This window comes from Nonlabens sp. (assembly GCF_047636915.1).
Classification (GTDB): Bacteria; Bacteroidota; Bacteroidia; order Flavobacteriales; family Flavobacteriaceae; genus Nonlabens.
The window spans coordinates 1-57671 of record NZ_JBLIGN010000007.1 but is presented as its reverse complement, the minus strand read 5'-3'; the positions used below and the strand labels follow the sequence as shown (position 1 = coordinate 57671).

Annotated in this window: 45 protein-coding genes and 1 tRNA gene (1 of these 46 running past the window's edge); 27 read left to right on the top strand and 19 right to left on the bottom strand. The window is 36.5% G+C overall.

Annotated elements, in window-relative coordinates; all coding sequences use genetic code 11:
- The 5 genes from ACJAT0_RS02435 to ACJAT0_RS02415 all read right to left on the bottom strand — a co-directional run.
- Positions 1–1189: the 5' portion of a BatA domain-containing protein gene (locus ACJAT0_RS02435; protein ID WP_415180362.1), read on the bottom strand. 710 nt of this gene lie to the left of the window's left edge; only the first 1189 of its 1899 coding nucleotides appear in the window; the start codon lies at positions 1187–1189; its stop codon lies beyond the left edge, outside the window.
- Positions 1190–1399: 210 nt separating this feature from the next.
- The gene (locus ACJAT0_RS02430; protein ID WP_415180361.1) at positions 1400–2599 is read right to left on the bottom strand and encodes a sensor histidine kinase; all 1200 of its coding nucleotides are present in this window, start codon (positions 2597–2599) and stop codon (positions 1400–1402) included.
- A gap of 65 nt (positions 2600–2664) precedes the next feature.
- Complete coding sequence (locus ACJAT0_RS02425) at positions 2665–3432, bottom strand: TIGR02757 family protein (RefSeq protein WP_374002357.1); 768 nt, start codon at positions 3430–3432, stop codon at positions 2665–2667.
- An 8-nt stretch (positions 3433–3440) separates the two neighbouring features.
- The gene (locus ACJAT0_RS02420) at positions 3441–4100 is read right to left on the bottom strand and encodes an ABC transporter ATP-binding protein (protein ID WP_374002358.1); all 660 of its coding nucleotides are present in this window, start codon (positions 4098–4100) and stop codon (positions 3441–3443) included.
- A gap of 20 nt (positions 4101–4120) precedes the next feature.
- Complete coding sequence (locus ACJAT0_RS02415; protein WP_415180360.1) at positions 4121–6574, bottom strand: DUF5916 domain-containing protein; 2454 nt, start codon at positions 6572–6574, stop codon at positions 4121–4123.
- Between the two features lie 106 nt (positions 6575–6680).
- Between ACJAT0_RS02415 and msrA the strand changes: the two genes are divergently transcribed.
- Positions 6681–7208: a peptide-methionine (S)-S-oxide reductase MsrA gene (msrA, locus tag ACJAT0_RS02410; protein WP_415180359.1), complete on the top strand. Its 528-nt coding sequence runs from the start codon at positions 6681–6683 to the stop codon at positions 7206–7208.
- 285 nt (positions 7209–7493) lie between these two features.
- Here msrA and folE read toward each other — a convergent pair whose 3' ends face one another.
- Together folE and ACJAT0_RS02400 are read right to left on the bottom strand one after the other, a co-directional pair.
- Complete coding sequence (gene folE / locus ACJAT0_RS02405; RefSeq protein WP_415180358.1) at positions 7494–8093, bottom strand: GTP cyclohydrolase I FolE; 600 nt, start codon at positions 8091–8093, stop codon at positions 7494–7496.
- Between the two features lie 69 nt (positions 8094–8162).
- Entirely contained in the window at positions 8163–9041 is an 879-nt protein-coding gene (locus ACJAT0_RS02400) for a phosphatase PAP2 family protein (RefSeq protein WP_415180357.1), read from the bottom strand.
- Positions 9042–9180: 139 nt separating this feature from the next.
- Between ACJAT0_RS02400 and ACJAT0_RS02395 the strand changes: the two genes are divergently transcribed.
- The 10 genes from ACJAT0_RS02395 to ACJAT0_RS02350 all read left to right on the top strand — a co-directional run bounded on the left by ACJAT0_RS02395 (position 9181) and on the right by ACJAT0_RS02350 (position 24518).
- A tRNA-Arg gene (locus tag ACJAT0_RS02395) sits at positions 9181–9254 on the top strand.
- 1156 nt (positions 9255–10410) lie between these two features.
- Positions 10411–12033 (top strand): S8 family serine peptidase, encoded by a 1623-nt coding sequence (locus tag ACJAT0_RS02390; protein ID WP_415180356.1) that lies wholly within the window; start codon positions 10411–10413, stop codon positions 12031–12033.
- A gap of 691 nt (positions 12034–12724) precedes the next feature.
- On the top strand, positions 12725–13144 hold the full coding sequence (locus ACJAT0_RS02385; protein ID WP_415180355.1) for an HYC_CC_PP family protein: 420 nt from the start codon (positions 12725–12727) through the stop codon (positions 13142–13144).
- Between the two features lie 118 nt (positions 13145–13262).
- Positions 13263–17075: an efflux RND transporter permease subunit gene (locus ACJAT0_RS02380; RefSeq protein WP_415180354.1), complete on the top strand. Its 3813-nt coding sequence runs from the start codon at positions 13263–13265 to the stop codon at positions 17073–17075.
- Positions 17075–18307 carry a TolC family protein gene (locus tag ACJAT0_RS02375; RefSeq protein WP_415180371.1) on the top strand — a complete coding sequence of 411 codons (1233 nt, stop codon included), beginning with the start codon at positions 17075–17077 and terminating at the stop codon, positions 18305–18307. Before ACJAT0_RS02380 ends, ACJAT0_RS02375 begins: the two co-directional genes overlap by 1 nt.
- 10 nt (positions 18308–18317) lie before the next feature.
- Positions 18318–18569, top strand: a complete 252-nt coding sequence (locus tag ACJAT0_RS02370) for a heavy metal-binding domain-containing protein (RefSeq protein ID WP_415180353.1) — start codon at positions 18318–18320, stop codon at positions 18567–18569.
- 210 nt (positions 18570–18779) lie between these two features.
- Entirely contained in the window at positions 18780–21296 is a 2517-nt protein-coding gene (locus ACJAT0_RS02365) for a heavy metal translocating P-type ATPase (protein ID WP_415180352.1), read from the top strand.
- A gap of 12 nt (positions 21297–21308) precedes the next feature.
- A complete protein-coding gene (locus ACJAT0_RS02360) occupies positions 21309–21896 on the top strand; it encodes a DUF2911 domain-containing protein (RefSeq protein WP_415180351.1) in 588 nt (195 codons plus the stop codon).
- Position 21897: 1 nt separating this feature from the next.
- Positions 21898–22596: a PepSY domain-containing protein gene (locus tag ACJAT0_RS02355; RefSeq protein ID WP_415180350.1), complete on the top strand. Its 699-nt coding sequence runs from the start codon at positions 21898–21900 to the stop codon at positions 22594–22596.
- A gap of 191 nt (positions 22597–22787) precedes the next feature.
- On the top strand, positions 22788–24518 hold the full coding sequence (locus ACJAT0_RS02350) for an efflux RND transporter periplasmic adaptor subunit (RefSeq protein WP_415180349.1): 1731 nt from the start codon (positions 22788–22790) through the stop codon (positions 24516–24518).
- Between the two features lie 377 nt (positions 24519–24895).
- On the opposite strand, the gene ACJAT0_RS02345 is transcribed toward ACJAT0_RS02350, so the two are convergent.
- Positions 24896–25669: a chorismate synthase gene (locus tag ACJAT0_RS02345; RefSeq protein WP_415180348.1), complete on the bottom strand. Its 774-nt coding sequence runs from the start codon at positions 25667–25669 to the stop codon at positions 24896–24898.
- 390 nt (positions 25670–26059) lie between these two features.
- On the opposite strand from ACJAT0_RS02345, the gene aroC reads away from it, so the two are divergent.
- The 6 genes from aroC to ACJAT0_RS02315 all read left to right on the top strand — a co-directional run bounded on the left by aroC (position 26060) and on the right by ACJAT0_RS02315 (position 32930).
- Positions 26060–27124: a chorismate synthase gene (aroC, locus tag ACJAT0_RS02340; RefSeq protein ID WP_374003621.1), complete on the top strand. Its 1065-nt coding sequence runs from the start codon at positions 26060–26062 to the stop codon at positions 27122–27124.
- A 653-nt stretch (positions 27125–27777) separates the two neighbouring features.
- A complete protein-coding gene (locus tag ACJAT0_RS02335) occupies positions 27778–29109 on the top strand; it encodes a dicarboxylate/amino acid:cation symporter (protein ID WP_415180347.1) in 1332 nt (443 codons plus the stop codon).
- A 230-nt stretch (positions 29110–29339) separates the two neighbouring features.
- Positions 29340–29636: a hypothetical protein gene (locus tag ACJAT0_RS02330; protein WP_415180346.1), complete on the top strand. Its 297-nt coding sequence runs from the start codon at positions 29340–29342 to the stop codon at positions 29634–29636.
- A gap of 271 nt (positions 29637–29907) precedes the next feature.
- Positions 29908–30939, top strand: a complete 1032-nt coding sequence (gene gshB / locus ACJAT0_RS02325) for a glutathione synthase (protein ID WP_374002282.1) — start codon at positions 29908–29910, stop codon at positions 30937–30939.
- Positions 30932–31765 carry an N-formylglutamate amidohydrolase gene (locus tag ACJAT0_RS02320; protein ID WP_415180345.1) on the top strand — a complete coding sequence of 278 codons (834 nt, stop codon included), beginning with the start codon at positions 30932–30934 and terminating at the stop codon, positions 31763–31765. The genes gshB and ACJAT0_RS02320 overlap by 8 nt, the downstream gene beginning before the upstream one ends.
- Positions 31743–32930 carry a flavohemoglobin expression-modulating QEGLA motif protein gene (locus tag ACJAT0_RS02315; protein WP_415180344.1) on the top strand — a complete coding sequence of 396 codons (1188 nt, stop codon included), beginning with the start codon at positions 31743–31745 and terminating at the stop codon, positions 32928–32930. The genes ACJAT0_RS02320 and ACJAT0_RS02315 overlap by 23 nt, the downstream gene beginning before the upstream one ends.
- A 259-nt stretch (positions 32931–33189) precedes the next feature.
- Here the strand turns inward: ACJAT0_RS02315 and ACJAT0_RS02310 are convergent, their stop codons facing one another.
- The 6 genes from ACJAT0_RS02310 to ACJAT0_RS02285 form a co-directional block, all read right to left on the bottom strand.
- Positions 33190–33414 (bottom strand): hypothetical protein, encoded by a 225-nt coding sequence (locus ACJAT0_RS02310; protein ID WP_374002278.1) that lies wholly within the window; start codon positions 33412–33414, stop codon positions 33190–33192.
- 381 nt (positions 33415–33795) lie between these two features.
- Positions 33796–36057 carry an FUSC family membrane protein gene (locus tag ACJAT0_RS02305; RefSeq protein ID WP_415180343.1) on the bottom strand — a complete coding sequence of 754 codons (2262 nt, stop codon included), beginning with the start codon at positions 36055–36057 and terminating at the stop codon, positions 33796–33798.
- Between the two features lie 478 nt (positions 36058–36535).
- Positions 36536–37204, bottom strand: a complete 669-nt coding sequence (locus tag ACJAT0_RS02300) for an RluA family pseudouridine synthase (protein WP_374002276.1) — start codon at positions 37202–37204, stop codon at positions 36536–36538.
- 700 nt (positions 37205–37904) lie between these two features.
- Positions 37905–38072: a hypothetical protein gene (locus tag ACJAT0_RS02295; protein ID WP_415180342.1), complete on the bottom strand. Its 168-nt coding sequence runs from the start codon at positions 38070–38072 to the stop codon at positions 37905–37907.
- Positions 38073–38532: 460 nt separating this feature from the next.
- Positions 38533–39483, bottom strand: coding sequence for an isopenicillin N synthase family dioxygenase (locus ACJAT0_RS02290; protein ID WP_415180341.1), 951 nt, complete (start codon positions 39481–39483; stop codon positions 38533–38535).
- 193 nt (positions 39484–39676) lie between these two features.
- Positions 39677–40435 carry a phosphatase PAP2 family protein gene (locus tag ACJAT0_RS02285; RefSeq protein ID WP_415180340.1) on the bottom strand — a complete coding sequence of 253 codons (759 nt, stop codon included), beginning with the start codon at positions 40433–40435 and terminating at the stop codon, positions 39677–39679.
- A 105-nt stretch (positions 40436–40540) separates the two neighbouring features.
- Between ACJAT0_RS02285 and ACJAT0_RS02280 the strand changes: the two genes are divergently transcribed.
- The 6 genes from ACJAT0_RS02280 to ACJAT0_RS02255 all read left to right on the top strand — a co-directional run bounded on the left by ACJAT0_RS02280 (position 40541) and on the right by ACJAT0_RS02255 (position 47072).
- Positions 40541–42541 (top strand): thiamine pyrophosphate-dependent enzyme, encoded by a 2001-nt coding sequence (locus ACJAT0_RS02280; RefSeq protein WP_415180339.1) that lies wholly within the window; start codon positions 40541–40543, stop codon positions 42539–42541.
- Between the two features lie 313 nt (positions 42542–42854).
- Positions 42855–43964: an NAD(P)/FAD-dependent oxidoreductase gene (locus ACJAT0_RS02275; RefSeq protein WP_415180338.1), complete on the top strand. Its 1110-nt coding sequence runs from the start codon at positions 42855–42857 to the stop codon at positions 43962–43964.
- On the top strand, positions 43948–44682 hold the full coding sequence (locus ACJAT0_RS02270) for a methyltransferase domain-containing protein (RefSeq protein ID WP_415180337.1): 735 nt from the start codon (positions 43948–43950) through the stop codon (positions 44680–44682). The genes ACJAT0_RS02275 and ACJAT0_RS02270 overlap by 17 nt, the downstream gene beginning before the upstream one ends.
- On the top strand, positions 44666–45718 hold the full coding sequence (locus tag ACJAT0_RS02265) for a type III polyketide synthase (RefSeq protein ID WP_374002635.1): 1053 nt from the start codon (positions 44666–44668) through the stop codon (positions 45716–45718). Before ACJAT0_RS02270 ends, ACJAT0_RS02265 begins: the two co-directional genes overlap by 17 nt.
- Complete coding sequence (locus ACJAT0_RS02260) at positions 45712–46494, top strand: SDR family oxidoreductase (protein ID WP_415180336.1); 783 nt, start codon at positions 45712–45714, stop codon at positions 46492–46494. Before ACJAT0_RS02265 ends, ACJAT0_RS02260 begins: the two co-directional genes overlap by 7 nt.
- A 137-nt stretch (positions 46495–46631) precedes the next feature.
- Positions 46632–47072, top strand: coding sequence for a 3-hydroxyacyl-ACP dehydratase FabZ family protein (locus ACJAT0_RS02255; protein ID WP_415180335.1), 441 nt, complete (start codon positions 46632–46634; stop codon positions 47070–47072).
- Between the two features lie 80 nt (positions 47073–47152).
- On the opposite strand, the gene ACJAT0_RS02250 is transcribed toward ACJAT0_RS02255, so the two are convergent.
- Positions 47153–48004, bottom strand: a complete 852-nt coding sequence (locus ACJAT0_RS02250; protein ID WP_415180334.1) for a DUF547 domain-containing protein — start codon at positions 48002–48004, stop codon at positions 47153–47155.
- 707 nt (positions 48005–48711) lie between these two features.
- Between ACJAT0_RS02250 and ACJAT0_RS02245 the strand changes: the two genes are divergently transcribed.
- The 4 genes from ACJAT0_RS02245 to ACJAT0_RS02230 all read left to right on the top strand — a co-directional run bounded on the left by ACJAT0_RS02245 (position 48712) and on the right by ACJAT0_RS02230 (position 53711).
- Positions 48712–49998 (top strand): beta-ketoacyl-[acyl-carrier-protein] synthase family protein, encoded by a 1287-nt coding sequence (locus tag ACJAT0_RS02245; RefSeq protein WP_415180333.1) that lies wholly within the window; start codon positions 48712–48714, stop codon positions 49996–49998.
- A gap of 136 nt (positions 49999–50134) precedes the next feature.
- A complete protein-coding gene (locus ACJAT0_RS02240) occupies positions 50135–50386 on the top strand; it encodes an acyl carrier protein (RefSeq protein WP_374002630.1) in 252 nt (83 codons plus the stop codon).
- A 32-nt stretch (positions 50387–50418) separates the two neighbouring features.
- The gene (locus ACJAT0_RS02235; protein WP_415180332.1) at positions 50419–52983 is read left to right on the top strand and encodes a phosphoenolpyruvate carboxylase; all 2565 of its coding nucleotides are present in this window, start codon (positions 50419–50421) and stop codon (positions 52981–52983) included.
- A gap of 104 nt (positions 52984–53087) precedes the next feature.
- Positions 53088–53711 carry a nitroreductase family protein gene (locus ACJAT0_RS02230; protein ID WP_374002628.1) on the top strand — a complete coding sequence of 208 codons (624 nt, stop codon included), beginning with the start codon at positions 53088–53090 and terminating at the stop codon, positions 53709–53711.
- A 498-nt stretch (positions 53712–54209) separates the two neighbouring features.
- Here ACJAT0_RS02230 and ACJAT0_RS02225 read toward each other — a convergent pair whose 3' ends face one another.
- From ACJAT0_RS02225 to ACJAT0_RS02210, 4 genes are all read right to left on the bottom strand, one after another.
- A complete protein-coding gene (locus tag ACJAT0_RS02225; protein ID WP_374002627.1) occupies positions 54210–55145 on the bottom strand; it encodes a TerC family protein in 936 nt (311 codons plus the stop codon).
- A gap of 73 nt (positions 55146–55218) precedes the next feature.
- On the bottom strand, positions 55219–55620 hold the full coding sequence (locus ACJAT0_RS02220; RefSeq protein WP_415180331.1) for a hypothetical protein: 402 nt from the start codon (positions 55618–55620) through the stop codon (positions 55219–55221).
- Between the two features lies 1 nt (position 55621).
- Positions 55622–55927, bottom strand: a complete 306-nt coding sequence (locus tag ACJAT0_RS02215; protein WP_374002625.1) for an HPF/RaiA family ribosome-associated protein — start codon at positions 55925–55927, stop codon at positions 55622–55624.
- A gap of 480 nt (positions 55928–56407) precedes the next feature.
- Positions 56408–57671: OmpA family protein (locus ACJAT0_RS02210; RefSeq protein ID WP_415180330.1), on the bottom strand; the 1264-nt coding region annotated here is incomplete at its 5' end.

Genomic DNA, 57671 nt, shown 5'->3' with positions numbered 1-57671 from the left:
AACCAGTTAATCCTATGCTTTCATAGCCAGAAGATATTTGAGCTGGAATAATGACGAGAGAGCCTCCATTATTAGTAAGCTTATTCAATTCATTACTTAAACTGGTAGGGATGTTGGTCATTTCATTGATAATAACCATGTTTTGATCTTTAATCAAATTATAATTGACATCTTTTTCCTTAACACTGATATAGTCAAATAGGTCTCCTTTATACAGTCGGTCTAAGAAATCAGAGTCGGCACCATTGATGCTGAGCACCTTGATTTTTTGGGCAGTTCCAGTACTTATAAAAAGTTCGTTATCAAAGGAAATCCCTTTGTCCTCTATGTAAATCCTGCCTTCAATAGGTGCCTCTATTGCTATTTCGAAGTTTGCCTTTCCTTTTTTATCTTCTATAAGAACCGATGTTTTGGCGAGTAATATATGGTTGTTTTCAAGAGATAAGGTGACGGGTTGATTTACGTCATAATTGGAACTTAGTTGTACTTGAAGGTTGATATTTTCACCAGATTGACTCATCACAAAAGCGGTGTCAATAGAAACATTGTCAATTTCTTGAGGTCTTAATTTAACCAGCTCTATCTTTACATTTTGCAAGGTGTCAGGGAATACTTCACCGGCGTAGTTTTGAAAATCTGATATTATAATGATTTCTTTTGCAGCATTCTTTTTGTCTAATAGGGAAGAGGCTTTGAGCTGTACTTGATCAAACGTAAGCACCTCGTTGGAGTAGTTGTTAGAGAGCAGTTCGTTCGTTATTTGCTGTTTGTTGGTGTTTATATATACGTTATCGTTAGTAAATAAAGTAAAGATTTTATCTACTGGTAATTTTTCGAGAAGTTGGCTTGTGGCATATTTATACAGTCCTCCATTTTTCCCATTCAACTCCATCGAATGGGAATTATCAAGGTAGATGGCGGTTTGTTTTTCTGGAGTAGCGGCATTGCTTTTTGGTAAAAAAGGCTGTGCAAAGGCGATGACGATACAAGCAACTGCCGCAGATCTGGCTAGTAGGGTCAGCCATTTTTTAATTTGGCGACTTTTTCTAGTTTGGCTAATTAAAGGTTGGAGAAAAGCTACATTAGTAAAGAGCACTTTACTGAATTTTCGCAGTTGAAAAAGATGAACAATAATAGGGACTAGGAGAAAAAGTAAGCCGTAAAGTATTACTGGATTTTTAAATAACATCTATTGCATTTCCTTTGAACTTATTTAAACTTTTTGCAGTTGGCTTTAAACTGGTCTTTATTGCTCGCATATAGAATCTTATTTACTGATTGTTCAAAAAGCTAAACAACAAAAAGTATCTTTATGTAGAGTTAAATGAATGCTCTATACGTCCATTTGAAAAGATTTCTAACAGTATTCAAATATACTGACTTTGCTTAAAGAAAGCACTCATTTTTTTACGGTAAATGTAAAAGTAGATCCTTGTGCTATTTGAGAATCACATTTGATTACACCGCCAAGCTTATCAACAAGAATTTTAACGGTAGAAAGCCCGATACCATTGCCTTTTTTACCAGAACGATCCAATTGATTTAATGTGCTAAATAGTTTAAAAATGTCTTTCTGTTTATTCTTGGCGATGCCTATACCATTATCTCGTACACTGATCTTATAATAATCGGCTGATTCTGACACTAAGACTTCAATCTTGATAGTTTTCTTATCATTATATTTTACACTATTCCCGATAAGGTTAAGTAATATTTGTTCAATAGCCGCGCTATTGCTATTCATTATTAAATTATTATCAGGAAAAACGAATACTATGTCATCTCTAAGTCCCACCATTTCTTCCACATTTTCTATTACAGAGAAAATATCGAATTCGTCTTTATCATTTATAGCAATTTGATCACTCTCATAATGGTTTAAAATATTCCCGATATAGTCACTCATGGTAAAAGCGATGTCTTTAATGGATTTTAGATATCCTTTGCCATCTTCATCTAATTGAGCAGCATATTTTTCTGAAATCACATCACTGGTTAATATCATGCTAGCGAGTGGCATTTTTAGATCATGTGATACTACATGCGCAAAATTTCTTAGCATTTCATTATTCTCCTCTAAAAGCCTAGTTTTTTCCTTAAGTTCCACATTTGCTTTATGAAGCTTTAATTGCATCATAACAAGGTCTGCTATCATTACAAGCGACTTTTTTTTCTCCTCATTTAACACATGAGGTTTGTCATCTAAGACACAGACAGTTCCTAGTGGTAAGTTGTTTTCGTCCTTTAACTGTACACCTGCATAAAACCTAATACTTTTACTAATATTTGCATAGGGTTCATTCTTAAAAGTTTCATTTTGATGCGCATCTTCAATATAGAAAAAATTACTATCGTTAACTGTTGCTTGTGAGCAAAAGGTCAATTCTCTGGGAGAATTATCTAGTTCAAGTCCTTTTTGAGACTTGAACCACACTTCTTCTCTGTGGACAATAGAAATTAGACTTTTTGGGACATCAGTTAATTTACAGGCTAATTCTGTAAGTTCATCAAAGACTTTTTCTCTTTTCGGATCAATGTGAAAAGACTCTAGATAAGCAATACGCTCATCTTCTTTCAAATGTAATTTGGATTCGGCCATTTATTGATTTTATAGAATATAAAAATAGGTAAAAAAAAACTGTGATATTTTCATAAATAATTGATTTATAATTCCTTAAATGCTCCTAATCCAAAAAGAGCAAAATCATATTTAATAGGATCTATGGGGTCAAATTTGCGCAATACGGAATCTAATTCTGCGACGGCTTTTGCATCGTTCTGTTTGCGCTTGAGTATTTTTAATTTTCTAGCGATATTTCCGGTGTGTACATCGAGGGGTAAAGAAAGCGCACTCATAGGTATCGATTCCCATATTCCAAAATCTACACCAGCATTGTCTTTTCTAACCATCCAGCGCAAGAACATATTGATGCGTTTTGCACTGCTATTTTTCATGGGATCGCTCACGTGTTTTTGAGTGCGGTATAAATGATCTACTTCAAAGAAAATAGTTTTGAATTTTGAAATGGCTTCTTGTAAATTAGATTTTTCTGTATACGCTTTTGCGAAAGCGTCCTCTAGACCTCCGTATGTTTTATCTATATGCTGTAGTGATCTCATAAAAGTTTTACAATCTCCACTGTTAAAGGTGCGGTGGACAAAGCCTTCAAATCGTTCCAAATCATTTTCTTCATGATTCTTGATAAAATCTGCGGGAGAATGGTCCATTAGTTCCATTAATTTTGTGGAATTATTGATAATGGATTTTCGATTTCCCCAGGCGATAGTGGCAACGAGGAAGCTGGCTATCTCAATATCTTTTTTACCAGAAAAAAGATGTGGTATTTGAATAGGGTCGTGCGGTATAAAATCAGGAGTGTTGTACTGCTCGACTTTGGCGTCTAGAAATTCCTTTAGCTCTTTGCGATTCATTTATATTTTTATAGAAATTTACCGTCGCTCATCACCAGCTTGCGATCTGCAAGGTCTGCGAGTTCTTCATTGTGAGTGACAATAACAAAGGTTTGATTGAATTCTTTTCTCAACTGGAATATCAACTCATGAAGGTCATGAGCTGTTGTGCTGTCTAGATTACCTGTAGGTTCATCTGCAAAAATAACTTTTGGGTTATTGATGAGCGCTCTTGCCACAGCAACCCGTTGTTGTTCACCTCCAGAAAGGGCTCCTGGTTTATGATCAAAACGATCTGACAGTTTGAGGTATGAGAGCAGTTCTTTTGCTCGTTTCTCTGCAGCTTTTTTATCGGTATTTGCTATGTAAGCAGGAATACAAACATTCTCTAACGCAGTAAATTCTGGTAATAATTGATGAAACTGAAAAATAAAGCCGAGCGATGTATTTCTAAATTTACTGAGCTGCTTTCCTTTCAGTTTTAAGACATCTGTGCCATCGATTTCAAGACTACTTAGAAGGTTTTTATCCGATTGCTCTAGCGTACCTAGAATATGAAGTAATGTGGTTTTACCTGCACCAGAGCTTCCTACAACACTTGCTATTTCACCCGTTTTTATTTCTAGATCCACACCTTTAAGAACTTGTAAATCTCCAAAACTTTTATAAATCTGTACCGCTTTAATCATAGGAACAATGTAATGTATTTTTAAGCTTTAAACCATCTTTTTGCATCATTAAAATCTAAGAAGTAAGTAACTCTTAAGGATATATTATGTCTGGACGGCTGCGTGAATAATTCATTGAGACTGTCTTGAAAAGCGAGGTCCCCTTGATTATCAAAATTAAATATACTATTTCGATACAGCAAAGAAGCTTCACTACCTGGTGCAAAACGCCATCGATAAGAAAGGTCTAGATTCCATACATTAAAGTTAGCGTCTGGGTCAAAATCATCAGAGAGTATATAATCGGTGGGTACCAAACTGCCATCTTGTGCGAGTTGATTAAAATCACGACTGAAAGTTGCTCTGGACCAAAAATTTCTAAACGATAGACTCAAAGCTTGTTTATTATTAAAATTATAAGTTCCAGAAAGAGTGTTTTCTACAGAATGTGTATCGCGTCTGCTAACTATAGGTTCTTCGTTATCTGTGGTTGTTACATAACTGATGCGATCGTCATTTTTATTCCATGACATTCTGTAAACAAGTAGGAATTCATCTGAGAATCTATACCTAGGGCTGAAGCTAAAATTATAACTTTCATCTACATCATTAAATCGTTTTGACCTGCTCATTCTGACATCTACCGCAAATTTCTTTCGATAATCTGTGGAGACAAAACCACTTGTAAAAAACCTTGATTCATAGCGTACCACTTGTCCTGTTTTGCGAGCTTCAAATTGATTTAATTCTCTTGAAAATAAATTAAAATTTGCACCGAAAGCTAATCGTTCTCTTGTATAGAAGCTTGGATTGATGTTGAACTCGCTATTGGTATGTAAATCAGGATCTATTTGTCTTCTATGTCTTATCCTAAAATCGATATCAAATCTATTAAAAATACCAATAGGAGTAAACTGGTTGTATTTTAAATCGGCTGCAAAGGTTCTTGTATTGTTTTGAAAATTACGTCCTAGGTCGTTAGGATCCCATTTTTTATTTCGATGAAAATAGGCCAGACTAGGTCTCCATTTCCCAATAGTCTTTCTCCATCTTGCCTCGATTGAAAAACCAGTTTCAGCACCGGTAGGCGTAAAGCGATTGCTCATTTTTAACTCTGAGCGGTAGCTGTTAGCGCCATTTTTATCATTGTGGTCCAGAACTAGAGCGGTTACATTTGCATCTGTAAAGCTGCCATTTCTTATCGTACTGGCATTGGATAAAGCTACAGAACTATTTTTGCTAAATTGTTGATCAATAACAAACATATTGTAATTAGTAAAAGCTTCTGTAACCTGTGTTCTTCTTTCACCAGTAAGCCTATTTTCAATAGTCGCTTCGGTTTTTGCAGTAATGGCATTTAAAAAACCTATCCCTAATCTATCCTTGGTTCTTCCTGTTACTTTAACGGCGTTGAGCAGTTGTGCGTTGTTGGGATTATTGATAATATCTTCATCATCAAATAATTCTATACCTTCAGAACCACTGGGCTTCTGACCTATTCTGCGAGAAAAGAAAATCCCACCTTTATTAAAGAGATCAGTTCCTTCATTAAAAAAGGCTCTATTCTCTCCAAAGAGTTGTTCAAAGGGGCCCAAATTAAGAATCACTTGATCGAACGCAACTTGCCCAAAATCTGGAATCAAACTCGCGTCTAAAGTAAATGCGTCGTTTATTCCATATTTAAGATCCATTCCCGCGTTGTATGACGTGGTATGGACCCCATCAAAGTCATCGCTGATTACAGTAGCATAAGGGTAAAGGTTCAAACGCAATGGAGGATTGATCTTTTCTACACCAGTCATGATGGCATCGTATTGCGTGCTTATTCCTTGTGTAATATCTACAAAATTATAGGTATACTCTTCGTTTAGAGCTCGTATTCGTCTTATTATTTGGAAACTCCAGTCTTGTAGTTCTATTTCTGGGAACCTCAGTGTGCGATAGGGAATTTTCATTTCTACATACCATCCGCTTTCATTGATACTGGTCTCCGATTTGAACACTACGTTAAAACTATAATCTTCTCTGTTCCCTTCGGCAATAGCATCACCTAAGGCATTTGCACTAGTTGCAAAGAACCGTGTTTGATTGATCTGGTTGTTATAGGTATTTAAATAAAATCCAAAAACATCGGCCTGTACATCGATCTGGTCTCTTTGGGAAAATTGTCTCAAGATACTTTCTGGATGATTATCATATAAAAAAGCTGCTACATACAACGCATTATCATCATAAGCGATTTTAAATTCTGTTTTATGGGTATCTCTTTCTTTTTGACCATTGGTAGGTTGGATCATAACAAAGTCTCCACCGGTAGGAATCGCGTCCCAGAATTTTTCAAAAGGTTCTCCATCAATTTTAGGAGCAGTAGTTACTCGTGTTGCTTGATATATTTTTCTCTTTATAACTAAAGAATCAGATGTTTGTAATTTTTGCGCTTTCGCGAAAGCAAAACATAAAATAATAAATAAACAGAATAAAGACTTATGATTCATAATAATTTGGTCTGAAAGCAAATCTAAGGACTTCAAAAAATGAATTCATTAAAGAGTTGTTAAAGAAATTTTGTTTTCAAAGCTCTTTTGTAAATTGTAAAAAAAAATGAAAAAAGCAATTGTTGCAGGTGGATGTTTCTGGTGTACAGAAGCGGTTTTTCAAAGGGTTAAAGGAGTTGAAAGCGTTACATCTGGTTTTTGTGGAGGGCGTATTAAAAACCCACCCTACAGAGAAGTAGTTCAAGGAAGGACTGGCCATGCAGAGGCAATTGAGATCTTGTATGACGAGCAAATAGTCTCTTACAAGGAATTGATTGAAGTCTTTATGGCTACTCATGACCCAACGACTCTAAACAGACAAGGGTATGATATAGGGACGCATTATAGAAGTGCTGTTTTTTATAAAAATGAAGAGCAACAGCAAACCGCATTAGGGGTTATTAGTGAGTTGACAGCAAGCAAGACTTTCGGTGAAGCTATTGTAACTGAAATAGCTCCAGCAACCGTATTTTATCCGGCTGAAGAGATTCATGGTAACTATTATAACAACAATCGTGAGCAAGGCTATTGTCAGGTAATAATAGATCCTAAAATCAGGAAATTGATGACAGGTTTTAAGCAGTTAGTAAAATAAAAAAAGCTCCTTTTCAGGAGCTTTTTTTTATAATCTAAATACCCAAAACTTTACAATTCTGTAAAACATTTTTAATGTAAAAGGCGACATAAATTTTGCGGTTATTATGAATTGCCCATCGGTTAAAATGTACTTGAATACTTCATTTTAATCGAAAAGGTAGTTGATGTAAAACACAGTAAACGGTTTTTTACAACCTTGATATTTACTGATTTTTAAAATTCAAGCGGCAACAAAAAAAGAAAATTAAACTTTAAAATCATAAGCAATAAGTCACAATAAATACTAATGCAATTTTGAAGTTATAAGATTCATAAACTCTGCACGAGTTTCTACTTTTTCAAATTGGCCTCTAAAACCGCTAGTTGTGGTAACACTATTTTGTTTTTGCACACCGCGCATCATCATACACATATGTGATGCTTCAATAACAACAGCAACACCTTTTGGGTTCAGCGTTTTATCTATGCATTCTAATATATCGTGAGTGAGTCTTTCTTGAACCTGCAAGCGTCTTGCAAATACATCCACTATACGAGGTATTTTTGAAAGACCGACAATTTGTCCATCAGGTATGTAGGCAATATGTGCTTTACCAAAAAAGGGCAACATGTGATGCTCACACAAAGAATATAATTCTATATCCTTAATAATAACCATGTCGTGATAATCCTCAGCAAACATGGCTCCTTTTAGTATCTCTGCAGGATCTATATCATAGCCTGAAGTTAAAAATTGCATAGCTTTTGCAGCTCTTTCGGGAGTTTTTAGCAGACCCTCTCTTTTTACGTCTTCTCCCAGCTCTGTTATGACATCACGAAATTTTCCTTCGATCTCTTCTGTTGCTTTAACATTGTACTCTTCAAAAACTCTGTATGATGACATATTAGTTTGTTATAGTGAGGCAAATTTACCCATTATTTGTTTAATGAAATTATTATAATGTTAAACGTTTTAGAAATTAACAGTGAGCCCAATTGTGTTAGAAGTAGCTTTAAGGTTAAACACTGTTTTTGCTGGTTGCCGTCCTGTGTTACCTTTTCCGTATCGTTTATCACCATATCCATTGCGGGTATCTAAATACCTATCTACCGCTTCTACTGTGGCAATAGTTAAGACTAAACTTAGAATTACATCTGTAAGAAAATGTGCTCCTTCCCATAATCGAGAAACCGGTGATATCAAGCCTATACCATAGATTCCTGCTTTCACATATGGGTTATCAAAATGTTTTGCTAATGCGTAAGCCGTTGTAAATCCAAGTACCGTATGACCCGAAGGGAAGGAACTAAATCCAGGTTTATAAGAAAAAGGTCTGAACTCATTTCTTCCAAAGCCTGTACCAGGTCTCGCCCGTCCAGTAGCTGTTTTTAGTATTTGTTGTAAAAGACCTCCGGCAGTAGCACTAGATATCATTAATACTCCTGTGCGTCGCCATTTTGGATCTTTAGTAATTAATCCGTAAGCATAAATACTGGCTGTAATTCCATAATTATTTTGCGGACTTCCAAAATACCAACCAAAATCAGTGATCATTCTAGGAATGTCCTTTTTTTGCTCTATAAAGTAGTCGCTAGACTCATTATCAAAAGTGTACAAGGCACTTACAAATAAGGAGGTAGCTCCAGCGCGATAAAAATCTCTTTTTTGCCAGTGAAATGGTCTTGAGTAGGTATAAGCAACTCCATTAAAGGCATTTAATCCATCATATTGGAGCAATTGCCAAGTATTCATTTCTTCTACGTTCAAAGCAGAGTAGGAGTCTGGTTTAAAATTTTGTGAGTGACCACAAAAAACTAAAAAAAATGTACACAGTATAAATGGTATTTTCATAATATTCATGCCCCAAAATTAAGGTATTCAAACAATTAAAAGTTGCTTGAAATAAATAGAATGTTTACTTTAAAAAATAGGCAGCTCTTTATAAAATAATACTATATTTGCAACCGCTTAGAATTTATTTTAAGTAAAAGGGCTCTTAGCTCAGCTGGATAGAGCACCTCCCTTCTAAGGAGGCGGTCGAAGGTTCGAATCCTTCAGGGCTCACATTATTATTTATTATATTTAAAACCACTTACTTATGTAAGTGGTTTTTTAGTTTTATGTGTTTTATGCTGTATTAATAGTTATACTTTTAAATCTTTATGTAATGACTAAAAAGGTCAACGGATAAACAGATTTTGAAGTAGTTCTATTTTACAAAGACCATAAATAATGACTACACGTTTTATTTTGCGCAAAATGGATGAAAGGATTGGTAAATTTAATAAATGAAGGACAAAAAATGAAGACTCAGAAATTATTAGATTTAGATCCAAAGAGAATGAATAATTACCAACCATAAGAGGTTTTTGTACATTCAAACAAGAAATTAACGGTAACCGGTTAAAACTATAAATTCCTTGACGTGATTTAAATTGGAATTTTACATCATTCAGACAGAAAAAATTTAGAGCGAGTTATCGGATAGCTGAGATTTTTAAGCTTTTGGATATGCTTGGTTATTGAAAAAAAAAACATAATAAAAAATTAAATTACACAAGACTTTGGGATAGTAGTCATTCATTTTATACTGCTCTCTCTCTCTGATTAGTTTTTTAGTGACTATAAAAAAAATCAAAATAATTGATAATATTAATAATTTAAATAAAAAAGCAATATAAACCCACCAACACAAAACGATGAGCACAAAAAGTACAATGACAAAACATAAGTAAAAACCCAATAATTCTTTACTAAAGTCTTTCTGTCATAATTATTCTATACCAACTCCGTCTTTACCATGGCAAAGATCAGTTTTAATAGGTTCTCACACACTGAAAACAATGGCGATGTTATCATACCTATTCGTTCATAAGAATCTCTACATTCATCGCGCTGCCAAATAAAAATAAAGCGGTTACGCAAATCTTTAGCCGCCTGCTAAATCTTAAAATAGCCAACCGACATTTGAAATTCTTTGCATCTCGGTTGGCTATTGGAATACTGCCTTTAAAAACGCCAAACACAGCGCTCAACAGATACTCTATAAACACTAGCAGGCGCTACAGATGTAAAACAACGGCTATAGTTCAGCGTGAAGCTTGCGATAGTTCCTAAGGTATGTTATATTTAACGCATGTTAAAGCCGCCCAAAAAGAATGGGGACTGCATGACCAAGGCGGCACTATAGCCGGCATTGTTGTAAATAATAAAAATAAATATGAAGAAATTAATTTTAGTCTTATCGTGCATTTTGCTCAGTAGTTTTTCATTTTCTCAAGACAATAATGAATTAATAGTTAAATTTAAAGCAGCTAAAAAACCCAACAGCAGTGAAGTTTTAAGACTTCAAAAATTTGACAATTCAGAAATCCGCTTATTAAATAAAAGCGACAAAATCGAATCAATAGCACTAACAGGGAACAAAAAAGAAAAAGATACATATATCCTTGAACTCAATTCAAGCAAACCCATAGAAGAAATTATTGAGTTGTATAAGAAAACAGGTTTATTCGAATATGTTGAGCAAAACTTTGTTGGTAACGGTCATGGTTTTCAAACCACGCCAAATGACAATAATTTTAATCGTCAATGGTCGCATTATAATGACGGGACATTCTCGTTATCGAGTTCAACTAATGATGCAGATATTGATACAGATTTAGCTTGGGATATAACACAAGGAGACCCTAATTTAATAGTAGCTATATTAGATTCTGGAGCAAAATTGGATCATCCTGAATTTTCTGGAAGAATTTGGCTGAACACTAATGAAAATCAGAACGGCACTGACACAGATTCAAATAATTATATAGATGATATAAATGGTTGGGATTTTGTAAATAATGATAATGACCCAACAGATGACCACGGACATGGTACAAATGTCGCTGGTATTGCTCTTGCATCTGGGAATAATAATATAGGATATGCAGGTGTAAATTGGAATTCAAAAATTATGATCTGTAAAATATTAGATAATAATAATAATGGATTCTATAGCTGGTGGGCAGAAGCTATTTATTATGCTGTTGATAATGGAGCTTCAGTTATTAATATGTCTGTCGGCGGAAATGGATCGTCAACACTTTTAGAAAACGCCATTAATTACGCATATAATAATAATGTTCCTGTAGTTGTATCAACTGGAAACCAAAATTCAGTGATACAGTATCCGGCTAAATATACTAATGCATTTGCTATTGGTTCTACAAATTCTGATGATACTAGAAGTGTGCCTTTTTTTTGGAGCACAACAAGTGGCAGTAACTATGGCCCTGAATTGGATTTTGTTGCGCCAGGAAATTTTATTTATGGCTTAAGTTATTCATCAAACACTAATTACAATTCATATTGGGGAGGTACTTCCCAAGCTGCACCTCATGTAGCTGGTTTAATCTCTTTGTTACTATCAGTAGATTCTAATTTAACAATTACGGAGATAAGAACAATTTTAGAACAGTCTTCTGAGGATCAAGTTGGGAATTCAGATGATACAAGTGGCTGGGATCAATATTATGGTCACGGAAGGATAAATGCATTTCAGGCGTTAACAAATTCTACTTTAAGTAATTTTAATTTTGAAAACACGAATAATGACCTATTAGTATATCCAAATCCAACAACATCAGGTAGCAATTTGGAAATATTGAACTTAATGAATGGAGAGAATGTTATAACTATTTATAATATGATGGGACAACATATGTATAATACGAGAAATTCAACTAGGAATAATTCAACAACAATATATCTTCCTGAATTAAATACTGGAACTTATATTTTGAAAATAAATAATAACTCAAAAAAGATTTCTACAATTAAAAAACTGATAATAAAATAACTGTTTATAACACCGTATAAAAGTAATTGCGGTTTTGTGCTAAATCAAAAGTAGTTGCGTGTTTTCTTTGTCTGATTTTCTTTCGGAAAATACTCGCAGTCAAACCCGAAATTATTTTTATAACAAACCATTGCCATTCTTTGTGTCGCACTTAAATAAAACACAAAATTAATTAAGGCACGGATAATCCATATAGGATAACAAGAAAAAATAGTGCCTAAAAGCTTTCTCGCAAAGTTCAATCGAGAATGGGAGAAGGTGAAATACCACAAGGTGGAGGTTGTGTAGTAATTTCATCAAATCATATGGTACCGCTGGCAATGATTTTAAAAGCCGAATATTAGAAGTTAAAATCACATCGGATTTTTAGTTTGTTTGCGGTATTGAAAAACAAAACCTAAACTAAATGCCGAATTTTGCAAGCATCGGAATTGCTGACTCATCCGGATTTTAAAAAGTTTGCGGAATAAAACGCTGAAAAACAAAAAGGTGGAATTTGAAACGGAAAATCAAATTCTGAGAAAAAACGAAATGGCAGTACCGTATCCAACAAAACCGATACAAATGGTAACTATCTGTATTTTTTTTATATTTTCAAAAACCACCTTTTTCCCTTAAATCTTGCTATTAAAATCAGTCCATAAATTAAATAAACCTTGGACTAGTAAAAAAAAAGTACCTTTGTCATGCAATGAAACAGTTTTTCTACAAATCAATCGCATTCTTTTTGGCAACAGTAGTCTTGATGACTACCATGTCATTTACGATTGATATGCACTATTGTGGGGATACTATGGTAGATTTCTCTTTCTTTCAAGATGTAGAGACTTGCGGTATGGAAAAGAACCCTGAAGTCGGTACGTGCCAAATACCAGAAATGTCTAGAAAATCTTGTTGTTCTGATGAGCAATTAGTTATGGAAGGACAAGATGACTTAAAAGATAATCATTCCATACTTACCTTTGAACAACAAGTCTTTGTTGCCTCATTTACTTATTCCTATATAAATAGGTTGGAAGAAACCACTTCTAAGGAAGTTGTTTTTTTTGATCATGTGCCGCCCTTTGTGAAACGGGACGTTCAGGTATGGCACCAGTCCTTTCTTATTTGATTTTTAAACACTAGTAAAGAAGCCCTTCGATAAATATCGTTTCGGGTGGTACTTGTTGTATTTGTTTTCTGTATTCCAGAATTCAAATCGGTTTCTAACTGTTTAATTATCTCTGTATATGCTCAATAAAGCGATCAAATTCCTTATTGAAAATAAACTCGTCTCTGTTTTAATGCTCACCCTATTTGTAGGTTGGGGTTTGTTAAACGCACCCTTTAATTGGGAAAAACTGCCCATAGCTATTGACATACCTTCTGACCCGGTAGCTGTAGATGCCATTCCAGATATTGGAGAGAATCAACAAATTGTTTTCACCAAATGGCAAGGTCGTTCTCCGCAAGATATAGAGGACCAAATCACCTATCCGTTAACGACTTCATTATTGGGGATTCCTGGAGTAAAAACAATACGAAGTTCTTCTATGTTTGGTTTTTCCAGTATCTACATCATTTTTGAAGAAGATATAGAATTCTATTGGTCGCGTAGCCGGATATTAGAGAAGCTTAATTCATTACCAACCAACCTATTGCCAGACGGTACCAACCCTTCCTTGGGACCAGATGCCACAGGTTTAGGTCAGATATATTGGTACACATTAGAAGGCCGTGATCAAAAAGGAAATGTAACCGGTGGATGGGATTTACAAGAACTGCGCAGTATTCAAGATTACTATGTGAAATATGGACTTTCTGCCGCTAGTGGTGTTTCAGAAGTGGCCTCTATTGGTGGTTATGTGCAGGAATATCAAGTAGATGTGGACCCTGAAAAAATGCGTCAATACAAGATAAGCCTCGGCCAAATTGTCAAAGCAGTAAAAGAGAGCAATCAAGATATAGGGGCACAAACCTTAGAAATAAATCAAGCTGAATATTTAGTGCGTGGCTTAGGATACGTAAAGTCTATAGGCGATATAGAAAATGCGGTGGTTTCTTCACAAGATTTTACAGCTCTACGCATTAAAGATGTGGCAAGGGTACATTTAGGACCCCAAGCCAGGCGTGGTATTCTGGATAAAGAAGGTGCTGAAGTTGTCGGAGGTGTCGTGGTGGCACGTTATGGTGTAAACCCTATGGACGTCATCAATAATGTAAAAGCAAAAATAGAAGAGCTCAAAAGTGGACTGCCATCAAAAATACTGGCAGACGGTCGCACTTCTCAACTTACCATAATCCCTTTTTATGACCGTACCGAGCTTATTGGAGAAACCCTAGACACACTAAGTGAGGCACTTACACTAGAAATCTTAATTACCATATTAGTTATCATCATCATGCTCTTCAATCTAAGAGCTTCCATCCTTATTTCTGGACTATTGCCCGTAGCGGTCCTTATGGTTTTTATAGCGATGAAACTCTTTGGCGTAGAAGCTAATATTGTCGCACTTTCTGGTATCGCTATCGCCATTGGTACTATGGTCGACGTGGGCGTCATACTAGCTGAAAATATGATTCGGCATATGGATAATGAGAAGTTACGCTTTAATGAAAGCGGAGTGGAATACACCACCAATGAAATTATATACAATGCTACAGCCGAGGTTTCAGGAGCTATTTTAACAGCTGTTCTAACTACGATCATCAGTTTTCTTCCCGTCTTTACGATGATAGGCGCCGAAGGAAAATTATTCAGGCCCTTAGCCTTTACAAAAACCATGGCACTTTCGGCCTCTTTAATCATTGCCTTATTTATCATACCGCCATTAGCTGCGTATTTATTTAAGAAGAAAAACATTAAAAACTCCTTCAGTTATGTGTTGAATATTTCACTGATCGCAGTGGGCCTTTTCGCTATTATTTATGGATACTGGTTGGGATTGATTTTAATTGCTTTTGGTAGTACCTCACTATTAACCTTGAGGAATACGCTTTCGCGAAAGCGTGCCAATCTTATAAATATCATTACAGCATCAGCGGCTATAGTGGTATTACTGGCAACTTACTGGAGACCACTGGGCTTTGATAGAAGCATTCTTATAAATCTAATTTTTGTCGCTGTCATTTGCTTTGGAATTCTAGGGGTATTTTCTGTACTGAGAAAGTATTACGGTCAGATTTTGAAATGGGCATTAGCAAATAAACTCTTGTTTTTAGTGATCCCTGTAGCCGTACTTGTTTCTGGTGTATGGATCATGAAAACTACTGGAAAAGAATTTATGCCATCACTTAATGAAGGCTCTTTTCTCTTAATGCCTACCTCTTTACCACATGCCGGTGCCGAAGAAAACAAACGCGTACTGCAGCAATTAGATATGGCAGTCGCTAGCATTCCAGAGATAGAAACTGTAGTCGGTAAATCTGGTCGAACAGAAAGTGCGCTAGATCCAGCACCTCTTTCTATGTATGAAAATATGATTCAGTACAAGTCTGAATACATGCGCAATGAAAATGGAGAACGACAGCGTTATAAAGTGGATGAAAACGGACTTTTTATAACAAAAGACGGCCTTCTTGTCATCAATCCTAATACCGATATCGGGGCTGATAATAAGGAATACAATGCCTCAAAATTAAGAGACCCATTTAACATAGAAGATAAACATCTGGTACAAGATGAAGATGGTGAATACTATCGCAACTGGCGACCTGAAATTAATAGCCCAAATGATATATGGAATGAAATCGTCAGGGTGACCAAGCTACCAGGTGTGACTTCTGCTCCTAAATTACAACCTATTGAAACCCGACTGGTCATGTTGCAAACAGGAATGCGAGCACCTATGGGAATCAAAGTTAAAGGTCAAGATTTAGCACAAATTGAAGCGTTTGGTTTACAGTTAGAAGACATTATCAAACAAGCCGAAGGTGTAAAAGAACAAGCGGTTTTTGCAGACCGTATTGTAGGCAAGCCTTATTTATTAATTGATATTAAACGCGAGCAATTAGTGCGTTACGGTATATCGGTTATGGATGTCCAGCAAATTTTACAAGTGGCTGTTGGCGGCATGCCATTGACACAAACAGTAGAAGGTCGAGAACGTTATGGGGTGCGCGTACGCTACCCTAGAGAATTAAGGAGCAATCCAGACGATCTTAAAAATATTTATGTTCCAGTAGAAAATGGCAGCCCTATTCCTTTGGGAGAGCTGGTAGACATACGTTATGAGAAAGGTCCACAAGTGATTAAAAGTGAAGATACTTTTTTGATAGGTTATGTGCTGTTTGATAAGCTCGATGGATTTGCCGAAGTAGCCGTCGTAGAAAATGCCCAAGCTTTAATACAACAAAAAATAGCTGCTGGCGACTTAATTGTCCCTAAAGGAATCAGTTACCAATTTACAGGAACTTACGAAAATCAATTGCGTGCAGAGGAGACACTTTCAGTGGTAATCCCATTAGCACTGATCATTATTTTTCTTATACTTTATTTCCAGTTCAAATCTGTAGGGACTTCGCTTATGGTGTTTACGGGTATCACAGTAGCTTTTGCCGGTGGTTTTATAATGATTTGGCTCTATGGTCAAGATTGGTTCTTTAATTTCAGTTTTTTTGGCGAGAATATGCGCGACCTATTTAACATGAAAACCATCAACTTAAGTGTGGCCGTTTGGGTTGGTTTTATTGCGCTTTTTGGGATAGCCACTGATGACGGTGTGGTTATGGCAACCTACCTTAAGCAGACTTTTGACCGTGAAAAGCCAGTGGATATAAAAGGGGTACGTCAAGCGGCATTAGAAGCTGCTCAGCAACGTATCCGTCCTTGTTTGATGACTACAGTAACTACCATCCTAGCCTTACTTCCTGTACTTACTTCAACTGGAAAAGGAAGCGATATCATGATACCTATGGCGATCCCAATTTTTGGAGGAATGGTAATCGATATAACATCCTATTTCTTGGTGCCGGTCCTGTATAGTTGGAGGGAAGAATATTTTCTTTCGCGAAAACTCCCTAAAATTGAGGAATCAATAATCAAGACTAAAGAATTAAAATGATGAAAAACTTAAATAAACAGTACATCTTATCTTTGGTCTCTTGTTTCTTGGGTCTTTTTGCACAGGCACAACAATTACAATCCTATATACAACAGGCAGAGGATAACAATCCTGAGATTCAAGCCTATCAGCTGCGTTATAATATCGCTGAAGAAAAAGTAAATGAAGTGGACTGGATTCCCAATACAGAATTCAGCGCAGGCTATTTTGTAAGCGAACCAGAAACCAGAACAGGAGCTCAGCGCGCTAGATTTTCAGCAAGACAGATGTTGCCTTGGTTTGGCACGATTACCGCCAGAGAAAATTATGCAAGCTCCATGGCAGATGCAGAATTTGTTGAAATAGCCATAGCAAAACGCAAATTGGCGCTAGCTGTTTCTCAGTCCTATTACAGTCTTTATGAAATTAGAGCAGAACAAAGTGTTCTCGATGAAAATATCCAACTCTTAAAAACCTACGAACGTCTCGCGCTTAATTCGATAGAGGTGGGAAAAGCAACAGCGGTAGATGTGTTGCGATTACAGATCAGACAGAATGAATTGCAACAGCAAAAAGAAGTTTTAGACCAAGCCTATTTAGGCGAACAGGCCACTTTTAATAAGCTGCTCCATCAAGATGGTATCAATGCGGTAACAGTAGTTGAAGAGTTGTTGTTGCCTGAAGAAGATATAGCTTATGCAGTAGATGTCTTAAGCCTTCATCCGGAGTTATTCCAGTACGATAAGCTTTATGAATCCATCACTCAATCAGAGTTGTTGAATCAAGCGGAACAAAATCCTATGATAGGCATTGGTGTAGATTATGTGCCTGTTTCTGAGCGTGCTGATATGAATTTCAGCGATAACGGTAAGGATATATTCATGCCTATGCTATCGGTCTCTATTCCTATTTTTAATAAACAATACGATTCAAAAAGCAAACAGAACGAACTACGTCAGTTAGAAATCGCAGCTCAAAAAGACAACCGATTGAATGTGTTAGAATCCGCTTTCGCGAAAGCGATATCACAACGCAATCAAGCCCGGATCAAATATCATACACAACAAAAAAACTTAAAACATGCCCAAAGTGCCGAAGAAATTCTCATCAAGAATTACGAGACAGGAATCATAGATTTTAAGGACCTTCTTGATATACAAGAGTTGCAATTGAAATTTCAGATCAATCAAATAAAAGCAATAACCATATACTACCGACAGAGTGCGGTAGTTAATTATTTAATAATTCAATAAATCAAAAACTATGAAAAATTTAAAATCAATCTTAGGAGCAATGCTTATCATGGCGACTATTTCAATGGTGTCTTGTAAAGAAAACGAGGCAGAGACAAAACCAGCAACCGAAGATGATCAAGGAAATGAATACACTTCTGCTTACGTATGTCCTATGCATTGTAAAGACAGCGGCAGTGAAAAAGAGGGTACCTGCGATTCCTGTGGAATGACACTTATAAAAAATGAAGAGCATACCGCAAACGGTCATACCCACCAATAAAATAGCTACCTGTAAACTTATTATAAAAACAGTGTTCCTCTAGTAAAACAATTCAAATCCCTTACAAGGATGTCTAGGACTACTTACTGAAACACTGAAATTAGGAACAGCATGCCTTTGACTAAATTGGGTTAACATCAACCTTAACTGGAACAAAACATGCTGTTTAAACAGGATATTTTAGTATCTTAAAGACAAAAGAATATTCCAATGAAACACACCTTTCACATACACGGAATGACCTGCAATGGTTGCCGCAGTCACGTCGAGCAGACGCTTTCTAAAGTGGATGCTGTGATTCATATTTCTGTGAATTTAGAAAAGGCAGAAGCTGCCATTGAAATGGAATCGCATATTCCTATAGAGACTTTTCAAAAAGCACTTCAAGATGATGGCGGTAGCTATTCCATTCATAAATTTGTGGGTCAACCAGATGTAGTTGATCAACCAGATGAGGTTTCGGCCTCCACGGGAACTAAAGGAACCGGAACTTTCTATTGTCCCATGCACTGTGAGGCTGATAAAACCTATAGCAAGTCAAGCGACTGTCCGGTTTGTGGGATGGATCTTGTAGAAGAACAAAATTTATCGGTCACAACAAGCGAACAGTGGACTTGTTCCATGCATTCAGAGATCATAAAAGACGAGCCTGGAGCTTGTCCTATTTGCGGGATGGAATTAGTCCCAATGCAGCCAGATAGTTCTGCAGAAGAGAAGACCTATCAAAAGTTATTGAAGAAATTCTGGATCGCACTTGGGTTGACCTTGCCCATTTTCTTGATCGCGATGAGCGAGATGATTCCTGACAATCCGCTCTATGAGGTGATGGAACAAAAATGGTGGAACTGGATCCAATTTGACCTCTCCATTCCTGTCGTGTTCTATGCGACTTGGATGTTCTTTGAACGTGCCTATAGAAGTATAAAGACATGGAATCTTAATATGTTTACCCTTATTGGTATAGGTGCTAGTGTGGCTTGGTTATTCAGTGTTTTTGGAATGTTGTTTCCAGACTTTTTCCCAGAGCAGTTTAAAACAGCATCAGGAGCAGTGCACGTTTATTTTGAAGCCGCTACCGTGATTCTGACCTTAGTATTAATGGGTCAGGTATTGGAAGCGCGTGCGCATAGCAAAACCAACTCTGCAGTCAAGGAATTATTAAAGCTCGCACCTAATAAAGCAGTGCGTGTTGTGGATGGAAATGAAGAAGAGGTATCCATTGACCAAATTCAAAAAGAGGATATGCTAAGGGTGAAGCCAGGCGATAAAATCCCTGTGGATGGTGTAATTACCGAAGGAAAAACTACGGTGGATGAATCCATGATCTCTGGAGAACCTATTCCCATGGACAAAGCTAAGGACGACAAAGTCACTAGTGGTACCATTAACGGCAACCAATCCTTTTTGATGAAAGCCGAAAAAGTAGGAAGTGACACCTTGCTTTCTCAAATCATAAAAATGGTAAATGATGCCAGTCGCAGTCGTGCACCTATTCAAAAATTAGCCGATACTGTTTCTGGATATTTTGTTCCTGTAGTGGTAGTAATTTCACTGGTCACTTTTGTTATTTGGGCGATTTGGGGTCCAGAACCAGCCTATGTATATGCCTTAGTCAATGCTATTGCAGTGCTGATTATCGCCTGTCCTTGTGCGCTAGGATTGGCGACACCTATGTCTGTTATGGTAGGAGTAGGTAAAGGGGCACAAAATGGAGTGTTGATTAAAAATGCAGAAGCCCTTGAGAAAATGGATGAGGTAGATACCTTGATCATTGATAAAACAGGAACCATTACCGAAGGGAAACCAACGGTGGAGAAAATAGGGGTCTTTGGAGATTGTCCCGATAGCTATAGTGACAAAATAACCCAACTTATAGCATCCCTCAACAGTTCCAGCGAGCATCCGCTTGCTGAAGCTACTGTGAAATATGCTAAGCAGCAGAGAATCGAACTCTTAAAAACTGAAAACTTTAGCGCAGTTACCGGTAAAGGAGTCGAAGGAAGCCTTGAGGGTAAAAAGCTGGCTTTAGGAAATGCCAAAATGATGGAATACGCAAAAGCTTCCATAACATCTGAAATGGAAACTGAGGTACAGTCCTTTCAGAAACAAGGGAAGACCGTTTCTTACCTGGCGATAGACGCTGTGGTGTCTGGATATGTGGTCATAGGTGATAAAATCAAAGCAACCAGCGCTACGGCTATCAAAGAGCTGCAAGAAAAAGGTATTGCGGTGATCATGCTCACTGGTGACAATCACGATACGGCTCAAGCGGTCGCCAGCGAACTCCACCTAGCCGATTTTAAAGCAGGTATGTTACCAGAAGACAAGCTCCGAGAAGTCACTAAATTACAAGAACAAGGTAAAGTGGTTGCCATGGCAGGTGACGGTATCAACGATGCACCGGCACTTGCAAAAAGTGACGTAGGGATTGCGATGGGAACAGGAACTGATGTTGCCATAGAAAGTGCTATGATTACCTTAGTAAAAGGTGATTTACAAGGGATCCTAAAAGCAAAAAACTTAAGCCATGTAGTGATGAAGAATATCAAGCAAAACTTGTTTTTTGCACTGATTTATAACACATTGGGTGTACCTGTAGCCGCTGGGGTATTATTTCCTTTTTTCGGAATACTATTATCGCCTATGATTGCAGCGCTAGCGATGAGTTTTAGCTCTGTTTCAGTTATTGCAAATGCCTTAAGACTCAAATCAAAATCAATTAACTAATCTATACGTATAATGAAATACACCATCATTCTTCTAAGCCTTGTACTAATGAGTGCTTGCAAAGAAACCTCAAAGAAGGAGGACCTTGCACAAGATAACCAAGTAACGCAGCAAGAAACTACCAAAGCTGAGCCTGTCAAGAAAAAACCATTGAGTCCGCATACCAGTGCGATGGCTATGATAGGTGATGCACACATCCATTTTGACTATTCATCACCGGGAGTTCGCAACCGTATTGTTTTTGGAGGATTACTTCCTTATGATGTGGTTTGGCAGGCAGGCGCGCACCAAGCAACGTGGATGGAGACCAATAAAAATATAAGCATAGCCGGTAAGGAGCTGAAAGCAGGTAAATATGGTTTTTTTGTAATTCCTAATGAGAAAGAATGGACTCTTATTTTCAATAGCAACTGGGACCAACACGGCAAGGATGAATATGATGAAAAAGAGGATGTATTGCGATTTGCGATCACACCCAAAACGAACGAAGATATTCAGGAACATTTAGAATACAAAGTAACTAAGAACAGCGACAACTCAGGTATAATAACTTTGAGTTGGGAAAAGATCAGTGTTGAATTTCCATTTGAAGTTAAGTAACATGGTAAACAGAAAAACAGCGCTTAAGATTAGAAAAGCACATCGGTATTTAGGTATCTTTCTGGGTATTCAGTTTTTAATGTGGACCATTAGTGGTATGTATTTCAGCTGGACAGATATTGATGAGATACATGGCGACCAATTTAAAAAGGAAGTACCAAATCAAACTGCATTTTTAGATTTGTTGGGAAGCTCTGAGTTGAATATCCAAGAGCCTATTCAGTCGTTGGAATTACTAGATATTGCAAATTCACCCTATTACTGGATTAATGAAACAGTACTTTACAATGCCCGTACAGGAGCAAAGAAAATAGAACTAACCGCAGATGAGGCCATCAAAGTAGCAGAGCGCTATATGCTTTCAGACTTAGAGTTGGATCACATACAACGTATTGTAAGCGTAGATGATCATCACGAGTACCGCGGCAGTCCATTGCCGGCTTATGAGATCTCCTACAAGACCGATGAAAACCTTAAAGCTTACGTAGCTATAGAGAATGGAGCTTTTCAAACTGTTCGTCATCGGGATTGGCGGTGGTTTGATTTTTTATGGATGACGCATACTATGGACTATCAAGGACGCGATGATTTTAATACCATTGTGCTTAGAGTATTTTCTCTATTGGGATTAATTACAGTGTTAAGTGGATTTTTACTCTGGTTTACCAGTTCCCCTACGATTAGAAAAATTAAAAAATAGAATTGGACAATATAAGGAATTCATAAAAGCACATTTATGGAATATAATGACAAAGTGAAGATAATAACTAGCAGTATTTGGGCGTCCGGGCGCGCTTTCGGCTCTATCTTTTTTATGCCTAAAAAGTCAAAAAAAAGGATGCCACCTCAATCCCTGGCGCAGGTTTGTGCTGACCATGAAAATTAAAAATTATGAAAAATAAAATTATATATATAGGAATTGCACTAATCGCGGGCCTGTTGGCCGGTTGGCTCCTATTTGGAAATGATAGTACTGAGAGAAGTTCAAGTACAGAGGTGTCTGATATCCACGATCATTCTAGTGAAACTATAAAACAAATGTGGACCTGCTCTATGCACTCGCAAATTATGACTTCAGAGCCAGGAGATTGCCCTATTTGCGGTATGGAGCTTATTCCAGCACAATCAAGTGCGGAGGGTCTTGCGGCAAATGAAATCAAAATGACCAAAAACGCCATGGCACTCGCTAATATTCAAACTACAATTTTGGGTAATGGTGTAGCGTCTAATGAATATGGAATGATATCGCTGTCTGGAACGATTGCAACAAACGAAGAAAACAACGCTGTTCAGTCCATTTATTTTGACGGTCGTTTGGAACAATTGAATATAAGTTACGAGGGCCAGCAAGTGAGTCGGGGACAATTATTAGCCACGATATATGCACCTCAACTGGTAGCAGCTCAACAAGAATTAATTACAGCAGCTTCTTTAAAAGAATCTCAACCAGAATTGTATTTAGCGGTAAGAAATAAATTGAAGAATTGGAAACTCTCAGAAAGTCAAATTAACGATGTAGAGTCTTCAGGGAAGGTAAGAGAAGATTTCCCGCTTTACGCAACGGTTTCAGGAACAGTGGCACAAGTCATGGCTGCAGAAGGCGATTATTTAAAACAAGGACAACCTATTTTAAAACTAAATAACTTGAATTCGGTTTGGGCAGAGTTTGATGCTTATGAAAGTCAAATAGCTAGACTTAAAGTAGGACAACAAATAAAAGTAACCACCAACGCATATACCAATAAGGAATTTGATGCCACCCTATCTTTTATAGATCCCATGCTTAACAATGCTACTCGTACGCTTACCCTAAGAGCAACACTTAAAAATACAGAGGGTGTTTTTAAGCCGGGAATGTTTGTTACTGGCAAATTGAAAGGAGAAATAAACAGTAATGATGCATCACTTACTGTTCCTGCAAGTGCTGTGATGTGGACTGGAGAACGCTCTTTGGTTTACATTAAAACAAATCCCAACGAACCTATTTTTGAAATGCGTAAGGTGAGCATTGGTAGGCGTATTGGTGAAAATTATACAATTACTGACGGTCTTCAAAATGGTGATGAGATTGTTACCAACGGTACGTTTACGGTGGATGCAGCGGCTCAATTACAAGGTAAAAAGTCCATGATGAACCAAGGGAAGCAAGAGGTACCTGAGGTGCCCTTGTCTAAAATGAAAATGAAATTCTCAGAGAGTTTTCAGAAGGACTTTAAAAAGGTTCTACAATCTTATTTGCAAATGAAAGATGCCTTTGTAGTTAGTGATTCAAAGCAGGTTTCCGCTTTTGCTAAAGCGACATCTAAATATTTAAAGGGCGCAGCTATACGAAGCCTGGGACAAATGGAGCAATCTCATATTGAGAAAAGTATTGAAATGCTCGATGCTATTGCACAAAATGAAGACCTAGAAAACCAGCGAGATTATTTTGTTGTACTTAATGAGAACATGGTAGTTATCGCAATGAATGTGGAAGGAGCAAGTCCCATATATGTTCAGAAATGCCCTATGGCTAACAACAACAAAGGTGCTGTGTGGTTGAGTATCGAAAAGGATATAAAGAATCCGTATTACGGAGATGCGATGTTGACTTGTGGGAGTGTGATTGAAGAGATCAAGTAGCATACGGAGCAGCTCCTAACATTAAACGAGAAGATTTACAAGCTTTTCATTTTAAATTGCAACAGAGGTAAAACAAGAAGGTTAAAAGGCCTATTTTTAAAAGAGCCTTTATGATATGGATGACAACTAATTTGCATTAAAAGAATAGGTGCTTTTTTCTATAAATAGTTATGGTTTTAAGGATCTTGATTTGGCTTATTTTTAAAAATTCTGCTTGGTTAGGAGAACAACTCGAACAGATCGAATAAAGGAACTGCCGTTGCATCTCGATGCTGTAAGAAAGTCATTATGATATTGATTCGTTCACTCTTAGTTATATCAGGACAAATAAAAGCTTCCTTATCCAAGGAAGCTTTACAGGTAGTAACCCTTATAGTTTAGTTGATGCTATAAGCAGTCAAATCTTGCTCTGTTAGAATACTTGCACTCTGAGGTACAGGAAGTACTGCTCCTAAAAACGAAAGGTCTTCTAGTGTATAATCCAACTGAGTATCAGATTTTATCAGTCCTACGTCTTTTGCCCAGTAGTTATCAATAACGATAACGTCTTGCGCGCTTAACAAAGGAATGGGTACTAAAATAACAGTTCCAATAGCAGCATTGATAATAAGCTGTGAATGGATCACGTCTGTGTAATTAGTACCGTTTACATTCATTTGTGCTACGCTAGCGAGTTGTACCGTAGTTATTTCATAACTGATATCTAAGTCATATGCCTGTATGATTTGGGTGGACGTGCCACTAGTAGTGTACAGCTCTGTATCTGGATTTGCATTTTGATCGTACAGAATTCCATCAGTAATCTCTAAAGTGAGGTTGTCTAATCCTTGTATTCCAAAATCAACGGTACCGTTACCTATTAATTTTCCAGCGGTCGCTCTTAAAGTACCACTGCTTAAAATACCCGTCATGATACCCGATGGCGGATTTGGATTTGCTGTTAAGGTATACTCATTTCCAGAGACAGAAGATACGGTTAAACCTTCTACAGAGGAATCTGCGCCAATTTTTACGTCGTAATCCCAACTGTTGTTTGTGTTAAGAGGCAAGTAACTAAAGTTGTTGTTAGTGACATTATTACCATCATCATCGCTAGGATCACAAGAAACTATGGAAATAAGGCAAATGGCAAAGGCTAATTTTTTTATCATGGCTGTTTTCTTAAGTTTCAAATATATTGGAATTTAAATTAATTTGAATCATTGTATTATGGTATAATGATTGATTTATACAGATCCGATCAATTTGTCCTATCACCATACCAAACAGTCGTTTTTTTATAACTGCTGTATGAAGTTGTTCCTGTTGTGCTCCTTATGTGGTAGAAGTCTGATTTATAAATCTCTCCATCCTAGGTAGCTTACCCAAGGTATCAGAACAAGCTTACTTATCGCAGTTGCATTTAGTGATGTAAGCACTGCAGGTTTGGGTGTGCAATCGCCCCACAATGGTATGTATAGAATTTAATATAAAACATGTTAATTAGTAAAATCTATAGCTCAGAACAAGGCAAATGGGATCCATATACTATCTTTGTTACTATGGCAGGAAATACCTTTGGTAAGCAATTTACCGTTACAACTTATGGAGAATCTCACGGCACAGCTATAGGTGGCGTTGTTGATGGATGTCCAGCAGGAATAGAAATAAATCTAAGTGCAGTACAATCTGATCTGGATAGACGTAAGCCAGGTCAAAGTAAAATTGTTACCCAGCGCAAAGAAAGTGATACCGTGCAGTTTTATTCTGGAATTTTTGAAGGAAAAACGACCGGAACTCCTATAGGTTTTCAAATCGTTAATGAAAATCAAAAATCAAATGACTATTCGCATATAAAGGAAACATACAGACCTAGCCATGCGGATAAAGTTTACGATGATAAATACGGCCATCGTGATTACCGAGGCGGTGGTCGCAGTAGTGCGCGTGAAACAGCCAGTAGAGTAGTAGCAGGAGCTATTGCAAAGCAGTTTCTTTCTCAAATAAAAGTAACGGCTTATACCAGCAGTGTGGGTGATCTTTTTATAGATAAACCTTACCAAGAACTCGATTTCTCAGAGATTGAAAATAATATGGTGCGTTGTCCTGATATCGCTTTTGCGAAAGCGATGGAACAAAAAATCATTCAAACAAGAAAAGAAGGGGACACTATAGGAGGAACTATATCTTGCGTTGTACAAGGACTACCTGCAGGATTGGGAGAACCCGTATTTGATAAACTCCATGCAGATTTAGGAAAAGCAATGCTCTCCATAAACGCCGTAAAAGGTTTTGAATACGGAAGTGGTTTTGCGGGCACCCAACTCAAAGGGAGTGATCATAATGATCTATACCAGGCAGATGGAACTACAAAAACCAATTTAAGTGGTGGAATTCAAGGAGGGATTTCTAATGGTATGGATATTTATTTTAGAGTGGCTTTTAAGCCAGTGGCTACTATCATGCAATCTCAAGAAACTATAAATGCCAAAGGCGAACTGGTAGAAATGCAAGGAAAAGGAAGACACGATCCCTGTGTGGTTCCTAGAGCTGTAGTGATTGTAGAAGCCATGACAGCACTCGTTCTAGCCGATCATTTTTTAAGAGCGCGTACGTCAAAATTGTAAACGACGGTAAACTATTCGTTCCAGCTTGTTTATATCAGCAGAGGACGGTACGTGCTAATTTAATTAGGTAAGACAGTATTATTTCCATGTTTTATGGCTCTATTATCCTATCTCGAGCATAAGTTGAAGATGTTGTTCTCTATAGCTGTAAATTTATCAGGTCCTAGTGCTATTTATTTTATGTTTCTTGCTTTTTTAGACAAGCTTATTTTCAGGATTTAAATCGGATAAAGTTTTTGACAATCAATGGGTCGATTTGGGAGCCATAGTATCAAATCAGATGTATGAAATCTTATTGTTTATCATGGAAATCTCTAAAATTATAGAAGTGGCACTTGATTTTATACATTGGTTTTTATCAAGTTTAAAAGTGATGTAGCCCATTAAAATACAGATTATGATGCTAAAAATAGATACTCTGGCATGACGTCCTAAGACATGACTTATGATATCACTTATTTTGCGGTCGGTTGGTCCGTAATACTTTTTAGAAAACAGATAGTTAAGCCGTTACTATACATGAGATAAATTGCCTATTTGATACGGAATCAAGTGGGTAAGAAATTCCATTTTATTTTTGAAAATAGAAAGTTATACCACCACAAAAAGTTTACTTATATTACACACCTTAGATCAAAAGAAGACAGATTTACATGAAGAAATTAGCATTACACTGGCAAATATTAATAGGAATGGTTTCGGGAATCCTTTTTGGATTTGCAATGATGCAATTTGATTGGGGAAAAAGTTTCGTCGGAGATTGGGTAGAACCGCTGGGTACCATCTTTGTAAATCTATTAAAGCTTATAGCAATACCTTTAATTTTAGCTTCGTTGATAAAAGGTATTTCTGATCTTAAAGATATTGCAAGATTTAAAAAAATGGGAATCCGTACTATAATTATCTATATAGGTACGACAGTGGTAGCCATCGTTATCGGTTTGGGTCTGGTTAACTTATTGAAACCTGGCGTAGGTTTACCTGAAGAAACCAAACAACGTATTAGTGCTGCATATAGCACTAATGAAAAAATTGCTAAAACACAACAAACAGCTTCTCTACAAGAAGATCAAGGACCTTTACAATTTTTGGTTGATATGGTTCCAGACAATGCAGTTTCGGCAATGAGTGATAACTCCTTAATGCTTCAAGTGATTTTCTTTGCCCTATTTTTAGGTATTTCTATGCTGTTGGTAGGAGAGAAGAGAGCAAAGCCGTTGAAGGACTTTTTTGACAGTCTAAACGATGTTGTTTTGAAAATGGTTGACCTGATTATGCTGAGCGCACCATTTGCAGTTTTCGCCTTGTTAGCCACTGTTGTAGTAACTGCTGAAGATCCTGAAATACTACTTGCTTTACTTAAATATGCTGGTGTAGTAGTATTAGGACTTGTCATTATGATTGCTTTCTATTGTTTGATTTTTGCTGTTTATGTAAAAAAATCGCCTTTGTGGTTTTTAAAACAAATTGCGCCTGCCCAACTCTTAGCATTTTCTACAAGTTCCAGTGCTGCGACCTTACCAGTTACTATGGAACGAGTAGAAGAACACATGGGTGTTGAGAAAGATGTCTCTAGCTTTGTACTTCCAGTGGGAGCAACTATCAATATGGATGGAACAAGTTTATACCAAGCTGTTGCTGCAGTATTTATCATGCAAGTACTCTGGCCAGAAGGTTTAGAATTTAGCAATCAAATCACCATCATCCTTACTGCTCTTATAGCATCCATAGGTTCTGCAGCGGTTCCTGGCGCGGGCATGGTAATGCTCGTTATTGTATTAAAATCGGTTGATTTTCCAGACGACCAACTTCCCCTTGCGCTCGCATTAATATTTGCTGTCGATAGACCGTTGGATATGTTGCGCACTACGGTAAATGTTACTGGAGATGCTACTGTTGCCTCTGTGGTAGCAAAAAGTCTAGGCAAATTTGGTAAGCCTAAGGTAAAAGATTGGGATGATCATATCGATGAAGTAACTTCCTAATCAGCTAACGCCGAATGGATAACAGTGCCCAACTATCTGAGCGTTGGCACCGTTTTCCTCGGTTCCAAAGTTCCTATTTGCTGTATTCGTGTTTCGTTTGATAGAAAAGTGAGTTTTATTGATGGACTCACTTCTAAGGGTTGCTGGCACTTTCCAAAAAGGGACAGGAAGGTTACTCCAGATGCATGAGCTGCAGTAATTAAGCCAGCCCGTAGGTTTTAGTGGTGTTTATGGCGGCCTTAAATTACCTGACCACAATTTCTCAACGATCTGTTAGAAAGGTTTCTGTTCATGAGCATCTTATGATCTATCTAATTGATGGTAGTACCAGATGTATGCAAATTTATAATGCTTGTCACAGTTTATATGTGGATACCATAGGACCGTCTGTTGCCAGTTCAATTGTTGATTTTGGCCGAAACGATCTTGTGGTTCTTACTAAGCTATCTAACTTTATCATACACGCAGTAGGTATTCCTGATACATATTCAAGAACTGGTAATACTGCAGGTGGTTGCTGTACATAAAATAAGACCATAAGGAACGTTCTTGTCCTTTAAATGATAAATGGGTCTGGATTTATGCAGAGTGGCAGACATTTAAAAATAATAATCTATCCGGCTTAAAAAGTTGATGATATTTTTATGCATACTTTGAAAAGGCAACTTGATAGTATTTTGCTTTCGCGTAAGCTAAAACTGTTCCTCGAATTCCTTGATAATTAATATAAAAACTTAATACTTTTCTTTAAAAAATCTTCTTATTTTGCATTCTAAAATCAATTCAAAAATTGAAGTCATGAATGTTTGTTTTATCATGTATCCATGGGAAGAAATTGTCCCAGAGAAAGATTCGACCCTTACACTAATACATGAATGTGTAAAGCGTGGTCACAAAGTAGCAATAGCGGCACCCGCAAACCTTACCATAAGAAATAGTATCGCTTATGCATTTTCTAAGGTGATTATGAAAAAGGATAAGGTACCCGCACAAATGAAATCTTTCTATAAAAACGCAGAGCTTAAGGAAAAAATGTTACCTCTTGCAGGTTTTGATGTTATTATGATGAGGGCAAACCCGCCATTGGATCCAATTGCGTTAAATTTTCTAGACTCTGTTAAGGATGATGTTTTTATAGTCAACGATATAGAAGGATTGCGAGAAGCAAATAATAAACTTTATACCGCCTGTTTTGATGATCCAAATAACGAGATTATTCCAGTAACCCATGTTTCTAAAAACAAGGAATACTTAAAAACTGTGATCAAAGAAAATCCTAAAGAGAAGATGATCATGAAGCCATTAAACGGTTTTGGCGGTAGCGGTGTGATCATGATAGAAAAAACAGCCATGGGAAATGTCAATTCATTGTTGGATTTTTATATCGATAATAAGGATGGTTCTACAAACTATGTCATCCTACAAGATTATATAGAAGGAGCTGAAAAAGGAGATGCACGCATTTTATTATTAAATGGCAAACCTATAGGTGCCATACAGCGGGTTCCTGGTAGTGAAGACCATCGTTCTAATATAAGTGCTGGCGGCACTTTCAAAAAACATACACTCACTCCTGCAGAAAAAAATCTATGTAAAAAAATAGGTCCTAAACTGGTTAAAGACGGTTTGTACTTTGTCGGTATTGATGTTATTAGTGGCATGTTAGTAGAAGTAAACGTTATGTCTCCAGGTGGAATCACTCAGATCAATCGCACTTCAAAAACAAAAGTGCAAGAAAAGGTAGTGGATTTCTTTGAGGAGGAAGTAGAGGGTAGGATCAAAGCTTTGGAAAGGCGCAACAAACTAAAAGGCACCATTATAGATGCTTAAATTATCCCTTCTTGAAATTATACAACGCATAGAAAGAGAGGAAACCTTTCACGCTGTTTTGGAGGATTATTCATTCTCTATTAAAATTGACGATTACGTCCCTTATGTGTGTGCTGCAGTGCATAATGGGCATCATTTTTCAAAAGATCTATGGAAGAATTGCTGGCATACAGAACACGAGCGGTTGTATGAAGAAGATCCTCATACAGGCCAAATGATTTCTGGACTGCCCATTACTTTAATTGCCCACGATAGTAGGTTTGAATACGATTTGAACAGAGCACCAGAAACTGCGATTTATGAAACGGCATGGGGAAAAACACTCTGGAAAAAACCCTTGAGCAAAAAAAAGAAAGATCGCGCATTGCAAAAGCATGAAAACTTTTACCAAGTGGTCTTAACACTTTTAGTAAAGTTAGAAGAAATGTTCGGGAGTACTATTTTTTATGATATGCATTCTTATAACTGGAAACGCTGGGATAGAGAAGTGCCTGTATTTAACATAGGAACTAGCCAGGTAGATCAAGATAAATACCGCACCATAATTACGCAATGGCAACATATATTAGACAGCATGTCGTTACCTATAGACCAGAAAGTAACCTGCACTATTAACGATGTTTTTCAAGGAAATGGGTATTTCTTAAAGTACATTACCTCAAATTCATTAAACACTTTAGTTCTTGCTACTGAGATTTCAAAAATCTATTGTAATGAGACAACGGGAAGGATATTTCCAGAAGTCGTGCAATCGGTTCAGGATCTTTTTAAGTATTATATCAAAGCGCACGCGCACCGATTTTATGACAGACACCACCTTGAATAAACATAGAAATATAGACTTACATAAGTATCAAGATGTACTGGATATTGATGCAAACATTCATAGAATTGTAAAGAACCTAGAACTTCTAGCATATATCAATCCGTTGAATATCGCCCAAGAACGTAAAGAATTTTTTAAATCTAAATATACATACGAGCCCAATTTCAAGTACCGCAAGCTTCAATTCAAGCCCTATAAATTGCATCGCATGTTTTTTAGTCAGCGGTTAGAGCGTATTGAAGATGAAGATATCAGGTCGTTGTACAAAGATATTATTTACACGTATAGCGGCTTGGTTCAATGTATAGAGACTATAAGAGAACCCAATAGTAAGTTTTACTACAACAGTTTGCGCTTTTTTGGAACTCCGACAGAGAAGATGGTAGAGAATGCTAAGTTCATCCTTAATTTTAAAGAAGAAAAAGTGGTAGCGCCTCAATACGACGAGGTACTCAGCACTTATGAAGCCGAAGCCTTTTTTAGGAAATACCGTGAGTCATACGATTTTGATTTTACAATCAAAACAAGCAGTGCGATGAGTGCTGCCGCAATGGTTTCTAATAAGGATAGAACGCTTATTTTAAAAAAAGGACATAAGTATTCTCAACATGAGTTAAACGTACTGGCACATCACGAAATAGGAGTGCACTTAGTAACTACTTTTAACGCCATAGAACAGCCGTTACATATTTTCGGAAATGGATTCCCTAATAATGTAGAGACTCAAGAAGGACTTGCCGTTATGTCAGAATATATGAGCGGTAATCTCACTTTAACAAGATTAAAAGAACTCGCTTATCGTGTCATCGCAACAGATTCCTTAATCAAAGGCTATTCTTTTACAGATACATTTGACTTGATTCACAACCAATACAAACTCGATAGGGAACGTGCTTTTAACATCACTTTGCGCATTCATCGCGGTGGCGGTTTTACAAAAGATGCGGTGTACCTTTCCGGTCTTAAGAAAGTCTATGACATCTATAAAAAAAATGGCATTATGGAAAACATGCTCTTAGGAAAATGCTCTCTAGAATATAATCCTATTATTGAAAAGATGAAGTCGTTAAATCTTGTTGTACCAGCGAGACATAATGCGATAAGTTTTGATCAACAACTGAACACAAATCTTACGATAGATTTTGTGTTGAGTCATTTGAAATAGAAGCGTAGACATGGCTGTTGTTCCGCTTTCGCGAAAGCGAGAAAAAAATCACTCTTAATCTTACTAAATTAGTTTTTATACCTGTCCTAGTTTTAGGACTTGGAAACCGCTAAAGGTTCTGTTTTTAAACAAGGTTAAACATCTATGGTTCCTTATCGGTTAGGCTGATAAGAGGCGTATCAATACCTCAGGTTTTATGATTTAAGGATGATGAGGTGAAAATAAATGCCACATTTCCAGCTTTAAACTTCAATTGGGTTCACTCTATAATTTCATAGTCAATATCTAATTTCCTTAACGCTCTTAAAGCAGATCCAGAATTTTTATCATCTACCATAATATCTACAGCATCTCCTTCTAAGAGTATATCTGTGAGTTCGTTAGACAAGGAGTCATTCATGTTAGAGGAAACTTCTGCAATACACTTTGCTATAGCTCTTTTATCAGGTCTTTGAGCATCACAAGACAACAAGTTCAATTTCATAATAATGGTTTATGTATGCAAGATACTAGAGTTGAGATGAGATAAGGCTTAATTTTACTCCTTTTCATTTTACAATCTACTATTGTGATCGAACTCAATTGTTTATCTAAAATCGGAGTTTCCTTCAAATTTAAGTTTTCAGGCTTCTGGTACGCCAAACTGTAGTGTACGAGAGCAATTATGTAAACGAATAACAGATCACCCTTTAAAACTCCACAGAGTAGTTGGTGCTGTCGACCTATCAAAAGCTCTTTATTTTTTCATAAATGGAGGGTAGCATACATAGATACCTCAAAAAGGGTTCATCATCTTTCAGTTAAAAATAAGAGATCGAATTATATAAATGGCAGTGTAAGGCTTTTGGGTTTTTATGAAAGCTAATTAGTCGCACGATCCGTTAATAATAGAGTAGCGATAGCGTTCAGTTGCCTTCTTTAAATTTTCTGAAAGAGATTTTAACCAAGCCATATGATTAGCAATTAAATAGGCTTCCTGAAGCGCATGAAGCGTTTCGGTATCTAATTCGGTGTTACCTTGATCGATATTTTTATCCCGCAAATTTGATAATTGCTGGTATTTGTCCATCAATTTCTCTTGAGCATCTTCAGCGGTTTCTTCGGTGATTTTTTTCTTAATTTGAACATGTTCTAAACTATCAAACGAGATCTGTAGCGTATTTGAAATTTTTTTGATGAGTATATTAAATTCTATAGAAGCAGGAGTGGTTTTATGATTACTGATAAAATTACCAATGGATGCAATGGCAGAAATCATGGTTTGGTTCAGGGTCACAATTTCATAAATCAGTTGAAATTTTCTCTGTTTTGATTTTGGATCTTGGGTAAGTCGCTGGAATGCTGCATTTAAATTACTAATGGCAAGAAAAGCTTCTTTTCTTGCTACATTATAGGAGAGCTGGTTCAAGGAAGGATCTTGATACAACTTTTGTGTTGCTAAAACATAGCTTTTGTTCATTTTTAAAGCGTTAAGAAGCACTTGTTTAAGGTTGTCAACTTCCCAGCTGGGCAACAGCAAATAATTAGCCACCACGGCGATTGTTGAACCTATAACCGTATCGATAACACGATATTGAATCACTTCAAAGGCATCGGGATTGATAAAGGAATACACAAAAATAATACTGATGGTAATGAGCGCGGCAGCGGATTTATAATTTTGTTGTATCAATGCAAATGCTAATATCAACGAGACAATCGCCAGCGCCGCATAGACCACTACGTTTTGTGTAATCAGAACTATACCAACAGCAACAGCAGCGCCAATTAGTGTGCCTATGATGCGATCTTTGGAGCGTTCTTTAGTAAGTCCATAGCTAGGTCGCATAATAACAATAATGGTAAGCAAAATCCAATAGGTGTTCTGGATGTCCAAAACAAAACCTAACAAATAAGCAAACACAATAGCAATAGCCAGGCGTAACGAATGCCTAAACATAGTTGCTTTCAGACTGAAATTTTGAATTAATACATTCAGCCGGTATTCCTGCAGCGTTAGGAATTGACTTGAATCTTCCCTTTTTAAAGAAACTTTAGATGCCTCTTGCACATTTGCCATTACCCGTCTAATCGTTCTGATCTCTTCCAGTATTTGTTCTTGATAATCGTATAGATTCTTTAATACCAAAGCACCTTCACGCGCCTCAGGTAACTGTACGGTATCTATGTAATTTGATATGGATTCGTAGGTTTTTGATAACGCATCTAATAGAGTTGCTCGATCTGGTATTTTATCATTTTGAATCAATAATTCGGACAAGCGTATGAGATGGTTGCCCATAATTTTATTTAAGTTTTGGGAGGCTTTTAGAAACTCTTTTCGATTTCCAAAAATGTCATCCATCATATCATAATCCAAATGCTTGGCCTCTATTAATTCGAAGATATTGATAGAGGAAAGCAATATCAATAATTGTTTTTCTTCGTATCGAGAACGCCCGGAGCGTTTCCTTGCGGTAAGCAATGATTCTCGCAAGGTCTCGTGTTTTTCGTTGATTTGATGTTGAAGAACAAAGGTTTGTTTCAGGCGTTCGTTACGCTTGGTTTTCTGTGTTAATAATTTGGCCCGTAATTTTAGATACTCACCTATAAGTAGAAGCGTATCTGACAGCAGTTGGTTTTGCTCTTTTATAGGGGCAAGTTTTTGAAAAATAAAGGAGACGACCAAATACCAAAGACCACCAACGCCCATTAATGCAACCTGAACCAAAATCTCCTGCGCTGTTTCTTTCTGTATGGCAAATGCGATAACCATAGCTAACAAGCCAGAGAAGGAAACCAATGACGCTCTAAACCCATAAACCGAAAGTAATGACACAACAAATGTAATGACCCCAAGAGCCAATAATAAAAGGGGCAGGTATGGTTTTGAAAACAGGATGATCGCTGTAATAAGCATCGTTAATCCTATACTGACTAATATGGCATTGACCTTACGTTTGAAACTTCCCGGAATATCGCCTGGCGCATTTAAAAAAGCACCTACAACGACAGCTGGAGCATATTCAAAAAAACCTAAAAAATAAAGCACCGCAAAGGGTACCGTAATTCCAACTCCAATTCTAATACCTCGATCAAAGCTCGAGCCTTTTAGAAATAATTCTAGTTGTATAAGTATTTTTTTCAATTCTATTTATGATTTAATCCTAAAGCTAGGATAATTGATCTGAAGTATGCTACTATCATGATTTTATTAACTTTATTAGCATGCTTTTAAGAATTGACTTGTGCGATATAGCTGTCTAAAGTCTTTATTACGTAACTGTTATAAGACGGTTCCTGATAGCTATAAGCAGGAGAAATATGATTTTATGATTTCGCGAAAGCGATGAGGTAGCAGGTTTATCAACTTATAAGTGTTTTCTAATTAGGATTGGATAAAACCCAACAAATTTTGTAAGCCTTATTTCTAAACGTTTATTTGTATCCCTTGCAAAGTTCGGTACTATTTGAGCCTAGTAGAAGCCATCTTATTAGAACAAGAATAGAAGTGGTTTTAACCTTTAAGGTTGCACTGGCTTTTGATTGTTTATAAAGGTGATACAGCATATTTTTTTACGAAGTCTTATATAAATTAGGGTATATACTGTTTTATAGATATAACTTTAGAATTTTGTAAACTTCCAAAAATCGTTTTTTGGTACAGGCGCTTCATAGGTTTTAAATTCATTAGATCTAGTGACTTGATACGTTAATTTCCAAGCATGCAGGCAAATGCATAGAGGAAAGTATTCTTGATCAGAGCCATATTTTTCATCACCTATAATGGGGAGTTCCATATGTGCTAACTGGGCTCTTATTTGATGGAATCGACCAGTTTTAGGTTTTATTTCTAAAAGATAGCCAAAATTGTTTTCTCCTATAACTTTATAAGAAAGGATGCATTCAAGGGATTCTTTAGATTTTACAGGTACTATATCGGCTCTTTTTTCAAGCTTATTTTTTACCAGAAAATTAGTCAAGGTTTTTCGGCTCTTTAGTGGCTTTTTTTGAACAATTGCCAAATACGTCTTCTGAACTTTTCTCGTACTAAATAGCTCATTGAACTCCACAAGAATACTTTTCTTTTTTGCAAAAACCAATACCCCACTTGTTACGCGATCTAATCTATGTATAACTCCAATATAAGGCTTGCGTTTATTTTTTAAAAGGTGATTTACCACCTGATCCTCTATAGTGCGGCTCTCGTACGGACTTTTTTCACTAATAAGCCCAGCCATTTTGTTCACGACTATATAATCGTTGTTTTCTTGTATTATTTCAAGGTTGGTCATTAGTAATTCTATCTTTTAAATCTAAAAACAATAGTCCATCATGAAATAAGTTCTATGGCTATCGAATGAATTATTTTTTAGTTACTTCAATTATGTGTTCCTGAAAATTACCCTCAGTCATTTCATTTTCTTTTTAAGGAGTTTTTTATTTTTAAAACTATCTAAAAAGGCAAATATAACGACATAAGCATCTTTTAGTTCAAATCGTGTTGTCCTTTAGGTAGAAACAGGACAACATCTCTATAGGTGACAAAAAAAAGGAATGTATCTTTTAAAAAGTGTGCAGTGGCACCTGCTTATCCTTTCCAAGTATCATAAACATACTAAAGATTGTTTTTGTCAAAGTAAGTCATGGCTCCTAAATAGCTATGTTCTCTTTTGATTCATAAGCGTTTTGGTCTGTTGATAGTATTTCTTCTTTTTTACTTACGAATTAATTCTCATTGCCTGAAAAAATCTTCTCCATTACATCTACTCCATCTACTGGACTTGAAAAGTTGATAATACCTGTGATGCTTCATCGTTTATTTAGTTGATTGGGAAATTCAAAATTATTTTGAGATACGTTCGCAGTTTAGCAATATCTACCACAGCAGAAAAACCAGCAATGATGATATGGCTCAAATTCAAATTATTATTAGTTGCTTTGAGAAAGTTTAATACGTTAGTCAATTCCTTCGTAATCAGTAGCATTCCTTTTTTATCGATAATCCATTGCAACGACACGTAACCCTTTTTTTAGATGGTCGTTTATATATTTTCCTTCTTTTCTTTTATTATTCACATTATGAACACCTGCAGGAACGAATACCATCGGGTAATGATGCTTTCCATGAGATTTTGCCTCTTTAAAAGGGTAAAGGTTCATTTTTTGTAGTTCCTTAAAAGCCGAATGAAATATCTTTCAGTATTTGGTAATCTGTTGGGCAGATTTGTTTTTAATTATAGGCAGGTTTTTGAGCAAGAGGAAAAAATCAGTACACAAATTATAGATAAATATAGTGTCGTGTTTTTATAGCGATGAATCTAACTCCAGGGTATTTTGTAATGTAATTACTCCCAGCAAATTCGTTTTTTGGATTTAGTTATTTTAGGTATGCTTCATAATATAAGTATGCAAAACGAAGCTATTGCTAACTTTTTTTTTGGGAAGCTTGAAGTTCATACTGTCCTAATTATACTTAAGATACATAGAAACAAAAAAGCCCGCTAGAAAACGACCAGCAGACTTTGATATACTTTAATTTCTAGAATGAAAATATTTTATTCTTTTATTTATTAGGTATGCGTTACATAGTGTGACGACCCAATCGATATTTATTTTTTAACTACTTCTTAATCAAACCTATTTCGACGAGTCGCTGGTGTAAAAAGTCTCCAGCAGTAATGTCTTCGTGCTGTTTTGGATGTTCTTTATCAACGCATTCATCGAGACAGTCCAGTTTCATATCGCTGCGGGGATGCAGGAAAAAAGGAATAGAGTAGCGGCTGGTGTGCCACAATTCCCTTGGTGGATTGACCACTCTATGAATAGTAGATTTTAGTTTGTTATTGGTATGTCGTTGTAGCATATCACCCACATTGATGACCAGCTCATCTTCTTGAGCGATGGCATCGAGCCACTCGCCAGCTCGGTTTTGAACTTGTAATCCTGGAGCACTAGCTCCCATTAATAAGGTAATGAGGTTGATGTCTCCATGTGCTCCTGCACGTACAGCATTATCAGGCTCACTTGTAATGGGTGGGTAATGAATAGGTCTTAATATAGAATTTCCGTTACTAGCCCAGTGGTCAAAATAATTTTCTTTCAATCCGATATGAAGAGATAAAGCCCTCAATACGTAAATGCCTGTTTTTTCTAGCATTTTATACGCTTGCATTCCAGTGTTGTTGAATTCAGGAAGTTCCTTAACAACAACGTTATCCGGATAAACCTCTTCCAAATTGGCATCTGGATCAACCTCCTGGCCAAAGTGCCAGAATTCCTTTAAATCACCTTCCTTCTTACCTTTTGCATGCTCCTTTCCGAAGGATACATAACCACGCTGACCTCCTAATTCGGGACGTTCATAACCTACTTTAGTTGCCTTAGGAAGTTGAAAGAATTTCTCTACTTCCGTATAGAGCTGTTCTACCAGTTCGTCAGACAAGAAGTGGTTTTTTAATGCTACAAAACCTATGCCTTCATAAGCAGCGCCTATCTCACTGATAAATTTTTCTTTTTTCTTAGGGTCTTTGCTTAAAAAGTCGGCTAGGTCTACACTTGGGATATTAGTCATGGTAATAAATGTATTATTTCTGTTTTTAAAATCATTGTCGGCAAATTATGGAATGGTAAATTAACTAAAAATAAACTTCTGTACTGTTATAAGAATTATAAAAGGGTTGATGGTCAAAATATTTTTTTATCAAATAGCTGCAATTTATTCTTTAATCATTACCTACGAGTCATCCAGGTCAGATATAGTTGATTCAAAAATTTATGGAAGCTGCTAACAACAACTCGCTACCTGTATAAAGTGGTGCTACATTTAGCTGTACACGAGATTCTCGCTTTTTCGTCCTGTTTTTAAAGATAACGTTCTTTATTAAAGGATGCAGCCAGTAAGCCATTTTTGCAGATAGAATACCTATTCCAGCGCCAGCCGCTACATCACTAAACCAATGTTTATCATTATAAACACGCAAAAACCCTGTCGTTGCAGCAACCGCATAACCAGTAATGCTATACCATGGCGATACGTGACCGTATTCTTGATGAAGAAACTCTGCTGCCATAAAAGAAATCGCTGTATGACCAGAAGGGAAGCTGCTTTGTGACCTGCCACTAGGTCTTCTTATGTTCGTATTATTCTTAATTAAGTTGACACTAGCATACATAAACAAAGTGGAAGTTCCTAAAATCACAGTCCTATCAAGTAAATTGTTTCTTCCCTCTATTCCTGATAAGTTTAAACCGTATACAGCAGCGATAGGTAAGTATAACACATAGTCATCAATAGAGATTTTAGCCCTATCTGGTTGCAATCTAGTTCTTATATCTACATCCCATTGTTTTATAGGATCGTTTTTAATTCCTAATATACCATAGGTGATAAGACCTGTAGGCACTATTAAAGAGGTAAATTTAAACGGGATTTCTTTTTGAAAAGGAATCGAATCTGCTGCTTTTTTCTGACTATGGCCAGTTAATGTGAAAAGTAAAAAAATTACTAAAAGTGGTTGTTTCATGAAAAATAATTGTTGATACAAAGTTAGTAAATGACAACTAGTATTTAACTATATCGTTTAAGTGGCTAAGTAGATTATAGTACATTTGAAGCACAGTATAAAATCATGACAGATACAAACCCTACAGATTTAAAAAATCTATTCCAAAACACCTTAGATAATGAGGTACTGATAGGTTTATATAAAAAAATGCTTTTGCCTAGATTGATAGAAGACAAGATGCTTATTCTCCTACGTCAAGGCCGTATTTCTAAATGGTTCTCTGGTATAGGTCAGGAAGCCATATCAATAGGGGTGACTGCTGCAATGCAAAGGGAAGAGTATATCATGCCTATGCATAGAAATTTAGGAGTTTTTACTGCTCGTGAGATTCCTTTGTGGAAACTTTTTGCACAATGGCAGGGAAAAGCAGATGGTTTTACAAAAGGTCGTGACCGCAGTTTCCACTTTGGTACACAAGAGTATAAAATTATTGGTATGATCTCGCATCTTGGACCGCAACTAGGAGTTGCAGATGGGATTGCACTAGCGCAAAAGCTCAAAAATACCAGTAGAGCTACAGCAGTTTTCACTGGTGAAGGTGGCACGAGTGAGGGAGATTTTCATGAGGCACTAAATGTTGCTAGTGTCTGGAGTTTGCCGGTACTTTTTTGTATAGAAAATAATGGTTACGGTCTGAGTACTCCTACTTCAGAACAGTACAATTGTGAAAACCTTGCAGATCGTGCTTTGGGTTATGGTATGGAATCTCACATCATCGATGGTAACAATATTATAGAGGTGTACACAAAGATTTCAATGATTTTAAATGATATGCGCGAGAATCCGCACCCTGTATTGATTGAATTCAAGACGTTTAGAAGGCGTGGACATGAGGAGGCCAGCGGTACAAAATATGTTCCAGAAGATCTGTTAGATTACTGGGAACAGCGCGACCCTTTATCGCGTTTTGAGCAGTTTTTGTTAGAAGAAAATCTGATATCTAGCAGTGATATAGAGAACTGGAACAAGCAGTTCAAGCAGGAGATCAATGATGGTTTAGATATTGCTTTCGCAAAAGCACTTCCTCAATCAACACCAGAACAAGAACTGGAAGATGTCTTTGCTCCACATACTCATCATCGCGTTGAACCTCAGAGTTCTACTCAAAAAATACGAGTCGTAGACGCCATAAAGGACGGACTGGAAGAAGCAATGGACAGCTTCGATGATTTAATAATTATGGGGCAGGACATCGCCGAATACGGTGGCGTTTTTAAAATAACCGATGGATTTTTAGAGAAATACGGTCGAGGTCGCGTGAGAAACACCCCTATTTGTGAAAGTGCCATCGTAGAAGCAGCGATGGGATTGAGTATTGCTGGTATGAAAGCGGTAGTAGAAATGCAATTTGCAGATTTTGTGAGTAGTGGTTTTAATCCCATTGTAAATTACCTAGCAAAATCCTATTACCGCTGGAATCAAAAAGCAGACGTAGTTATAAGGATGCCTTGTGGTGCAGGTGTAGGAGCAGGGCCTTTTCACTCGCAGTCTAATGAATCCTGGTTTTACACGGTTCCAGGACTTAAAATCGTATATCCTTCTTCTCCTGCAGACGCTAAAGGCTTATTAATCGCCTCTATAGAAGATCCAAATCCTGTATTATTTTTTGAACATAAAGCCTTGTACCGTTCTGTTTATGATCATGTGCCAGATGGTTATTACAATATCGAGTTAGGGAAATCCTTACTAATAATGGAAGGTACTATGGCTTCTATAATTACATTTGGTGCGGGCGTTCACTGGGCTAAAAAATTATTAGAACAAGAAAACTTAGATGTAGACCTTATAGATTTAAGAAGTTTAGTCCCATTAGACAAAGAGTCGATAATCAAATCTGTAAAGAAAACAGGGAAAGTTTTATTATTGACAGAAGATAACTTAACTGGTAGTGTCATAAGTGACATAGCAGCGTTTATAAGTGAAGAGTGTTTTGAATACTTAGACGCTCCTGTGATGAGACTAGGAAGTATCGATACACCGATTCCATTTGAAAAAGGACTGGAAGATAATTACTTGCCAATTAAAAAGTTAAAAGAATTATTAAAAAACTTACTCAAATATTAAAATAAAGTTAATAAATACGATACTTTTGTTTTCCCCTGAGTAACTTTTAAAAATATTACCTTTATGAAATTTTTGGATGAAGCAGATAATTTTCGCTATGTACTTTGGGCTTTAACTATCATATTTGCTTTTTTGGTATTTTATGGACCTAACCCTGAAGGAGGTAGCTTAATGCCTACTGCAATTATTCTATTATCTTTATTTGGAAGCCTCTTATTTATTTATTTAGTTCTAAAAATTATACAAAAGGTAAGATATAAAGATAATGAGTCTAATTAACTATTGATCTATCAATAGCCACTATCTTTGAATAGTGAAAAAACAATACGATATTATTATTGCCGGTGGCGGTCTTTCTGGGCTGACAGCGTCCATCTTGTTTTCAAAGGATTTTGACGTCCTATTTATAGATCCAGACGCTTATCCGCGACATAAAATGTGTGGAGAGTATTTAAGTAACGAAGTGATTGATTTCTTAAAAGACTTAGATATTGATCTCAATCGGGAATCTTCCATGAATCTGGAACAATTAAAGTTTACTGCCGCAGGTCACAAAGAAATAGAATGCTCATTGCCACAAGGAGGAAAAGGAATCTCTCGTTATCATCTCGATGAATTACTGTACAACAAGGCCATTGCAAACGCAGGCTTCCTTCAAGAAAAAGTTATTGATTCCTTATATGAAAACGATACTTTTACCGTTACTACTTCCTCTTATAAGTTAAGTTGCAAACAGTTTATTATGGCTACGGGTAAACGATCTTTGTTAGACAAAAAACTAGATCGTGATTTTATTCGGCAAAAATCACCTTGGCTTGCTGTAAAGATGCATTATGAATACAACATGCAGGATAACTTAGTAGAATTACACAATTTTGAAGGGGGCTATGCAGGTGTTTCTAAAGTAGAAAATGGCCATGTGAATCTTTGTTATCTAGCCAGTTATGACTCTTTTAAACAACATAAAAATGTCTCTGATTTTAATAAGATAGTGCTTTCTAAAAATAAATTTTTAGATTCTTTTTTTAAAAATGCGAGACCTGTTTGGGAGCAACCTATTACCATTTCACAAATTTCTTTTGAAAAGAAAGAACCGGTAGAGAACAGCATTCTCATGATGGGTGATACAGCTGGATTGATCCACCCACTTTGTGGAAACGGTATGGCAATGGCTATTCACAGTGCTAAGATCGCTTTTGAAGAACTCCAGCCTTACTTAAAACAAGAACTATCAAGAGAGCAAGCATTAGCCAATTATTCTAAGAGATGGAAAAAAACCTTTAACAGACGATTAAAAATAGGCCGTGTCCTGCAAGGAATTCTTTTAAATAAGACCTACACGAAGTTAGGTTTTTGGTTCCTACGCAGATTCCCTTTCTTATTATCCATTATTATAAAAAGCACTCATGGGAAACCTATCTGATATCAAGTACGCTTCTCATAAACGCAACACCGATTCAGAATGGATGGATGATCCTGAACTGGATAAAAAGACCTTACAACATGCTGTAGATGATATCAATACGGTCAACAGTCTGTTAGGTGGTTTTAAGTTTATGCTCCGTGCTGTAAAAAAAGAAATTTCAAAATATCCCAATCAAAAATTAACTATTGTAGACGCTGGTTGTGGAGATGGCGAGATGTTGCGTTATTTAGAAAAACAGTTGGATCACAAAAACATCAGTTTTCTAGGCCTAGATTTTGCAGCATATTCTATTGTTAAAGCTAGAGACATGAGTGTTGGACTGTCCCGATTAAGCTTTCGCGAAAGCGATATCCTTAAAATTGACCCTAAAGAAATACCATGTGATATTTTAATAAGCTCTTTAACCCTGCATCATTTTGACGATGAAGAAATTGTAAATTTTCTTTCAAAATTCATAGAGATTACAACCAAAAGCATCATTATCAACGATTTGCACAGACACCGACTTGCGTTTCTGTTTTTTAAATATTTAAGTCCTATTTTTATCAAGCATGATATCTCAAAACACGACGGTCTGATCAGTATCGCATCCGGTTTTAAAGTTAAAGATTTCAAGAAATATGCCGCTGCAATAGGCACAACAAGTGACCGATGGACATGGAAGTGGTCGTTCCGTTTTATATGGGTAATTCCAATAGATGAGCGTAAAAATTAAATGTGTTACCAAGGTAACCCCACAATATTATAAGGAGACCAAAGATATATTACCATTTGTAGAAGGATGGCTTTCTGGTCAGGACGAGCGATTGAGACGCAAAACCATCAAGATTTTTGAGGGTGCTGGCGTGGATAGGCGGTATTCCATCATGGATCCTATAGAAGTATTTACAAGAACTTCTTTTGAAGATCGCAATCTTATTTATAAAAGAGAAGTAGTTCCACTGGCACAAAAAGCGCTAGAGGATGCCCTCGAAAAGGCATCTTGGAATGCTCAGGAGATTGACTACATCATTACGGTTAGTTGTACTGGAATTATGATACCGTCTATAGATGCGTATCTGATCAACGCTATGAAGATGCGTCAAGACATCGTGCGTTTACCAGTAACAGAAATGGGCTGCGTTGCAGGAATCTCTGGATTGATCTATGCTGAGAATTTTTTAAGAGCCAACCCGAACAAAAAAGCGGCTGTCATTGCTATTGAAGCACCAACAGCAACCTTCCAACTTGATGATTTCTCTATGGCAAATATGGTTAGTGCAGCCATCTTCGGTGATGGGTGTGCTTGTGTATTGCTTTCTTCTTGTGAAGAAGATGAAGGACCGATGATCAAGTCACATGAAATGTATCACTTTCCTGATGCGACACATATGATGGGTTTTGATCTAGTGAATAGTGGTTTACAAATGGTGCTGGACAAAGCTGTTCCAGAAACTATAGCCAGTCACTTTCCTGCGATCATACATCCGTTTTTAGAAAAAAATGGCCTGACTATTAATGACATTGATCATTTGATTTTTCATCCTGGTGGTAAAAAAATAGTTCAGACCGTTGAAGAACTGTTTCATAAATTAGGTAAAAACATAGACGATACGAAAGAAGTATTGCGTATTTACGGGAACATGAGTAGCGCAACGGTTCTATTTGTTTTAGAACGGTTTATGAGTCGTGAACTAAACAAAGGCTCTAAGGGATTGATGTTGAGCTTTGGTCCTGGTTTTACAGCACAAAGGATACTATTAGAATGGTAAAAGAGTTTCAAAAGAACTACGCATTAATTTTAGGTGGTAGCAGTGGCCTAGGATATGCGAGTGCTTTAAAACTTGCTCAACACGGTATGAATCTCATTATCTTTTATCGTGCCGCTAGAATGCAAACCGAAGAGATGAAAGCTAAATTTGATATACTTAGATCTTATGAGGTTGAATTACTTACTATAAATAGCGATGCCACTAGAGAAGATAGATTAGAAGAAAATCTTTTAAAGATAAAAGCCTTTTTAAAAGATCAAAAGCTGAGTGTATTGCTGCACAGCATTTCAAAAGGTAATCTAAAGCCGCTAACAGGAACTCATACACTTAGTACAAATGATTTCCAGCAAACGATTCATTCCATGGGAATAAGTCTTTACAGTTGGACCAAGGCACTTTTTGAAGCACATTTATTTGCAAAACCTGCTAGAATATTAAGCTTTACTAGTGAAGGAAGCATACGGCCTATGACATCCTATGCTGCTGTAAGTGCGGCAAAAGCAACATTAGAGGCGATCAACAGAAGCATAGCTTTAGAATTTGCACCGTACCAAATCACATCCAACTGCATTCAAGCAGGAGTTACAGACACCTTAAGTTTAAGTATGATCCCTATGTATGAAGAGCTTAAGAAAGCGAGTTTAGTGAGAAATCCGCATAACGAATTAACAACGCCAGAGCGTGTGGCAAATGTGGTGTATTTGTTGAGTAAGGAAGAAGCAAGCTGGATTACTGGAACAGTCATTAAGGTGGATGGCGGCGAGTCGCTTCAATAAAAGTAAATCGAATCTTTTTCTCAGCTGTAAAGAGTAGGTTTTTTAAAGCATCAGGCTAAACAAAAGTAAAATAGTCACTAGGGTCTCACCTTTAGAAAGTAAATGTATCCAAATACTAATAATTCAAATCAATACAAATGCTCCTAAATCCACTAGAAAAAATAGTAGACAGCTTACCTTACGGCGACGGATTCAAATTTGTAGATCAGTTGTTAGAGATCGATGAACATAGTGTGATAGGTGTTTACAGGTTTCAAAAGATAGAGTATTTCTACCAACATCATTTTAGAGACCATCCAGTGACTCCTGGTGTGATTCTAATAGAATGTATGGCTCAGATAGGGTTAGCTTGTTTAGGTAGCTATTTAATTCAGGAAAAGGAGGGAAGACCACAATTTGTCTTCACAGAAAACCACATCACTTTTCTAAACACCGTTTTACCAGAAACCACAGTTATCGTAACGGCAAAGAAAGAGTATTTCAGATTTGGAAAGTTAAAAGTCCTTGTTCAAATGATAGATGAAAACGAGAATAAAATCGCTGAAGGCTGGATGAGTGGTATGATTTTGAGCAAATGATCTTGTTTATTCAAGCCCTACATAAATTTCAATAATAGTGAAAGTCTATACGCTAGAAGCGCAGCGGGCAATCCTCTGTTCTACTCATTCAATTCCCAATTATAATCCATATACCGCACACGTGCATTTTTATCAATTTTCACTTTGCTGTAGGTATTCAGAAAATAAATAAGGTCTCCATTTTTAGTAAAGTCTTCATAGAACCACCTGAATATTTTAGAGATCTCCACACGGTCCGTTGTTATTTTATTTCGTTTGGGGTCGTTGATAAATTGTACCGCTAGTTTTTCTAGTTGTGTATCCACAGTCGCAGCTGTAAAAGCTTCGTTCATCAATGGTGGACAAGAAAACGAAGCGCAATTGATCCCAAAATGAATGCGCGGATCCTTCATTTTTCTTAGAACATCGTGCTCAATCTCTTCTAAACTAACAAATGTATCGCCTATTTTCCAATAGCGTTGCTCCCAAGGATTATTGATGTTTTTGATGCTTTTTATGGGATGATTTTTGATAATCAAATCAATGGTCATTGCATTATAGGCATTCATATAATAAGCAAACCTATCGTTTTTGCTCCAAGTGGTCTTTGGGTTATTTGTTCGTATCGTTTCAAGATATGCTTCTAAAATCTTTTTATCTTTTTTAAATCCAGCATAGTTCACCCGACCATCTTCCTTTACATACTTTTTAAGAAGCGCATTAAAATGGCTGTGATCAAAGACTTCTTTGTTTAACGCAATAGATCTTGCACTGCGTATACTTCGGTCTAGTTCCTGAATATCGTTTTCCGCAAATATCCTTGACTCTATTTCAGATGTGCTTTCAGGAAATGGAATAGAAACAGATTCCGTTGATACATTCACTATTTTATTCTGTGAGTTGCAGGCCATGAGAAAGGATATTGCTATAATTAAAGCCAAAGTATATTTCATAATTGTATGTATTAAATACTGTTTAGAAACAGTACTTGCTTTTTAATTCTTTGGTATCATGATTTTGATGGTCTGTTGAGAATTAGATGATTAAAAACAGGATACTTTACCAAAAAAAACCATTAGTAACCTTGTTTCTTATTTCAAATCTGTAATCAAAATGGATCATTGTAGGAAAGATACGTTTATGTACCAAACGACTTCCCAAACCTAGGTTAACTTTTAATAGCCTGTCCTACCACCTTCAAAATCATTTAAATCGCCACAAGGATTTCTTCAGTTCCCTACATTTATAGAACTAATAATTTGTGGTGCAAAGCATCCTTTTTCAAATAAGTTGTGTCGGTATGCCTTGTTTAAAGTTATTTCTGCTGTTCCATGACCTACACAATTCTATTTGTCTTGTATATCCAGTTGATTTTATTCAGTAAGAGAGGTAAGCCTAGATCCATTAAAACTATGCTAAGGCAACTTTAATCTACTTGCCCAGTTTCCTTTTTTCTCCAATTCTTTTGAATTGTTGAAAATTGGTTGGCAGGAGGAAGCTGTTATTTAGTAACCCGTTTCCACCTGTTATTAATTCTAAGCATATAAAATTTTGCACTGCATGAGAATCTACTTTATGGGTATATGTGTACAGATTATTTCAAAAGTCTAACAAGGTAAATAGCATTTTTAAAATAAAGATGATGTAATTTAGACCTGGAATGAAAATAACTGCTAAGAATAGAGTTGTAATTACAGGAATGGGTGTTGTGGCACCTAATGCTATTGGTGTTTCCGCTTTCGCGAAAGCCTTACAAGAAAAGATCTCTGGACTGCGATTTGATCCACAATTAAGAGACTTAAACTTCGGATGCCAGGTTTCTGGAACACCAGAAATAACGGAAGAATTGCTAGCCCAAAACTTTACTCCTTTGCAATTAAGAGGTTTAAAAGCCAGTGGTCTCGTTTACGGAGTTATCGCAGGAAAAGAAGCTTTTAAAGACGCTGGCTTAGAAATTGCTGGTCCAGAAAAAGCTATGTCTGAAATGGGAATCATATTTGGAACGGGACAAAGTGGTGGCGAGAAATACAGAGAAGCCATTAACTTAATAGATGATGGAAAAGTACGCAGGTTAGGAAGTACCAGTGTGATACAAACCATGACCAGCGGCATAAGTGCTTGGCTTTCGGGTGAGTTGGGTTGTGGAAATATGGTCACCAGTAACTCGAGTGCCTGTTGTACTGGGACAGAAGCTTTTTTAATGGGATATGAACGTATTGCTGCGGGAAAAGCAACTCAAATGCTCGTAGGATCAACCAGTGATTCTGGGCCTTACATTTGGGGTGGTTTTGATGCGATGCGCATTTTACCAACAAAATACAATGATGATCCAGAAAATGCAAGCCGACCTTTTTCAAATGATGCGGCTGGATTTGTTCCTGGATCTGGTGCTGGAGCATTTATTCTCGAGAGTCTAGAAAGTGCTCAAAATCGTGGTGTCCCTATCTATGGAGAAGTTTTAGGCGGAGCGGTAAATTCTGGCGGACATCGTGGAGATGGTTCTATGACTGCTCCTAACGGAAAAGCAGTACAAGATTGTATCCACCTGGCCTTAAAAGATGCTGGGATTAAATCAGAAGAAATAGATGCGATCAACGGTCATCTAACCGCAACTTCAAAAGATGCGTTTGAGATTCAAAATTGGTCTGAAGCATTAGGTCGCAAAGGAAACAACTTCCCTCTTATCAATACCTTTAAATCTTACATAGGTCATTGCCTTGCTGCGGCTGGAAGTGTGGAACTGGTGGGTGCTGTACTGCAATTGAGAGAACAAAAAATCTATGCGAATAGCAATATTACTGCATTACATTCTAAAATCACAGATTTGATAGATACTAATTGCGTGCCCTTACAATCTAAGGGAGCCGCTATTAATATTCTTGCCAAAGCAAGTTTTGGTTTTGGAGATGTGAATGCTTGCGTTATTCTTAAAAATTACAATTATTAACGGTGTATTGCGAAAAAAAAGAACTGACACCACTGTTTAATTTATAATCAATAGTTTATATTCTTAAACTCGTCCTTATCATTAAGGGAAATCCATATTTTGATGGTATTTTTAGACAACTATTGAAAAAACAAACATGCAAGAAAACGAAATACAGCAAAAGCTTTTTAAAATTGTCAACGTCTACTTACCACAGGATGTAAGTAGTGATGCTATACAGTTGCACAGTCATTTAATGCAGGACTTAGGTATCAACAGTGCGCATTTAGTAGATATTGCTCTAGATGTGGAAGATGCCTTTGATATTACACTGGACGAAAAAGACATGGAAGAAATGCAAACGGTAACTGACGCGATTAAAATAGTCGCCTTAAAAACCGCTTTATAAAAACTTCAATATTAATTTAAATTACCGACCTTATGTCAAGATTGCCAAAAATTGAACGATTCAAAAATGAAGTAGAATCTAAATACCAAATTTTCAATGGTATTTTCATGACACTGCCTTTTGATCAGATTTCTAATACTGGCGGACTGTTGCCCTTATTTCACGAGTTATGTGTAAGTGGTTATGAAAAAGGTAAAAACCCTACAGAAATTGTTCAATACTTCTTTGAACGCTACATGAGAGATACAGAAGAGAAGGAGCGCGAGACTATGCTTTTTAAATTTATACAATACATCGAGCGTCAGGTGGTATTGTTTGATGCTATTGAAGATGCGGCTTTTAGTAAAGTAAATAACCTTGATGGTCGTGGAACCTTAAGAAGTATAAAAGAAGAAGCAGTAGAATTAGATAAAACAGAAGAACTTGCCGCTTACTTAAAAGAATTTAAAGTGCGCCCCGTTTTAACTGCACATCCTACACAATTTTATCCAGGTGCTGTATTGGGAATCTTAAATGATTTAGGACAAGCCATCAAAGCAAATCAGATTCAAGAAGTGAAATTATTGCTATCTCAATTAGGAAAAACTCCTTTTTTTAATAAAGAAAAACCAACCCCTTTTGATGAGGCTATTAGCTTGATCTGGTACCTAGAAAATGTATTTTACAATGCCATGGGTAATATTTACGATTACCTAAAAACGCATATTGAAAATCCAGAGGAGTTTAAGAATCAGATTGTTGAAATAGGTTTTTGGCCTGGTGGAGATCGGGATGGGAATCCATTTGTTACCACAGAAATCACTCTCGATGTTGCCAAAAGGTTGCGTGCTACACTGTTTAGAAATTATTACAGAGACGTTCGTAAATTACGTAGAAGACTCACTTTTAAAGGGGTAGAAGAACAGCTTGCCGTTATAGAATCTATGTGTTATAAGGCTATTTTTGAGACAGAAGTGCTAGATTTTACCCCAGAGGACCTTATTCATAAATTGACATCTATCAGAACACTCGTTTTTCAGGATCACAACTCCCTATTTTTAGACCAGATAGACAGTTTTATTCACAAGGTGGAATTATTTGGATTTCATTTTGCCACTTTAGATATACGTCAAGATAGCAGTGCCCATGATACAGTCTTTGACGAGATTCTTGCTTTTTCAAAAGTGCAACTACCTTCTAATTATAACGACTTATCAGAAAAGGAAAAAATAAATGTACTCTCACAGGTAGAGGGATCTGTAGATCCTAACGAATATAACGACGAGTACACACAGCGCACGTTAAGCAGTATTTATGCGATTAAAAACATCCAAGAACGCAACGGTGAAAAAGGCTGCAACCGGTATATTATTTCCAACACACAAATGGCTTCTCATATCATGGAGGTCTATGCAATGTTGCGTTTGTGTAACATGACGCAACCTAAAATAGATGTAGTGCCCTTATTTGAAACCGTTCCTGATCTCGTTAACGCACCATCTGTTATGCGATCACTTTATGAGAATGAAAATTACCGATCACATGTTCAAAGACGCGGTGATACACAAAATATCATGTTGGGTTTTAGCGATGGAACAAAGGATGGCGGTTATTTAATGGCTAACTGGGCTATTTATAAAGCAAAAGAAGCATTGACTTCCGTTTCCAGAGAATTTGGCATCTCCATAGTTTTCTTTGACGGTAGAGGAGGGCCACCGGCGCGTGGTGGTGGTCAAACCCATCAATTTTATGCTTCTATGGGGACAAAAATTGAAGCAAAACACATTCAGTTAACTATTCAAGGTCAGACTATTAGTTCTAAATTCGGAACGCTAGAGAGCTGTCAGTACAACCTAGAACAGATGATAAGTAGTGGAGTAAGTAATGCCGTTTACGCCAGTGATGCAAACGACTTCTCTCCATCAGATCAAGCTACTATGGATCAATTGGCAGATACCAGTTACAAAGCTTACACGGATTTTAAAGCGCATCCTCAGTTTTTATCTTATCTAGAAAAAATGAGCACTTTAAAGTATTATGCAAAAACAAATATAGGAAGTCGACCAAGCAAAAGAGCTGGAAGTGCCGAGTTGCGATTCAAAGACTTGAGAGCGATTCCTTTTGTAGGATCTTGGAGTCAATTAAAACAAAATGTACCTGGCTTTTACGGTGTAGGTACTGCGCTAGAAACGATGGATAAAGCTGGGAATTGGGAACAAGCTCAGTCACTTTACAAAAACAATAAGTTTTTCCGTACATTGTTAGATAATAGCATGATGAGTCTTACTAAGTCATTCTTTGGTTTAACTGCTTATATGGAACATGATGCTGTTTATGGATCATTTTGGAAGCTTATTTATGAAGAGTACGAACGTTCAAAAAAGTATATGTTGATGATCTCAGGAATGAATTCTTTAATGGAAAATGAACTCGCTGGACGCGCCAGTATACAAGCCAGAGAAAATATCGTATTGCCTTTACTAACCATACAACAGTATGCCTTAAAAATGGTTCAAGACATTCAGGCTCAAAAAGAATCCAAGAATATGGAAACTTACGAACGTATGGTAACGAGATCACTTTATGGCAATATCAACGCCAGTCGTAATTCTGCTTAACTAGGTAATTCTATTTTTGAAATTCATACATCACAATGGTTAAAGGTTTGTAAAGCATCGGTAAGGGAATGTATTATTCTCCTATATTTAAAATAAAATTTATAATGGATATAAATACAACAGATTTATTCAAGAAAACTCCAACAGAACATGAGGTTCATGATCTAATTAAGAACAGATGGAGTCCACGAACTTTTTCTGATCAGCCAGTTTCCCAAAAGGAATTACAAGTTCTTTTTGAAGCAGGAAGATGGGCACCTAGTTCTAGTAATTTACAGCCTTGGAATATTGTTTGGGGAATCAAAGGAAGTGAAGCTTATGATCGCATTATGAATGTGCTCGTAGAATTCAATCAAAAATGGGCAAAGAACGCACCGGTTCTTTTGCTAGGAGTTGTCAATACCAAGACGGCAAAAGGAGATGATAATTACCATGCGCCGCACGATTTAGGATCATTTAGTGCAAATATGGCTCTTCAGGCACAAAGTATGGGAATAGCTTTTCATCAAATGGCCGGACTTGACTTTGAAAAAGCTAAGAAAGAATTTAAATTTCCGGATACCTATCATGTAGCTACCGCCATTGCAGTAGGATATTACGGAGGAGAATTGAGTAATGTTCCAGACTTTTTACAGGAGGCAGAAACCGGCGAGAGAAGTCGCAAAAAGCAAAACGATTTTGTTTTTAATGGAGATTACAGAGAAACCGGAGATGTGAAAGAAGAATAGGTTCTTTTGCTGTAACGTACTATTAAATTAATTTTTATTAGAACATTTGGATACTTCATAGAATAAATATAAGAAGCCTTGAATACTAAACATCCTGTATTTAAGGCTTCTTTGCTTTTAGAAATTCCATGGATAAAAATCTATTTTACCTTCGTATACAGGTCTTCACAATATTACCGAGGGGCTTTTAAAGTGTACTGATATAAAATTGATAATTCTTCTTTGGATCATAATGGTGTTATGATTTGTGACCTGTTTTGATAATTATTTTTTGTATTTCCCGCTGAGCTTCAACCACTGGTTTTTAATATTGCCAGTTTTGTAATTTTAGAGAAGCGACCTGTTCTAATTTTTAATAGCTGATGTTTGAACCTATAAAAGGTACCGCACTTAGTATTCAGCGGTCTTAGAAAAGGAAAGGAAGGTTTTAGGGCAAGCGTTCCTCTGTTTTTAAGCTATAAATAAGGTAGCAGACTTTCTTCCGTCTTTTTTATCATTTTAAGTTGTCTTATAATATTTAGAAAATATACCTCCAAGAAGAAGAGAAAGAAGAATAACAGTTAAAGAAATCCATTCTGGAAAATGCACATAGTTTACTAGAATCATTTTAAAACCTACAAATGCAAGTATAGCGACCAAACTGTAATGTATGTATTTAAATTGATCTAATAAGTTAGCTAAGAAGAAGTACATACTACGCAATCCCATAATAGCTAAAATGTTACTGGAGAACACAAGAAATGGATCTGAAGTAATAGCTAGTATGGCAGGAATAGAATCTAAAGCAAATAGAATATCTGTTAATTCAATAACTACAAGAGCTAGAAATAGAGGAGTAGCCATACGTTTGCCCATTTTTTTGATAAACAATTGTTGTCCTTCTATGCGGTCTGTTACCGGAAATAATTTTCTAGATATTTTATAAATTTTTGAAGTTTTAGGATCAAATTCTTCCTCATTGCTCCTTATCATTTTAAAAGCGGTATACAGCAAGAAAGCACCAAAGATATAAGTCATCCAGCTGATTTCATTGATCAATGCAATACCAAACAGAATCATCAATGCTCTAAAGACAAGAGCACCAACAATGCCCCAAAATAGAATACGGTGCTGGTATTTTTGATCTATCGAGAAGGACTTTAAGATTACTGCAATAACAAAAATATTATCAATACTTAGGGATAGCTCAATAAGATAGCCAGTTACGTATTTTAAAGAAGCATCTACAGCGGTCAACTGATCTGGGTTATTTATATAATTCCCATCATATATCAAATATATTGCCCCGGTAAATGCCAAGGCTATACCAACCCAAAGGGCTGTAAATTTAGAAGCTTCTTTTGTGCTGATGACATGCGCTTCTCTATTAAAAACAAAAAGATCTAGAAATAAAAATACACTAACTAAAGCAATAAATGATATCCAAATGATCATATCAGTGAGTTGATTGGAATGATAAAATCCAACTCGAAAGAGCTGGATTTAGAATTTTTAGGTAGTGATGATATTATGGAATGCGTATGGACGCAGTATCCATGTCAAAAAAGGCTAACATTTCACTGTAAAGCTTTATTTCCATACCCTTTTCACCTTGAATAGCTATAGGAAATATAAGCATGTCAGGATCTTTTTGCAATGTTTTAATAGCCCCATTACAATCGATGTCGTGATGTTCCCCGTACTTCTTTACATAGCTAGAATGGTCCGTATGCAAAAGATCGCTTACTCTTATTTGAAGCGCATCTGCAATTTCAGTCCAAGCAGTTCCCGCAACTTTATCTTTCGACACATCGATGGAAAGGAGCCTTTTGCCGGAAGACTCTGAATAAGCAAGAGTTTCTCTGTGACTTTTTTGATTGGAGTTATAAAAGAGTACAATTTGATTTGGATCTGTAGCTAGAGAAATCATATTATGAATGTGTTTTTATAGTGGCTTTTCTTTTTTCACATTGTGTTTTCAATTGATCAACTACCTTATTTACCGACTCGTGAAAAGTATCATGGCTTTCTTCAGCATAGAGTCGAGGACCTGGAGCACTTAATCTTATTTGTGCAATTTTTCCAGTTTCATCACTTGATGTATTTTCAGTCTTAAAAAAAACATCTGCTCTGGTTACCCAACTGTAACGGTCAAAGATGATCTGTAATTTTTCTTTCGTGTAGTTTTCTAGTTCTTCACTTCCAGAAACATGCTGATAATTAAATTGAATAGTCATAAGGATGATTTTAACCTAAATTTACAATTCTTATATCATTTTCTGGTCTGTTTATAAAATTCTTAATACAGCTTTAGTAAATTATTAAGTTTTGTATCAAATTATGTGATTTATATTAACCATTCAAGCCCCAAGACACGTGACAGATTGCCCTTTTGTCACTTCATCTTTAAAATTTTTACAGCAATGTGATTACAATTAGGCTCCATACACAGGAATATGCCTGGATTCATTACTGCATAGAGTAAAAAGCTCTGCAACTTATGTAAAGATGCCGCTATTAAAGGATAGAGGTCTAATTTGATGTTTTATCATGATATTGTAAATTTCAACTAATAGCATACGAACATATTATGAGTGTGAATTGTATTCTCGCTTTGGCGAAAGCGGAAAAGCAATAGATTAGGTCAATAACTTTGCATTAAATAATTCTCGATCAACTGTACAGCTGATTGGGATTTATGAATGTAATGATGGTTGTTACTGCATAATTGTAAATTCGCACCGACGGTTTATTTCATACTCTTCGTCAGAACAAAGGCCTTCTTTAATGCAATTGTTGAGTGGTTGCATTTCACCGTAGCCTATACTGCGCAACCTATTTTTATTAATTCCTTGACTGATTAAGTATTTCATTGTTGATTCGGCACGTTTATTAGATAAAAGAAGGTTGTATTCACTGGATCCACGAATATCAGTGTGTGCCGATACTTCCACATTCATTTCAGGATATTTCTTCATAATAGTTACCAGATCTTTTAAAGTTGCAGCAGCTTGGCGTTTAATGACAGCTTGATCAAAATCAAAGAAAATTTGTTCTAATTCTACTTGTATATCTCCTTTACGATCTTGTTTTATAATTTCTTCTGCATTTTCATAGGATAGAAGCGTTAAAAGGATATCGTGACTAATCTTACCGTCTTTTTGGGTAGAAAAAGATATGTTTTGCGGAATATAACGGCTGTTAGTTGCCCGCACAGTATATTTTTTACTAGGTTCAAGTCTAAATGTATAAGAAGCATCACCTCCCGTAAGGATGTCGTTTATGACCACTCCGTGCTCATCAAATAATGAAACCTGTGATCCCGGCAATATTTTTTTACTAATGCTGTCTTGTACCCTACCAATGACCATATATTTAGCACGTATATTTTCTTTTCTTTTCCCTGAATAAATTTGATCTAAACCATCTCTGTTGGAAGAAAAATAACTTTCGTTAGTTACTTCATCAATTATAAAAGCGTAATCATCTCTAGGACTATTTATACTACTGCCTAGGTTGATGGGGTTATCAAATTCTCCATTGATCATATTCACTCTATATATATCTAAGCCTCCTAATCCTTGTTTCCCATTAGTTGCATAATACAGCGTATTGATAGTGCTGATGTAAGGAAATTGATCTCTGAACGCTGTATTAACAGAAGCTCCTAAATTAATAGGATCGCCATAAGATCCGTCTGTATGGAGCATCACTTTGTAGAGATCAAACTCTCCGTATCCTCCTGACATGTTGCTTGAGAAATAAAGAGTTTTACCATCTTTACTTATAGAAGGATGTTCTATGCTATATAGATCATTATTAAAAGGTAATAAGGTAACGTTAGTCCATTTATTATCCACCTTTTCTGCTCGATACAATTGAATATTAGAAACCCTTTCTCCGTTTATTTTAACACGTTTTGTATTGTTCCTGTTGAAGTACATGACCATTCCTTTTTCAGTAAATACGGCATTACTCTCA

Excerpts from the sequence above, each read along its gene's own strand:
- ACJAT0_RS02240 (WP_374002630.1), top strand. The coding sequence starts at position 50,135 with ATGCAAGAAAACGAAATACAGCAAAAGCTTTTTAAAATTGTCAACGTC.
- ACJAT0_RS02315 (WP_415180344.1), top strand. The coding sequence starts at position 31,743 with ATGACAGACACCACCTTGAATAAACATAGAAATATAGACTTACATAAG.
- ACJAT0_RS02365 (WP_415180352.1), top strand. The coding sequence starts at position 18,780 with ATGAAACACACCTTTCACATACACGGAATGACCTGCAATGGTTGCCGC.
- ACJAT0_RS02420 (WP_374002358.1), bottom strand. The coding sequence starts at position 4,100 with ATGATTAAAGCGGTACAGATTTATAAAAGTTTTGGAGATTTACAAGTT.
- ACJAT0_RS02300 (WP_374002276.1), bottom strand. The coding sequence starts at position 37,204 with ATGACCAACCTTGAAATAATACAAGAAAACAACGATTATATAGTCGTG.
- ACJAT0_RS02230 (WP_374002628.1), top strand. The coding sequence starts at position 53,088 with ATGGATATAAATACAACAGATTTATTCAAGAAAACTCCAACAGAACAT.
- ACJAT0_RS02225 (WP_374002627.1), bottom strand. The coding sequence starts at position 55,145 with ATGATCATTTGGATATCATTTATTGCTTTAGTTAGTGTATTTTTATTT.
- ACJAT0_RS02415 (WP_415180360.1), bottom strand. The coding sequence starts at position 6,574 with ATGAATCATAAGTCTTTATTCTGTTTATTTATTATTTTATGTTTTGCT.
- ACJAT0_RS02220 (WP_415180331.1), bottom strand. The coding sequence starts at position 55,620 with ATGATTTCTCTAGCTACAGATCCAAATCAAATTGTACTCTTTTATAAC.
- ACJAT0_RS02280 (WP_415180339.1), top strand. The coding sequence starts at position 40,541 with ATGACAGATACAAACCCTACAGATTTAAAAAATCTATTCCAAAACACC.
- ACJAT0_RS02385 (WP_415180355.1), top strand. The coding sequence starts at position 12,725 with ATGAAACAGTTTTTCTACAAATCAATCGCATTCTTTTTGGCAACAGTA.
- ACJAT0_RS02290 (WP_415180341.1), bottom strand. The coding sequence starts at position 39,483 with ATGACTAATATCCCAAGTGTAGACCTAGCCGACTTTTTAAGCAAAGAC.
- msrA (WP_415180359.1), top strand. The coding sequence starts at position 6,681 with ATGAAAAAAGCAATTGTTGCAGGTGGATGTTTCTGGTGTACAGAAGCG.
- ACJAT0_RS02390 (WP_415180356.1), top strand. The coding sequence starts at position 10,411 with ATGAAGAAATTAATTTTAGTCTTATCGTGCATTTTGCTCAGTAGTTTT.
- aroC (WP_374003621.1), top strand. The coding sequence starts at position 26,060 with ATGGCAGGAAATACCTTTGGTAAGCAATTTACCGTTACAACTTATGGA.
- ACJAT0_RS02285 (WP_415180340.1), bottom strand. The coding sequence starts at position 40,435 with ATGAAACAACCACTTTTAGTAATTTTTTTACTTTTCACATTAACTGGC.
- ACJAT0_RS02425 (WP_374002357.1), bottom strand. The coding sequence starts at position 3,432 with ATGAATCGCAAAGAGCTAAAGGAATTTCTAGACGCCAAAGTCGAGCAG.
- ACJAT0_RS02255 (WP_415180335.1), top strand. The coding sequence starts at position 46,632 with ATGCTCCTAAATCCACTAGAAAAAATAGTAGACAGCTTACCTTACGGC.
- ACJAT0_RS02260 (WP_415180336.1), top strand. The coding sequence starts at position 45,712 with ATGGTAAAAGAGTTTCAAAAGAACTACGCATTAATTTTAGGTGGTAGC.
- ACJAT0_RS02355 (WP_415180350.1), top strand. The coding sequence starts at position 21,898 with ATGGTAAACAGAAAAACAGCGCTTAAGATTAGAAAAGCACATCGGTAT.
- ACJAT0_RS02400 (WP_415180357.1), bottom strand. The coding sequence starts at position 9,041 with ATGAAAATACCATTTATACTGTGTACATTTTTTTTAGTTTTTTGTGGT.
- ACJAT0_RS02345 (WP_415180348.1), bottom strand. The coding sequence starts at position 25,669 with ATGATAAAAAAATTAGCCTTTGCCATTTGCCTTATTTCCATAGTTTCT.
- ACJAT0_RS02295 (WP_415180342.1), bottom strand. The coding sequence starts at position 38,072 with ATGAACCTTTACCCTTTTAAAGAGGCAAAATCTCATGGAAAGCATCAT.
- ACJAT0_RS02380 (WP_415180354.1), top strand. The coding sequence starts at position 13,263 with ATGCTCAATAAAGCGATCAAATTCCTTATTGAAAATAAACTCGTCTCT.
- ACJAT0_RS02270 (WP_415180337.1), top strand. The coding sequence starts at position 43,948 with ATGGGAAACCTATCTGATATCAAGTACGCTTCTCATAAACGCAACACC.
- folE (WP_415180358.1), bottom strand. The coding sequence starts at position 8,093 with ATGTCATCATACAGAGTTTTTGAAGAGTACAATGTTAAAGCAACAGAA.
- ACJAT0_RS02310 (WP_374002278.1), bottom strand. The coding sequence starts at position 33,414 with ATGAAATTGAACTTGTTGTCTTGTGATGCTCAAAGACCTGATAAAAGA.
- ACJAT0_RS02250 (WP_415180334.1), bottom strand. The coding sequence starts at position 48,004 with ATGAAATATACTTTGGCTTTAATTATAGCAATATCCTTTCTCATGGCC.
- ACJAT0_RS02335 (WP_415180347.1), top strand. The coding sequence starts at position 27,778 with ATGAAGAAATTAGCATTACACTGGCAAATATTAATAGGAATGGTTTCG.
- ACJAT0_RS02370 (WP_415180353.1), top strand. The coding sequence starts at position 18,318 with ATGAAAAATTTAAAATCAATCTTAGGAGCAATGCTTATCATGGCGACT.
- ACJAT0_RS02360 (WP_415180351.1), top strand. The coding sequence starts at position 21,309 with ATGAAATACACCATCATTCTTCTAAGCCTTGTACTAATGAGTGCTTGC.
- ACJAT0_RS02350 (WP_415180349.1), top strand. The coding sequence starts at position 22,788 with ATGAAAAATAAAATTATATATATAGGAATTGCACTAATCGCGGGCCTG.
- ACJAT0_RS02265 (WP_374002635.1), top strand. The coding sequence starts at position 44,666 with ATGAGCGTAAAAATTAAATGTGTTACCAAGGTAACCCCACAATATTAT.
- ACJAT0_RS02375 (WP_415180371.1), top strand. The coding sequence starts at position 17,075 with ATGAAAAACTTAAATAAACAGTACATCTTATCTTTGGTCTCTTGTTTC.
- ACJAT0_RS02320 (WP_415180345.1), top strand. The coding sequence starts at position 30,932 with ATGCTTAAATTATCCCTTCTTGAAATTATACAACGCATAGAAAGAGAG.
- ACJAT0_RS02235 (WP_415180332.1), top strand. The coding sequence starts at position 50,419 with ATGTCAAGATTGCCAAAAATTGAACGATTCAAAAATGAAGTAGAATCT.
- ACJAT0_RS02215 (WP_374002625.1), bottom strand. The coding sequence starts at position 55,927 with ATGACTATTCAATTTAATTATCAGCATGTTTCTGGAAGTGAAGAACTA.
- ACJAT0_RS02245 (WP_415180333.1), top strand. The coding sequence starts at position 48,712 with ATGAAAATAACTGCTAAGAATAGAGTTGTAATTACAGGAATGGGTGTT.
- ACJAT0_RS02430 (WP_415180361.1), bottom strand. The coding sequence starts at position 2,599 with ATGGCCGAATCCAAATTACATTTGAAAGAAGATGAGCGTATTGCTTAT.
- gshB (WP_374002282.1), top strand. The coding sequence starts at position 29,908 with ATGAATGTTTGTTTTATCATGTATCCATGGGAAGAAATTGTCCCAGAG.
- ACJAT0_RS02330 (WP_415180346.1), top strand. The coding sequence starts at position 29,340 with ATGGCGGCCTTAAATTACCTGACCACAATTTCTCAACGATCTGTTAGA.